The sequence below is a fragment of the Roseinatronobacter thiooxidans genome (assembly GCF_001870675.1).
GTDB lineage: Bacteria > Pseudomonadota > Alphaproteobacteria > Rhodobacterales > Rhodobacteraceae > Roseinatronobacter > Roseinatronobacter thiooxidans.
The window spans coordinates 55,974-112,361 of the sequence record NZ_MEHT01000045.1 but is presented as its reverse complement, the minus strand read 5'-3'; the positions used below and the strand labels follow the sequence as shown (position 1 = coordinate 112,361).

The following is a 56,388-nucleotide window of genomic DNA, read 5'->3' as shown; positions in this document are numbered from 1 at the left end:
CCACATTGCCGCTGCGCGAAGCGCGCGAATTGTTCGAGCGTGAGTATCTGCTGTCGCAGATCAAGCGCTTTGGCGGCAATATCAGCCGCACGGCGTCTTTTGTGGGCATGGAACGCTCGGCGCTGCACCGCAAGTTGAAATCGCTGGGTGTGAACACGGCCAAACTGTCCGAGATGAAGGGCTAAGCGCAGGAGGCAGGCACCAAAGGCTTGAACATATGCCGCCGTGCTGACACATCAGGCTAGGGCGCGCTGCCCCGGATAAAGGAATGATGACGCCATGAAGGTTATTGTCTGCGGGGCAGGGCAGGTGGGTTGGCAAATTGCGCGCCACCTGTCCAGTGAACGCAACGATGTGACGCTTGTGGACAGCAAGCCAGAACTGGTGCGCCGCGCAACCGATGCGCTGGATGTGCAAGGCATCGTGGGCTTTGCCAGCCATCCCAACATTCTGGAACAGGCCGGCGCGCGGGATGCCGATATGGTCATCGCCGCCACCTATTCGGACGAGGTGAACATGGTCACCTGTCAGGTTGCGCATTCGGTCTTTGGCGTTACCCGCAAAATCGCGCGCCTGCGCGAACAATCCTATCTGGACCCGCGCTATTCCGACCTGTTCCGGCGCGAGCATATGCCCATCGATGTCATCATCAGCCCCGAGCGCGAGGTGTCGCAGGCCGCGTTGAAGCGCGTGGCCTACCCCGAGGCATTTGATGTGCAGGAGTATTTTCAGGGCAAGGCGCTGCTGATCGGCTTGGCGCTGGATGCAGATTGCGCGGTTCTGAACACATCATTGCGCCAGTTGTCGGACCTGTTTCCGACATTGCGAATCATGGTGGCAGGCGTGCGGCGCGGCAAGCGGCTGTTTGCCCCTGAACCCGAAGACCAGCTTTATGCGGGCGACCAGATCTATGTGCTGGTCGATGCCCGCGATGTGATCCGCGCTTTCGAGGTGTTTGGCAAAGCCCCCGCCCGTCAGGAACGCGTCCTGGTGATCGGGGGCGGCAATGTCGGGCTGTCGGTGGCGCGGGCACTGGAAAACCAGCCCGTGCGCGTGCGCGTCAAGGTGATCGAGCGCGACCGCGCCCGCGCCGAGGCCGCGGCCGACGGGCTGGAACGCTCTATCGTGCTGCATGGCGATGGCATGGATGCCAACCTGCTGGACGAGGCGGGCATCGGCAAGATTGATTCGGTGTTGTTGCTGACCGATGACGACCGGACCAATCTGCTGGCGGCGGTGCGCGCCAAGTCTCTTGGGGCGACGCAAGCCATCTCGCTGATCAATGACCCCGGCATGGTCTCGCTTGCCGGTGCGATGGGGATTGACGCGCATATCAACCCGCGCGCCTTGACGGTGTCTTCGATCCTGCGCCATGTGCGGCACGGGCGCGTGCGCTCGGTCTATCTGCTGGGCGACCGAGAGGCAGAGGTGATCGAAGCGCAGGTTCTGTCCACATCGCAATTGTCGAATGCACGCGTGCGCGACATAGCCTTTCCCGAAGGGGCCTTGCTGATCGGGGTGTCGCGCAAGGGCGAGTTTTTGCGCCCCAATGGCGACATGGTGCTGCGCGAAGGCGATCTGGTGGTGATCTTCTCGCTGACAGGGGATGTGCCGAAAGTCGATGAATTGCTACAGGTCGCGGTCGAATTCTTCTGACCGCCCGCGCACCCGCGAGAGAGAGGCACTGATGCCACGCAGATCGCATGGAGTCGTGATCATGGTAACCCTGATGGGGGTGACGGCGCTGGCCATGCTGTTGCCTGCGGCAGTGGGTTTTACGCTGCGCGAACATGCACTGGCGCGCGCGTTTCTGTATTCTGCGGGGCTGCTGGCCAGTGTGACGGGGCTGGTCTATCTTGCCAGCCGCTCTGGCCCTGTGGTGGCTGCGGGCGGCGCGCATCCGTTCTATTACCTGACATTTGCCTATCTGTTCCTGCCAGTGCTGATGGCGATCCCGCTGACCGAAGCGGTGCCCGGTATCCGGTTTATCGATGCATGGTTTGAAATGCTGTCTGCCTTCACCACCACAGGGGCCAGCGTGCTGGAGGGCGAGGGCACGCGCAGCCTGCATTTGTGGCGCGCGACAGTGGCATGGGGGGGCGGGCTGTTCCTTATGGTGGTGGCGATTGCGCTGCTGGCACCGCTTAATCTGGGCGGGTTCGAGTTGTTTCGCAACCGCTCTGGCGCGGTGGGGGCTTCTTCGGCATGGGGCGAGGTGCACCAGCCCACGCGGATCGATGAAAGCTATGATGACAAGACCTTGCCGCGCATGGCCGACCAGCTTCGGGTGATTGCGCCGGTCTATGTGGGGGTGACGCTGCTGTTATGGGTGGCCTTGTCCATTGCAGGCAATCCGCCCATCATCGCGTTGATGCTGGCCATGTCCACGCTGTCCACCTCTGGCATCGCGCCGGACGGGGCGCTTAGCGGCATTGCATCCGAAATGTTGATCGCTGTGTTTCTGGTTCTGGCACTCAGCCGCAGGCTGTGGCCGGGCGCGCGCGGCATGCAGCAGGGGCAGGGGCCATATTGGCGCGACCCCGAATTGTTGCTGGCTGGGGCTGTCTTGCTGGTCATCTTTGTGGCGCTTGTGCTGCGTGCGATATTGCTGCCGCAGGCGGGAGGGCCGGGCGCGCAACTTGCAATGATCTGGGGGCATGTCTTTACCAGCCTGTCTTTCCTTAGCACGACAGGATTTATCAGCGAGGTGGGCGGCGGCGTTGCGTCGGTCTTCCCCGGCGCGGCTGGTATCGTGATGCTGGGCTTGGTCATTCTGGGCGGGGGGGTGGCCACCACGGCAGGCGGGTTGAAACTGATGCGCGTCTTTGCGCTTGCATGGCAGGCCCGGCGCGAAGTGTCGAAACTTGTCTACCCTGAAAGTGTCGGCGGGGATGGCCCGCGCTTGCGCAGCCTGCGCCGCGAAGGGGCGTTTTCAGCATGGTTGTTCCTGATGATCTTCATCTTCTCGCTGACTGCGCTGACCGCGCTGCTGACCCTGACAGGGCTGGGACTGGAGGAGTCTGTGATCTTCTCTGTCGCTGCGCTGACAACAACAGGCCCATTGGCCCAGATCGGCGGGCCAGAGCCGCTATTGTGGTCGGCCCTGGGCGACATTGGCAAGCTGGTGCTGGCCTTTGGCATGCTGTTGGGGCGGCTGGAACTGTTGCTTCTGCTGTCGGTCTTCTGGCGCCGCTAGACCCGCCAGACACGCCTTGATTGAAATAAAATTTCACTTGTGTCGAAATTTATCAGGTTTCAGGGCTGGAAGTTTTCCGAATCGCGCCCCATAATCAATACATAGGGAGATAGGCTCTCTGCGTAAATCAAACACGCCCTGACAAAAAGGCAAGCGCATGGCCAGTGACAAACAAAACCTGCAAGATGCATTTCTGAACCATGTCCGCAAGAACAAGGTTCCTGTGACAGTATTCCTGATTAACGGGGTCAAGCTGCAAGGTGTGATTACCTGGTTTGACAATTTCTGCGTGCTGCTGCGCCGCGATGGGCAAAGCCAGCTTGTGTACAAGCACGCCATTTCAACCATCATGCCGGGGCAGCCGATTTCGCTGTACGAGGGTGAAGGCTGATTTTACCCATGCCCTCTGAACCTTCGGGCGGTGGCATTGACACGGGGGAGAAACCCACCCGTGCGATGGTGCTGCATCCTGAAATAAAATCGCAGGTGCGTGTGCGTGACCCCGAATTGGCATTGGCCGAAGCGGTATCGCTTGCGCATGCCCTGCCGGGGCTGGATGTGGTGGATGACCGCATCGTGCGCCTGCCCAAGGGCCATCCCGGCATGCTGTTCGGATCAGGCAAGGTCGAGGAGTTGGGAGAGGTCATCTCTCAGGCCGAGATTGACCTTGTGCTGATTGATGGTCCTGTCACACCTGTGCAACAGCGCAATCTGGAACGGGCATGGAAGGTCAAACTGCTGGACCGCACCGGCCTGATTCTTGAAATTTTCGCCGACCGCGCGCGCACCCGCGAAGGGGTGTTGCAGGTGGAGCTGGCCGCGCTGAGTTATCAGCGCACCCGCCTTGTGCGGGCATGGACCCATCTGGAACGCCAGCGCGGTGGGCTTGGCTTTGTCGGCGGTCCGGGCGAGACACAGATCGAGGCAGACCGCCGCGCCATTGACATGCAGATGGTGCGCTTGCGCAGGCAGCTTGCCAAAGTGACGCGCACACGCGAATTGCACCGCGCCGCGCGGCGCAAGGTGCCGTTCCCTGTAGTGGCACTGGTGGGCTATACCAATGCGGGAAAATCCACGCTGTTCAACCGCCTGACAGGGGCCGAGGTGCTGGCCAAGGACATGTTGTTTGCAACGCTTGACCCCACCATGCGCGCAGTGCGCCTGCCCACCGGCAAGGATGTGATCCTGTCCGATACTGTGGGCTTCATCTCGGACCTGCCCACGCAGCTGATCGCCGCCTTCCGCGCCACGCTGGAAGAGGTGCTAGAGGCCGATCTGATCGTGCATGTCCGCGACATCGCCCACCCCGAGACAGAAGAACAGGCGCGCAATGTGCGCGATATTCTGGCGGATCTGGGGGTCGGGGCGCAGACGCGCCAGATTGCGCTGTGGAACAAGGCCGATCTGCTGCCACAGGCGCAGCATGCCGCCTTGGTGGAACGGGCGCAGATGGAAAAAGATGTCTATCTGGGGTCGTCGGTCACGGGCGAAGGGCTGGAGGCTTTTTTCACCGCCCTGACCGAACAGCTGGACGATACCCGATATATGTCGGAGCTGCATCTGAGTTTCGCGCAGGGCCGCGCGCGGGCATGGCTGTTCTCTCAGGGGGTGGTTGAAGACGAACAGCAAGACGCGCAGGGCTATACGCTGCATGTGAACTGGACAGACAAGCAAAAGCAACAGTTCAGGTCACTGCTGGACACAGAGTGACGCCTGACCGCGCGGGGTGCCTTGCGGGCAGGCTGCGACAGTCGGGGCAAAAATGGGGCATGTCGGGCGCAGTGTTGCGCTTGGGGCGTTAACCTTGCCCTAACTATGTGCCGAGTCTGGCCCATAAATCGCCATAATTAAATTCTAATTAAGAACCTGCGCGGATCAAACACATCCGCGCGTTTAAATGCATAGATTTTTCGGTAACAAGCGAGACGCATGACATGGCTTATGATTTACCTTCGCAAGCTGCATCCGGGAACGATCAATCCTTCGCTGCTCCTGAATCGGTGAACGAGCAATATGATACGATCTTTTACCTCGTCCGTCAGACCACGGGCGCAAGCCATGTCAATATCCAGTTCGATGGCGCACCGATGCAACCTGTGCCTGCCGGTCTGGCCTGCATTCAGGCACCGCTTGTCCATCAGGGCCGCCGCGTCGGTGTTTTGCGCGCCTATGCGCAGGATTTCGAATCCGGTGCCGCCCATATGCTTGCGGGCTTTGCTGTGCTTGCGGCAGAACACCATGCGTTGTGGTCGGTTGCGCATTGCGACATGCTGACCCGCGCCTTGACGCGCCGCGCCTTCATGGCCGATCTGGGGCGCGCGGTTGCAACATGGGCGCGCAGTGGGGTGTCCTGCTCGCTTGTGGTGTTTGACCTCGACCATTTCAAAAAGATCAATGACACTCACGGGCATGCCGCGGGTGATGCGGTTTTGCGTGCGGTGGCGCATGTGGTCCAGTCGGAATTGCGGCCCTGTGACAGGCTGGGCCGCTTGGGCGGCGAGGAATTCGGCGTTATCCTGCTGGCAGATGCAGAATCAGCGATGGAAATCGCCGAGCGGCTGCGCGCGGTCATCGAAGGCACAATCGTGCGCGATTTCCCCGCCATCGAGTTTACAGCAAGCTTGGGCGTGGCAACCTGTTCGGCCCAGACCGCAACGCGCGATGCGCTGATGTCGGCGGCGGACGAGTATCTTTACAAAGCCAAAGAGTCTGGCCGCAATCGCGTGATTGGCCCCATATTGGCAGATGTGCACCAGCTTTGGGACTAATGATGTCCCTGCCGCGCACAGGAAATTGTCCTGATTCTGAATTTGGGGCTTTGAACTGGCGTCGATAATCCATAAATGGAATGCGTATGACTGCGCAGTCCTGTTGGCTGTCGCGGCAGAGGGAGACACTCATGCTAAACAATATCGGGCCTGCTGGCTTTATTATCATTGCGGTTGTCGTGCTTGTGCTTTTCGGTCGCGGCAAAGTGAGCGCGCTGATGGGCGAGGTGGGCAAAGGCATCACGTCGTTCAAGAAGGGCATCAAAGAAGGCTCGGACGAGATCGAGAAATCCCAAGATGACCAGACTCTGAAATCCGCGCGTGATGTCACCCCCGAAAATGACAAGGACAAGGTCTGAACCAGTCTTTCCCTGAACCTGTCAGGGGGGGCGCTCATGGTGCAGATATGGACTGTCGTAAACCTGAATAATCAGGTGCAAAGGGGATGTGATGTTTGATCTCGGCTGGACAGAGCTGCTGGTGATAGGCATCGTGGCATTGATTGTGGTAGGCCCAAAAGACCTGCCCAAGATGTTTCGCACGCTTGGACAGTTCACGGCCAAGGCCAGATCCATGGCGCGCGAATTTCAGCGCGCAATGGACGATGCAGCCGATTCGACAGGCGTCAAGGATGTTGCACGCGACCTGCGCAAGGCCACCGACCCCAAAAGCATGGGGCTGGACGAGGTGAACAAGCTGCGCAACTGGGACCCTTTGAAGGATTCGGATGCAAAGGGAAAACCGGCCAAACCTGCGGCTGGCAAGCCCGCCGCGACAAGCGCTGATGACGACGAAGAGGCGATGGACCGCATTGCCGCCGAAATGGACAGCCTGCGCAAGGACCGCGCGCCAAAGCCCGCGCCCGCTGACACCCCTGAAAAAGATGCGCACCACGCCCCCGCCCCGAAGCCGCAGGATGCACCGACCCCCTCGGACAGGCCGCGCGATGATGCACCGGACAAGAGCAAAGCATGAGCACATCCAACCCGCGTGACGAGATCGACGACCAGGGCGCACCGCTGATCGAGCATCTGGCGGAATTGCGCAATCGTCTGATCAAGTCGGTTTTCGCTTTCGTTGTGGGCATGGTGCTGTGCTTTACAGTCGCCACGCCCATCTTCAACTTTCTGACCGCCCCGTTATGTGATGCGCTGTCATCGCGTGGGCAGGATTGCGACCTGATCTTCATCAGCCCGCAAGAAGGGTTTTTCGTGGCGATCAAAGTGTCGCTTCTGGGCGGGTTCATGCTGTCTTTCCCTGTCATCGCGGGCCAGATGTGGCGCTTCGTGGCCCCCGGCCTGTACCGGTCAGAAAAGAACGCCTTTTTGCCGTTTCTTGTCGCCTCTCCCTTCATGTTCTTTCTGGGCGCGTCTTTCGCCTTCTATGTGGTCACACCACTGGCCTATAACTTTTTCCTTGGGTTCCAGCAGTTTGGCAGCGGCGGCGAAGTGGTCGAAGGGGTTACCGGCGCGGCACCCTTGTCAGTTGTGTTCCAAGGCTCTGCGCAGGAATATCTGAACCTGACGATCAAGTTTATCGTGGCGTTTGGTCTGTGCTTTCAGTTGCCGGTATTGCTGACATTGATGGGCAAGGCAGGTCTTGTCTCCGAAGCCGGCCTGCGCGCGGGGCGCAAATGGGCGATTGTGGGCATTCTGACACTGGCAGCGCTGGTCACCCCGCCGGATGTGATCACGCAGGTTATCTTGTTCGCTGTGGTTTATGGCCTGTATGAAATCTCGATCCGTCTGGTCGGCTATGTCGAGCGCAAACGCAACGAGGAATTGCGCCGCGAAGGTTTGCTGGATGACGAGGAAGAAGAGATTTTCCGCGACGAGATGGAGGACGAGAAATGATGTCGCGGGCCGAGCAGGGTTTCACCTCTGAAGACGCATTGCACCGCATTGCCGAGGCGCTTGAGCGCCTCTCGCCGCCCGCAGCGCCTGCGCCGGACGTGAGCGCGGCGCAAGCCTTTGTCTGGCATGTCTCGCCCGATCATCTGCAACCCGTGCCGCAAGTGAACCGCGTGGCGCTTGACCTGCTGGTGGGGATTGGGCGCGCGCGCGACACGCTGTTGGCAAATAGCTTGCAATTTGCCAAAGGGTTGCCCGCGAATAACGCGCTGTTATGGGGTGCGCGGGGGATGGGCAAATCCTCGCTGGTCAAGGCTGTGCATGCGCGCGTGCTGGAACTGGAACCCGACAGCGCGCTGAAGCTGGTGGAAATCCAGCGCGAAGACCTGCCCTCGATCGCGCGGTTGATGGGGCATTTGCGCAGATCATCGGCGCGGTTCATCCTGTTTTGCGATGATCTGTCCTTCAGCCATGACGACCAGCATTACAAATCCCTCAAGGCGGTGCTGGATGGCGGGGTCGAAGGGCGGCCCGACAACGTGGTGCTGTACGCCACCTCGAACCGGCGGCACCTTATGCCGCGCGACATGATCGAGAATGAACGCTCCAGCGCGATTTCCCCGTCAGAAGCGGTCGAAGAGAAAGTCTCTCTGTCCGACCGCTTTGGGCTGTGGCTGGGCTTTCACCCATGTGGGCAGGACGAATACCTTGCCATGATCGAAGGCTATTGTGCGGCTTATGGCCTGCGCATCGCGGCAGATCGTCTGCGCGCCGAGGCGATCGAGTGGCAGGCCACACGCGGCAGCCGGTCTGGGCGCGTGGCGTGGCAATTCTTCACCGATCTTGCAGGGCGCGAAGGTGTGCGCCTGTAGACGGGTGCGGATGCAAACTTTGTCCGCATGCGGCATTTTTGCATCTCCAGCGCCTATTTCCGAAGGCCCAAAATGCTGACCCTGACCGCGCTTGTCACCTTGTTTGCCGCGGCCTTTCTGGCGGCGACCATCATCCCGTTCCAGTCCGAAGCGGTCTTTGTGGCCTTACAGCTTGGCAATGTCTCGGGTTTGGTCATGCTGGTTGTGATTGCCAGTCTGGGCAACACTTTGGGGGCATTCGTGAATTATGCCATTGGCATGCGGGTGGAAACCTACCGCGACAGGCGCTGGTTCCCGATGCGCCCAGACCAGCTTGAACGCACACAGGGCTGGTTTCGCCGCTATGGCGTGTGGTCGCTGCTGCTAAGCTGGGCGCCGGTGCTGGGCTGGTTCACATTGGTTGCAGGCATCATGCGCACGCCCTTGTGGCAATTCGCCTTGCTTGTCGCCATTGCCAAAACCGGACGCTATGCCGTTTTGGCATGGATTACCGCGCGCGCGATGGCGCTTGCGGCCTAGCTGCGCGCGCGCTCAATCATCGCTGCATAGGTATACCGCACCGCCGATCACAACCACACTGGCCGCCGCACCCGCCAGCACCGCAGGTGCGCTGGCAGCCGCACCGACGGAAGAGAGAAGACCGCTTAGCGCGCCCGCATTGCCTGACAGGATCATCGCGCCCGAACTGTGTGTCACAGCGGAAATGGTCGAGGAGAGCAGGCCGGGGCGGGTGCCCTCTTCGGCACGCTGGCCCATGCCCATCAGCGCGATTGCCTCCTGTTTGGTGGTGTTTACCAATGCGCAGGTTTTCGAGGGTTCCACACAGCGGCCAAAACTGTCGCGCCGCCCCTGCGCGGGCAGGGAATGGCTTTTGGTCTTCGGGTCATAATTGGCGCAAAAGACCTCGCGCTCGGATGCCGACAAATCTGGCATCAGATAGGTGATGACCACAGCGCCGGGGCATTGGTGCCCGCGCCGCAGGAACCTTTCGCGGAGTGAGGAAAATGTCGGGTCATCGGTGTTGTAAAAAATGGTGACAGCTTCGCCGTCAATCTTCGTTTCGCATTGGGTTGGGGCCGCATGCAGGGCGCTGGTGCTGACAAGCGTCAGTGCTGCCGCAAGAATAATGGGTCCGATCCGCATAGGGTGCGCGCCTCATAAGCCTGTTTCGCCGGGGTCTTGCCCGGTCTTGGGTTGTTTTTCCTTGCAACGGGGGCGTGACTTTGCGCACCCCCATCCACCAGTATCAGATCGGGCCGATCTGGGGGATGTGTCAAGATAGGGGCAGATGACATATTCGGCATTCACCCGCGCGCGGCCTAGGCCACAAGGCTGCGCCTTGCGCGCGCCCAGTTCCACCCCAGCAGCGCCAGCAACACCGCCGCCCCTGCCAGTTCAACCGCAAGCGAGGGGTGGAACACCGCAATCACCGCAGGCACCATCGCCAGCCGCGAGACAGGGTCGATCCATGTGAACAGATACCCCTCAATCGCGGCGGCAAAGGCCACCAGCGCAATGATGATAATCGCGCCCGTCAGCAGCACATACCACAGCTCTCCGCCCATGATGATAACAGGATTGAACACCATGAAAGCGGGGATCAGATACAGGCCCTTGGCGAATTTCCAAGCCTGCATGCTGGTCTCCATGGGTTTCGCGCCCGCCACTGCAGCGCCCGCGAACCCTGCCAGCGCCACAGGGGGGGTTACATTGCTGTCTTGCGAATACCAGAACACCACCAGATGCGCGATCAGCAGCGGGATGCCGAATTCATTATGCAGCGCAGGCCCCACCAGAACGATCAGCACGATATAACTGGCCGTGACCGGCAGCCCCAGCCCAAGGATCAGCGAGGCCAGCAGCACCAGCCCCAGCGCGATCACGATATTCCCGCCCGAAAGCGAGATCATCATGGACGAGAATTTCAGCCCCAACCCTGTCAGCCCCACCACGCCCACGATGATGCCCGCCACTGCGCAGGCAATCGACACGGCCACCGCGTTGCGCGCGCCCAGTTCAAGCGATTCGTAGATCATCCGCAGCCCGCGCAGGATTGATGCCTGCACGCGCGCGCCGGTCATTGGCCCGTCAGCCCAGATTGCCCATGCCCCCCTCAGGCCCGCAACCCCGATGACCGACAGAATCGCCCAGAACCCCACCCGCATGGGCGAGATATTGTTGACCAGCAGCCACACCAGCAGCACCAGCGGCACGATGAACTGCCAGCCCGCTTTCAGCACCTGCCGCACGATGGGCAATTCCGATGGCGACATCCCCTTCATGCCCTGTTTCATCGCCACGATATGCACGAACAGATAGACAGTCCCCAGATACAGAATGGCCGGAAAGATCGAGACGATGACAATCTCGATATACGGCACCCGCGTGTATTCCGAGATCAGGAAAGCGCCCGCGCCCATCAGGGGCGGGGTGATCTGCCCGCCGGTCGAGGCGGCAGCCTCGATCCCGCCGGCCTGTTTGGGCTTGTAGCCCAGCCGCTTCATCAGCGGGATGGTGAAGGCGCCGGTCGTCACCACATTGGCAATGGCAGATCCTGAAATCGACCCCATCCCCGCCGAGGCAATCACAGCCGCTTTCGCAGGCCCGCCCGGTTTGCGCCCTGTGGCGGCAAAGGCCAGATCGATGAAGAATTTGCCAGCACCCGTTTTCTCCAGAAATGCGCCGAACAGCACGAACATGAAAACGAAGGTCGCGGCCACACCCAGCGGCAGGCCGAATATGCCTTCCTGCCCAAGGTATAGCTGGCCCACCAGCCGGTCCACACTTGCGCCGCGATGCGACAGCACGCCCGGCATCCATTCGCCAAGGCCGGGCAGGGCACCGCGCGGGCCTGCCAGCGCATAAATGATGGCAATCGCCCCGATGACCGTCAGCCCCAGCCCCACCGCGCGGCGGCTGGCTTCCAGCACTGCGATAATGCAGATGATACCCACTGTAATATCGGTCGATGTCCACCAACCTGCGCGGGCGATAATGTCATCCAGATACCAGATGATGTAAAACCCGCTGAGGAAGGCCGCCGTCAGAAAGCCCGCATCTATGATCCAGCCAAGTGCGCCGCGTCTGCGGGTCTGGCCGAAGACAGGAAAGATCAGAAATGCCAGAAACAGCACGAAGCCCAGATGCGCCGTGCGCTGGTAAAACAGCCCCAAGGGCTTGATCCCCGCCGTATACAGCTGGAACAGCGACAGCGCGATGGCGACCGCCGTAATCAGCCACAGCACCGGCTTTGGCTGGAACGCATCCGCCGAGCGCAGATTTGCCGGAATGGTGCCACCTTCAAGCTGATCGGGCGCAGAGAGGGTTGTCGGATCGGCTTGTGATGTCATTGGGACCGGCCTGTCAGTTGGGACGTGTCAGAATAAGTGTTAGCGCAGTTTGCAGCGGCAGGGCGATGGTTTTTTCGCCCGCCACCAGCCTGTGCCCGACCGCGCCAGAGCCTGTGCGCAGCGCAAGGCGGTTGTCCGGCAAGGCCTCATTGATATCCATGATCCAATAGCCGCCTTGCGGCGCGGGTGTCAGCGTGCCACGCCCCTCAACCTCGCCCAGACCGGCTGCAAAATCATGCAGATAGCTGCGCGTCAGCGTCAAGCGGTCCATGCGGTTCTCGAAACAGTCGGCCACTTTGCCACCCGTCACGGAATGCGCCCAATGCAGGCAAATCTCGTGGCCCTCGGGCATGGGAAAGGCGGCAATCACCCCCCCGTCACGCCCCTGCGCCTGTAACGCAGGGCCAGCAAGCGCAGGGCCAGCAAGCGCAGGAGCAGACAGAAACAGGGCGGCCAAAGCCAGCCGCCCCGCAGATCTGCCCGTCACGGACGCTGATGGTCTTGTGGCGTTGCACCCATTTCTTCCAGATAGCGCAGCGCGCCGGGGTGGAAGGGGATCGGCGTTGCGTCGATGCTGAACTCGATTGTCGTGTCATTGGCGGCGGGGTGAATCGCGATCAATTCCGCAACATTTTCAAACATCGCCTTGGTGATGTTATAGGCCAGTTCCTCGTCCATATCGGCATGGACGATCAGCACATTCGGGGTCGAGATTGTCAGAACAGACTCGCCCATGCCGTCATACATGCCTGCGCGCAAGGTGTAGGGCGCGAAGGTGGGTTCAACTTCCGTTGCTGCTGCGATCTGGTCGGTTGTCAAGGCGACCACGCTGATAGAACGGGTTGTGGCAAGGTTCATGATCGAGCTGGTGGGCGGACCCACACTCCAGAAACCTGCATCGATATCGCCATCGCGCAGCGCATCGGCGGTTTCGTTGAAGTTCAGGCGCTGTGGCTCGAAATCGTCATAGGTGATGCCATTGGCGGCCAGCAGCGTTTGCGCGCTGACTTCGGTGCCAGACCCGGGCGCACCCACTGACACGCGCTTGCCGCGCAGGTCTTCGATGCTGGAAATGCCGCTATCTGCCAAAGTGACGATCTGCACCGCATTGGGGTAGATCGACGCAAGCGCGCGCAATTCGCTGACCTGACGCCCCTCGAACGGTTCTTGCCCGTGGAAGGCGGCATAGACAGTATCGGCCAGCGCCAGCGCGATATCCGAATCAAAGCGCGAGACCAGCGCGACATTCTCGACCGATGCGCCTGTCACTTCGGCACTGGCAGAGGCGCCCTCGACATGGTTGTTGATCACCTCGGCCAAGCCGCCGCCATACGGGAAGTAGACGCCGCCTGTCCCGCCAGTGGCGATTGACAATTCCTGCGCCTGAGCGGCCTGACCCATGCCAAAGGCAAGCGCCGCAGCAGGGACCACAAGCGCGCGCAGTCCGTTTACAAAACAGTTGTTCATTTTTTCCTCCATTGTCGGACAAGTCTCCGATACGTCCCAATTCTCCTCTCGAGACGCCCCATGATAGACACAGATTTTAATGTCTGAAACAAGTTTTCGTTCAGTTTTGTTAATCTTTTTTATGGGTTCGGGGGTTTTAGTAAATATCTTGACAAGTGCTTGGTCCGGCAAAAGCAGTTGCAAAAAATGCCGCTGTTTCAAACCTCAAGCGCGGTGCCCGTCACGCCCAGCACGCGCCCGCCAGCCGCGCGCGCATCCTCGCGGTCATGGGTGACAAGGATCACCGGCAACCCGCGCGTGCGGGCGGCAGAGAAGACAAATTCGCGCATCTGTACCCGCAGATCAGCATCAAGCTTGGCGAAGGGTTCATCCAGCAAAAGCGCGCGTGGCGCGGATAAAAGCGTGCGCATAAGCCCCACGCGGGCGCGCTGCCCGCCTGAAAGTGTGGCAGGGTCGCGCGGCCCCATCCCGTCCAATCCTGCCTCGACCAGCGCCTGCGCGATTGCCGCGTCGCGGTTCGGGGCGGCTTTGGGCAGGCCAAAGCCCAGATTGCCCGCAACACTCAGATGCGGAAACAGAATGTCATCCTGAAACAAAATGCCCAGTTTGCGCGCGTGGGTGGGCAGGTGGGTAATTTCGCGCCCTTCCAGAAACACCTTGCCGGTGGCGGTGAAGGCAGGGGGCAGCGCACCGATCAGCGCGGCAAGAAGGGTGGATTTGCCACAGCCCGATGGCCCCATGATGGTCAGAACCTCGCCCGCGGCAACGTCGAGATTCAGCGCGACCATGACCGCGCCCTGATGCGAGATTCTCAATGTGTCAAGGCGCAGGCTCATGCGATCTGCATGCCGCGACGGTTGCGGAAAAGCAAGGCAGGCACAGCAAGACACAGCGCAAAGACAGCCATTGGCAGCGCCATTTGCACCACCGCCCAGACCCCGATCAACCGCCTGTTGCCAGATGATGCCAGCGCCACCGCCTCGGTTGTGACTGTGCTGACGCGGCCTGCCCCGATTAAAAGCGTTGGCAGATATTGCGCCACCGATGTGGCAAAACCCACTGCCGCTGCGATAAGGATGGCGCGGCCGAGCATTGGCAGGCGCACGGCCCATAGTACGCGGGCAGGGCGCGCCCCAAGGCTAGCCGCCGCAAGCCCCGCGCGCGCATCCCATGCCCGCCACGGATCGGCCAGCGACAGGTAAACATAGGGCAACACAAATACCAGATGCACGGCCATCACCGCCAGCCGCGTGCCATCCGCGCCCAGCACCAGAGCGAATGTTGCAAGCCCCGGCAGAAAGGCGATCTGCGGCACGATCAGCGGCAGATAGATCAGGCCAATGCCGGAGATGCGGGCCGTGTTTTGGGCCTGTAGGGCGGCAATGCTCAGGCAAAGTGCTATGAAGGTTGCGCCAAGCGCGATGATGCCCGTCTCGGCCGCGATGCGGCGCAGGTTGTCGGATTGTCCGCCCCAGTTGCGCAGGGTCCAGATATCGGGCAGCAGCGCCGGAAAGCGCCACAACCCCGCAAATGACCAGACCAGCAACCCTGCCAGCCCCAGACCGACCGCCAGCCCTATGCCAAGCGCGCCCATAGCCCCCAGCGGGCGCAGGGCGGTGTCAAGGGCCACACCGCGCCCGCCTGATGCTGCCCAAGCCACGCCCCGGCGCGCAACAAGCACCTCTGCCAGCCGCCAAAGGGCAAGCGCGCCCATCACCAGCGCCAGTTGCAGCAGCGCGCCCGCCGCCGCCTGAAAGCGTAAGCCAAGGTCGGGATGGGTCATCCAGTCAAGGATCTGCACGGCCAAAGTGGGCGGGCGCGTTGGCCCAAGGATAAGGGCCACATCGACCACCGACATGGAATAGGCCAGTACGGCATAGACCGGCAGGCGGATTTGGGCATAAACGCGCGGGGCCACAGCCTTTAGCCAGCCCGTCACGCGCCCATACCCCAGCGCGCGCGCAACCATCTGGCTGCGCAGGCTGTCGGCTTGGGGCAGGGCGGCCAGCGTCATCAGCAGCAAAAACGGCACTTCCTTGACAACCAGCCCCGCCACCAGCGCCAGCCCCCAAGGGTCATTGACGATCAGCAGGTCGGGGGGGCGGTCCCACCCTGTTGCCCAAGGTGACAGGCCCCGCGCAACCCAGCCGGACGGCGCGATCAGAAAGGCCAGCCCGAAGGCTGCCGCCGCATGGGGCAGGGATAGCAGCGGGGCCAGCGCGCGGGTGATCCATGTGAAAGACCGCGTGCCCTGCCATGCCGCCACGATCAGCAGCGTCAGCCCAAGCGAGATGCATGTTGCAAGCAGCCCGCTGAACACAGACAGCCATATCGCGCCCGAAAGCCCCGGCCATGCCAGCAGGGCGCGCCATGGCGCAAGCGTGACCTCTGTGCCGCCCAAAGCGGGCATATAGCCAAAGGCCGGACCGATCACGCCTGCAAGCCCTGCCATAACCGGCAGGGCAAGACAGGCAAGTGCTGCCCATAGCCCCAGTCGCGCCAAGTTACTGGCCCGTGCCGTAGCGCGCGGCCCAGTCTTCGGCAATAAGCGTCATCCATGTGGGGTGCGGTTCTTGCAGGCCGGTGCCCATCTGGTCGGGGGCCAGGGTTGCCACGCCCAGTTCCAGCGCATCGAAGCGCGCGCGTGCGTCATCTTCCAGCAGGTGCAGGCCCAGAACGGTTTGAAAGCCCAGAATGGCAGGGTCTTGGGCGCGGGCCTGAATTTCGGGGTCAAGGATCAGGTTTGCCAGCACCAGCGCGCCTTCGGTATTGGCGGCGTTATAGGGGATCGACAGGTAAGAGGAATTGGCCAGCGTGCCTTCCTCGAACACGAAGGTGCGCACTGTATCCTGCAATTCACCATCGGCAATCGCAGCAGAGGCGCGACCGGGGTTGAACGCAAAGGCGATGTCGATCTCTCCATCCGCCAGCAATTGCCCAAGTGCGGGTTCATTGGCCGGATAGGCGCGGCCCTGTCGCCACAGGTTCGGCGTGATCTCATCGAGGAATGCCCAAAGGGGCGCGGTGACTGCGTCGTAATCTACCTGATCCGCCGAATCCAGCAACACGGACGGATCTTCCAGCACCCCATAAAGTGCCTGTTTCAGAAAACTGGTGCCCAGAAAATCGGGCGGTTGCGGGTAGGTGAAGCGCCCCGGATTGTCTGCGATCCATGCGCGCAAGGCGTCAAGCGTGCGCGGCGGCTGTGGCAGGGTGGCGCTGTCATATTCAAACACCATCTGGAACATGGCCCAAGGGCTGCCATAGCCTTCGACCGGCAGCGTAAAATCGACCAGCACGGCGGGGTTTGCCTGTGTGTCAACCAAGGGCCAGTTGGGCAGCGCTTGCGCAAAGGGGCCGAATAACAGGCCCTGTTCTTTCATCGAGGCGAAATTCGCGCCATTGATCCAGATGACATCGACCGCGCCGCCGGTGTCGCGCCCGGCCTGCCGCTCTGATATCACGCGCGTCACAGCATCGGCAGTGTCGGCCAGCCGCACATGTTCCAGCGCCACCCCATAGCGCGTCTGCAAATCCGCCCCGACCGAGGCGATGAAGGCATTGATCCGCGGATCACCCCCCCATGCATGCCAATACACAGTCTGCCCGCGCGCAGCCTCCAACACGCTGTCCCAGTCAGTGGGGTCAGGTGTCTGTGCCGATAGGGGCGAGAAAGCCAGCAGCGCACAGGCTGTCGTCAAAAGGTGTTTACGCATTCGTGGGGTTTCCTGTCGTTGAGTGTCTTAAAACTTATCTCGCAAAGGTTAGTGTGTCTGCAACACAGCGCACGCATGATGGCACGACGCAAAACTAGCGCGCAAACCGCGTTTGTCCCGCCCATGCGCTGGGGCGTTCTGCCCCCAGAGCTGTCCGCATGGAAAAAACCGCGCGGATCATGCGCTGATCTGAACCCTCGCCGCTTGCAAAGCCGGTTTGAACCCCTTAGATGCACGCGTGAGAGGCTGGCGCGGGCAGACGCCTTGCCAACCCGGTCAGGTCCGGAAGGAAGCAGCCGCAGCATTTTCCGTCTGGGTCGATGTCCAGTCTCTCACTTTTCCCATAGTATTTCAGGTCAGTTCGACAGGCCGCGCAAATAGGCGAACAGGTCGCGCGCATTGCTGCGCAACTGCACATGCATGCCGCTTTCGGCCTGCGGGTTGCCTGTTGCGGATTGCAGGAACTGGTCGGGATTTGCCAGATAGGCGACAAAATCATCCTCGGTCCAGCGCTTGCCTGCTGCGCCTGCCGCCCTCAGATCGTTGGAATAAAAGCGATAGGCCGAATCACCTGCCAATGGCCGGTTGGCAATGCCATACAGGTTTGGCCCGCTGCGCCCACCGCGCGCCAGTTCCGTGCCATCAGGTGCAACGACCGCGTGGCAGGTGCGACAGTCGCGCCATAGCGCATCATTCGCCGCAACAGATGACGCGAAACCCAAGCTGAAAGCACAGGCCAGTAAGAAAGAGGAAGTATTCATGCGCAGCGCCCTGTAATCTTTGACAATACTCTATCAGGTCCAGTGGCATACACAACGCGGTGCCGCTCACGAGTTCGGCAGGTGGTTAGGGTTTCAGCCGGTAGCCTGTGCGCAGCCAGTGCCAGCACACCGCGCCGATGGCTGTGGTTGCGCCTGCGACCACGCACAAGCCCAGCAGGGGCGACGCGTCCGATGCGCCGATCATGCCATAGCGCGCGCCGTCGATCAGGTAGAAGACAGGGTTAAAGCGGCTCATCACCTCTAGCGTCGGGGGCAGGGTGGCGATGGAATAGAAGGTGCCCGACAGAAAGGACAGCGGCACAACAATGAAATTGGTGATCGCTGCAATCTGGTCAAACTTGTTCGAGATGATGCCCGCCGCAATGCCCAGCACCCCCAGAAACGCCGCACCCAGCGTCAGAAACAGCAAAAGCCATACAGGATGCGTGACAGGCTGGCCCAGAAGCAGCCACAGCGCCAGTGTGATGACCGCGCCCACCATCAGCCCGCGCGCCACACCGCCCGCCAGATAGCCCAGAAGCAGCTCTGTGGGGGACAGGGGCGGCATAAGCGTGTCCACAATATTGCCTTGCACCTTTGAAATCACGATGGAGGAGGAGGTGTTGGCAAAGCTGTTCTGAATGACGGTCATCATCAGGATGCCGGGTGCCAGAAACACGATGAAGGGCACGCCCAGCACTTCGCCGCGCGCGGGGCCGATGGCCAGCGAGAAGACCGCCAGAAAAAGCCCCGCTGTCACCAAAGGTGCAGCAAGTGTTTGGGTCCAGACCACCAGAAAGCGCTGCACCTCGCGGTTGGCGAGTGCGCCAAGCCCCAACCAGTTGACCCGCCCAAAGCGGCGCGCGCCCATTGGAAAGTTCTGTGCTGCATCATCAGCCATGCCGGTCCCCCGTTGAATGGTATAAAAAGGCAGGGAATGTTTTTCCTGCCCTTGAGCGATTGTATTTAGCGCCGTTGCCATGTATTTCATCCACTCGCCCGATACTATGGGCAAGTTATATGCCAAGGGATGCCCTGCGCCCCTTCCGCCGGTCGGAGAACCAAAGATGTCCTGGACAGATGAACGCGTCGAACTGCTGAAGAAAATGTGGAATGAGGGGCATTCGGCCTCTCAGATCGCAAAAGAGTTGGGCGGTGTGACGCGCAATGCCGTGATTGGCAAGGTCCATCGCCTTGGACTGTCCAACCGCAACGCCCCCGAACCCGAGGTGAAAGCCGACCCCAAGCCAGAGGTCGCGCCAGAACCGAAGGTGAGTGTGGAGCCAGTCGCAGCGGCACCCGCAGCGCCAAAAGCCGCGCCCAAAGCGCCAGAGCCGAAACCTGTGGTTGAAAACCCTGTGGTCGATCTGGCCCAAGCCAAGGCCGAACGCGCCGCAGCCGCCAGCGTGGCCGAGCCGGCAGAGCCAGAGGAAGAAGAAGACGATGCGCCGGAGGTCTATACCCCGCGCGCCATCATTCCTGCCGGACAGCCTTTGCCGCCGCAGCCTTCGGCCAACGAGATTGACCCCGAAGCCCTGGCCACTGTGCGCGAAGTCGAGAAGACAGCGCGCAAACTGACGCTGCTGGAACTGACCGAGCGGACCTGCAAATGGCCGATTGGTGACCCGGCGACCGAAGATTTCTGGTTCTGTGGCCTGCCGGTCAAGCCCGGCAAACCCTATTGCGAGGCGCATGTCTCGGTCGCGTTCCAGCCCATGAGTTCGCGCAGGGATCGCAAGCGCTAAGGCCATTTGCGGGAAAGTTAAGCCATTCCCGCGTTGCTTGAAAGCACAACGCAATAGGTGCGCGGCAAGACCATATGACAGGTTGAAAGGCCCAAGGCTGTGACAGCCTTGGGCCTTTTCTTCAGATCAGCATGATCCGCGCCAGACCTGTGCTGCTGGCATAATTGCACCGCACTTCAATTTCGGACCCGTTGCGGCGCACGCGCAGCATGACATCGCGCGAGGGCGCGCCATCTGCGCCGGTGGCGCTGCTGGACCCGACCACGCCCACAACATCCAGATTTCGTTCGCGCCCTGCACCCATGCAGGCCTGTTCCGCCGCCGACGCGGAGACGCCCGCTGACATGTCTGCGGGGGCTGTCCCGACAACGGGCGCGCTGGGCGCGACCGAGGCTGGCCGTGGGGATGACGGGGCCATCATCGGGTTCAGCGTGCAACCGGAAAGTGCAAGGGCGGCAAACAGACAGCTTGCGCGCCCAATGCCGGGGCTTTTCAAGTTCAAATGCATGTGATTTCTCCGTCCTGTCGCGCCAAAAGCGGCCCTGTTGCGGAACGCTACAGGACCGGACGCGCGCCCAGCAATTCCTGCGCCGCTGCGCGCGCTGTGTCGGTGATCGTATCACCCGACAGCATTCTTGCAATCTCTTCGATCCGGTCTTCGGCGGAAAGTGGCACAACGCGCGACACGGTCATGTCATGGATGATGCGTTTCTCGACGCGCCAATGATGCTGGCCAAGGGCCGCAACCTGCGGCGAATGGGTCACAACCAGCACTTGCGCGCCAGAGGCCAGTGCCCGCAAACGCCTGCCCACGGCATCGGCCGTGGCCCCGCCCACACCACGGTCGATTTCGTCAAATATCATTGTGACGCCGGTTGTCCCGCGTGTCAGGCAGACTTTCAGCGCCAAAAGAAAGCGCGACAATTCCCCCCCCGATGCAATCCGTGACAAGGGGCCAGAGGGCGCGCCGGGATTGGTGGCCACCTCGAAGCTGACCATGTCCCGACCATCGGGGCCAGCATCGCCTTGAATGATTGCGGTGCGAAACACCGCGCGTTCCATTTTAAGGGGCGCAAGTTCCTGCGCCATGGCGGCATCCAGCTTGGTGGCGGCCTGTATCCGAATGGCGGTCAGCGTTTCTGCGGCGGCGTCATACGCGGTTTGGGCCTGTTGCATGGCGCGGGCCAGTTCCGCAATCTGGCGCGCGCCATTGTCCAGACGGGCCAGCCGCGCAGACAGGCTTTCGGCCAGGGTTGCCAGATCATCTGGCAGGCAGGCATGTTTGCGCGCCAGCCCGCGCAGGGCAAACAGACGGTCTTCGACCGCTTCCAACTCTCCGGGGTAGATATTCAGCGCTTCGACGCAGGCCTCGACACCTTGCTGCGCCTCGCCCAAGGCATCGAGTGCGCGCGCAAGCGCTTCAAGCGGGGCATCTGCCTGCCCTTCCAGCCCGTCAGAGGCCCCCTCCAGCCAGCGCATGGCGTCCACCAGCAGGCGTTCTGCCCCTTCGTCGGACAGGGCCGTATGCGCGCGCGCGATATCGGCGCGCAGCCTTTCGGCGGCTTGCATGCGCCGCCGCCGCGTGTCCAGCGTGGCTTCTTCGCCCGGCTCTGGGGCCAGTGCATCCAGTTCTGCTACGGAATGGCGCAAGAAATCTTCCTCGGCGGCCATTTCCTGCAAGCGTGTGGTTTCTTCCGCATGGGCCTTGGTGGCGTGGCGCAAGCCCCGCCATGCCGCGCGGCATGCGGAAAGCGCGGTTTCCGAGGATGCAAACGCATCCAGCAGGGTGCGGTGTTCGCGCGGGTTCAAAAGGCCCTTGTCATCTTGCTGGCCATGCAGTTCCACCAGCGTATCGGACAATGCGCGCAACACCTCGCCCGAGGCGCGGCGGTCATTGACCCATGCTGTCTTGCGCCCGTCGCGGCTGTTGACGCGGCGCAAAAGCAAAGTGTCGGTGCGTTCAAATCCGGCTTCGGCCAGAATATCCTGTGCGGCGTGATCGGGCGACAGGGCAAATTCGGCCACCACTTCGCCTTGATCTGCCCCTTGGCGCACCAGATCGGCGCGCCCGCGCCAGCCCAGCACAAAGCCCAGCGAATCCAGCAGGATGGACTTGCCTGCACCCGTTTCGCCTGTCAGCACATTCAGGCCGGGCTGGAACCGAAGTTCCAGCCGGTCAATGATCAGCACATCTCGGATATCGAGCGACAAGAGCATCTGTTTGCTCAGCCCTTTGCATAAGAATGTTGCGAGGTGTCAGATCCAGTCGCCACGCACAGCCTGCCGGTAAATCGATCGCAACCATCCTTCGCCCCGCGCTTCAGGTTGCAGCCCCTGTCCGCCCAGCAGGCGGAAGCTGTCCTGATAGAAAGGGTTTGCCTCGAAATTATAGCCAAGGATGGCGGCGGCAGTCTGCGCCTCATCCCGCAGCCCGAGCGAGAGGTATGATTCCACCAACCTGTGCAACGCTTCGGGCGTGTGGGTCGATGTCTGGAAATCCTCGACCACAACGCGGAACCTGTTGACGGCGGCGTTAAAATTGCCACGCCGCAGGTAATAGCGCCCGATTTCCATTTCCTTGGCAGCCAGATGGTCAAAGGCCAATTCGAATTTCAGGATGGCGGACCGCGTGTAATCGGTATCTGGATATTGTTCAATCAGGCGGCGCAGGTGTTGCAACGCCTGAAAGGTCAGGCCCTGATCGCGCCCAACCTCGTCGATCTGGTCATAGAAGGACAGCGCCAGCAGATAGGCGGCATAGGGCGCGTCTTCGTCTGTGGGGTAAGTGTCGAGGAAGCGCTGCGCCGCGGCGCGGCTTTCTTCATATTCGCGGGCGCGGTGATGCGCATAGGCTTGCATGATCAGCGCGCGGCGTGACCATTCGGTATAGGGGTATAGCCGCTCTATTTCCTGAAAATACCGCAGCGATGACGCGCTGCGCCGCGAGGTTTCCAACTCATACTCGCCGCGCTGGAATATCTCTTCCGCCGAGAAAGCGTCAAGCGACTCGTCCGGGCCGGTGTTGCGATTGCAGGCCGACAAAGCCGCCACAACCATGACGACAGCCCCTAGATTTCGGATTCCAGAGTTCGAAATCATCTCCCGCCACCCCACTGCATTTCTGATACTCGACTTCTGTTATCACAGAAAAAACGGTGGCGCAAAACGCCTTTTTCGGGTTGGCCCTGCATTAAAGCATGGGGCGCGGGGTTACGCCGTCAGGCGCAATTCATGCGCAGGCAAGCCAAGCCCCGGCAAAGTCGCGCAGACTGTGCTGTCACAGGTGACGAATTCATAATTGGCCGCATCTGCAAACAGCGCTTGCAGCACGCGCCCGGTCAGCGCATGGCCTGCGCGCACACCTTCATAGCGGCCGATTATTGGGTATCCGGCGACATAAAGATCACCCATGGCATCCAGAATCTTGTGGCGCACTGGCTCATCCGGGCGCCGCAACCCGCCGGGGCTAAGGATTTCACCCTCATGGAAGACCACAGCATTCTCCAGACTGCCGCCGAGGGCAAGCCCGTGGCTTTGCATGGTTTCCACATCCTTGCGCATGCAAAATGTGCGACAATTGCTCAACTCGCGCAGGAAGGTGCCGTTATGCATATTCAGGTGTTTGCGCTGATAGCCGATGGCGGGATCGGCGAAATCGATCTGGAAATCAATTTCCAGCTGGTCCGAGGGCAGCAGCCGCGCGGATGCGCCGTTGTTTTCAACACTGACCGGCCGCAGTACCCGCAGCACCTGCAAGGGCGCGTGCAACTGTTTGATGCCCGCATCCAGTATAAGCCGTACAAAGGGGTCCGAGCTGCCGTCAAGAATGGGCACTTCTGGCCCGTCAATTTCGATAATCGCGTTATGAATGCCGCAGCCATGCAGGGCGGCCAACAAATGCTCAACCGTGCTGACACGCACGCCATGGCGGTTTTCAAGCACTGTGCACAGGTTGGCTTCGACCCAGTTTTCGGGGCTGACCTTGATCACCTGTTGGCGCTTGGGGTAATCGATACGGTGGAACTGCAAGCCAGAATGTGCCGCTGCCGGACGCAAACGCAAGCGCACAGGCATGCCACTATGCAGCCCTGTGCCAATGATCTGTCTGTCTGACCGTATTGTATTTTGCATAACCTGAACCCGCTCTTACCGTTTATTTTTATATTCAATAAACTAAAGGTAATGGGCAAAGGGGGCAATTCACAGATTGTGACCTATTGTAACATCGCAATCTGCGCGCCGCAGCAGGGGCGAGATGGCCGCAAAGACCGGCCATATCTTCTTCAAATCAAAGGCTTGGGTGCGCGGGCTAAAATGCGTGCGTGCATCTTAGCGCTTTTTGCCTTTTGCGCCTTCGGCCATTTTGCGTGCGGCTTGCGCTGCGCCGCGCAATTCTTCCGCGATCTCTTCGGCCTCTTCCGGGTCGAAATCCAGCGGCAGATCGACGCCTTCACCGGCAACATATATCCGCACCATACCTTCGGTGGTTGGGCCGATCTGAAGATTTGCCGAAATATCGCTTTCGGAATTGATGCCCATGGCGTGTTTTCCTTGTGTGTTGAGGGATGTTTCTGTGCGATACGTCTTTGGAAGGTGATAATCAAGCATCCGCCCCCTTGCATTCATCCGCTGCGGCAGCTAAATCGCGCTCAGTGCCGCCTTAGCTCAGTTGGTTAGAGCGCTGGATTGTGGATCCAGAGGTCCCCCGTTCAAGCCGGGGAGGCGGTACCACCTTCTCCACCCCCCAATGCAGCCGCCAATCCCGCGCTTGTCAGCGCGCGCGCGCAGCCGTATCTGGCAACTGTGCTGCCATAGACAGGGAAAGGTTTGTGCGTCATGCCTGTGCTGCCCCGCCATGATCTGCCATTCGCGCCTCTTGGGGCGTCTGTCGGCCTGTTCGGCGGGTCGTTCGATCCCGCGCATGAGGGGCATGTGCATGTCACGCGCCATGCGCTGAAGCGCTTGCAGCTGGACCAGCTGTGGTGGCTTGTCTCGCCGGGAAACCCGCTGAAACAGGCCGGACCGGCCCCGCTGGGCGCGCGCGTGGCGCGCGCGCGCGCGCTGATGCGCCACCCGCATGTCCAAATCACCCCGATCGAGGCGCAGCTTGGCACGCGCTACACTGCCGACACCCTGCGCGCGCTGATGCATCATTATCCGGGGCGGCGCTTTGTCTGGATCATGGGCGCGGATAATCTGGCGGGTTTTCACCGCTGGGATAACTGGCGCTGGATCATGGAAAGCCTGCCGATTGCTGTTGTGGCGCGTCCGGGCCAGCAACGTGGCGCGCTGTCCTCGGTTGCTGCGCGCCGCTATGCGCAGGCGCGCATCGCCGCGCGCTCTGCACCCGTGTTGCAGGCGGCACCGGCACCGGCATGGTGCTTTCTGACAATTCCGCTGCGCAACATCTCTTCCACCCATTTGCGCGCCCAAGGCGTCTGGCAGGGTGCAGATGCAAGTGCACCCCCCACGGAATTATGAGCAGGGATTGCGGCGAAACGCTTGCTTGAGCGATAAAAATTTCTTTAGATGCCAGAAGCTGGGGAAGTTCAATCGTGCAATATATCAAACAGTTTTTTCGCGGCGCATCGCCACAATCACTCCGGTGCCAGATATGGTGACGCAAACCCTGTTGCAGCGGCGCAGATGCCTGAACCTGTTGATGGGGGGCGCGGCGATGCTGGCGATGCCCGCTTGCGCCAATGCACCCGAACGCTCGATTCGCCCTGTGGTGAAGCCCGCACCGCCCGTCGAGGGGATCATTGCCCGTTCTGCGCTGGGTGGTGAACTGGCCTTTGCGGTGATTGACATGCGATCTGGCAATCTGCTGGAAGGGCAGGGCGCGAACACTGCCTTGCCGCCGGCCAGCGTGGCGAAAGCGATGACCGCGCTTTATGCGCTGGAGGCATTGGGCGCGGGCTATCAGTTCCGCACGCGGCTGGTTGCGACCGGACCTGTGAACGACGGCGTCTTGCGCGGTGATCTGGTGCTGGCAGGCGGGGGTGATCCGACACTGGAAACCGATATGCTGGCCGCCATGGCCGCGGAACTGGTGCGCGGGGGCGTGCGGCAGGTGACAGGGCGCTTCCTTGTCTGGGGGGGCGCGTTGCCCTTTGTCGAGGCGATTGCCGATGACCAGTCGGTGCAGGCGGGTTACAACCCGTCAGTTTCGGGGCTGAACCTGAATTACAACCGCGTACATTTTGAGTGGCGCCGCGCAGGGTCTGATTACACGGTATCGATGGATGCACGCTCAAACCGGCACCGGCCTGATGTGCGCATGGCGCAGATGCAGATCGCCAACCGCGCCAGCCCGCTTTACACCTACCGCCGCACCGCCACGCAGGATCAATGGAGCGTTGCGCGCAGCGCGCTGGGCAATACCGGTTCGCGCTGGTTGCCAGTGCGCCACCCCGAACTTTATGCAGGCGAGGTGTTTCGCACGCTGGCAGGCGCGCAGGGGCTGGCCCTGTCTGCGCCGGAACTGGCACGCGCCACGCCTGCAGGGCGCGATCTGGTGACGCATCGCTCGCAACCGCTGCAAGAGATGCTGCGCGATGTGCTGCGATTCTCGACCAATATCAGCGCCGAGGCGGTGGGCATGACCGCCAGTGCCGCGCGCAATGGCAGGCCTGCCAGTCTGGCGGCATCTGCGGCGCAGATGTCGGATTGGGCGCGCAGCCGCTATGGCATGTCCAGCGCGCGCATGGTGGATCATTCCGGCCTTGGGGCTGCATCGCGCGTGTCGATGACGGATCTGGCCAATATGTTCCGGCTTGCCGGGCAAGACGGTACATTGCGCGCGATTTTGCGCGAACACCCCTTCCGCGACAGCAGCGGCAACCTGCGCCCCCGCACCGATATGGATGTGCGCGCCAAAACCGGCACGTTGTATTTTGTGTCGGCACTTGGGGGGTATCTGCGTGCACCGGGGGGGCGTGATCTGGCATTTGCCATCTGCTCGGCCGATCTGGCGCGGCGCGCGCGGGTGGCAGGCGGGCAGGTGGACCGCCCCGAAGGAACCGCCGCTTGGGCGCAACAGGCCCGTCAGATGAAGCAGGACTTGCTGTTCCGCTGGGCGCAGGCGCATTCGTGACAAGGGTTTGGCGGCAGATTGACTGCCGCCAAACCCATCCCTGCATCAGGGGGTGAGGGTCTGCGCCAAGAAGGATTCCAGCCAGTGAATGTCGTAAGTGCCATTCTGCACATCGGGTTCGGCCAACAGCGCGCGGAATAGCGGCACCGAGGAATCCACCCCGTCGATGATCAATTCGCCCAAGGCACGGTTCAGCCGCGCCAGCGCCTCTGGCCGGTCGCGGCCATGCACGATCAGCTTGGCGATCAGGCTGTCGTAATAGGGCGGGATCGTATAGCCGGAATACAGCGCGGAATCCATCCGCACCCCCAGCCCGCCGGGCGCGTGATATGTCGCAACGCGGCCAGGGCATGGCGTGAAATTCGGCAGCTTCTCCGCATTGATGCGCACCTCAATCGCGTGGCCATTCAGGTGCAGATCATCTTGAGTAAACGACAGCGGCAGGTGCGAGGCCACGCGAATTTGTTCGCGCACCAGATCTACGCCGAAAATGGCCTCGGTCACAGGGTGTTCAACCTGCAAGCGGGTGTTCATTTCGATGAAATAGAACTCGCCATTCTCATACAGGAATTCGATTGTGCCCGCGCCCCTGTAGCCGATCTTGGCGACAGCATCTGCACAGGTCTTGCCGATGCGCGCGCGCAATTCGGGCGTGATCGAGGGGCCGGGCGCTTCTTCCAGAACCTTCTGGTGGCGGCGTTGCAAGGAACAGTCGCGCTCGCCCAGATGGACGGCATTGCCCTTGCCATCGCCAAAGACCTGAACCTCGATATGGCGCGGGGTGCTGAGGTATTTCTCGATATAGACTTCATCATTGCCAAAGGCGGCTTTGCCTTCGGCGCGCGCGGTGCGAAAGGCGGTTTCCAGTTCTGCCGCGCTGCGCGCCAGTTTCATCCCGCGCCCGCCGCCGCCTGCGGTGGCTTTGATGATGACCGGATAGCCGATCTGTTCAGCCACGGTTTTTGCGGTTTCATAATCCGGCACGCCACCATCCGACCCCGGCACGCAGGGCACGCCCAAGGCTTTCATCGTGTCTTTCGCGGTGATCTTGTCACCCATCATGCGGATATGTTCGGCAGAGGGGCCGATAAAGGTGATCCCGTGATCTTCGACAACCTGCACAAAGGCCGCGTTTTCCGACAGGAACCCATATCCGGGGTGAATCGCATCCGCGCCCGAAATCTCGCAGGCCGAGATGATGGAGGGCACATGCAGATAGCTTTGGTTCGAGGGGGGCGGACCGATGCAGATGGCCTCATCCGCCATGCGCACATGCATGGCGTCTGAATCGGCTGTCGAATGCACAGCGACAGAGGCCACGCCCATCTCGCGGCAGGCGCGGATGACCCGCAGGGCGATCTCTCCGCGATTGGCTATCAGGATCTTGTTCAACATCATCTGCGCCTTATTCGATGATCATCAAGGGCGCGCCAAATTCCACGGGGCTGCCATCGCTGATAAGAATGCGTTTGACAGTGCCTGCGCGCGGGGCGGGGATGTGGTTCATGGTTTTCATCGCTTCGATGATCATCAGCGTATCACCTTCGGACACTTGCGCGCCGATGCTGACGAAATTCGCAGCGCCCGGCTCTGCGGCCAGATAGGCCGTGCCAACCATGGGCGAGGTTACGGCGCCGGGGTGCTGGGCGGGGTCTGCGGGTGTGTCTGATGGGGCGGCGGCGGGTGCGCTGGGGGCGGCCGCTGCGACAGGGGCGGGCGCATATTGAATCTGCGCTGGCTGCGCGCTGATTTTGGACACTTTGACATTCAGGCTGTCATTTTCGCCATAGTCGCGCTTTACGCTGACTTCTGAGAGGTCATTCTCATTGAGAAGTTCCGCAAGGGCTTTGATAAAGGCAACATCGGCGTCATTGCGGCTCTGCGTCATCGGAATCCTCGAGTGTTGGGCATATCAGTGCAAGGCGCGGTCGCGCCGCGCAGGTCGTGGGCCTTATACTTGAGGGTGTTCCCCCTGTGAAGCCGCCTTTTTCGTGATCGGTCCGTGGAATGTGTCAATTCATGAAAATAACGCTTCCCTCGATTGTCAATTTTCGTAAATTGGCGGCTGAGAGGGGCCTTTACATTGCCACGCACCGCTTTGACAGGAACACGCATTCGGGCGCGCCGCAATTTGCGGGGGTTGCGTCAGGCAGAGCTTGCGCGCGTGGTTGGCGTGTCGCCTTCGTATCTGAACCTGATAGAGCATAACCGCCGCAAAGTTGGGCCGGACCTGCTAAGCGCGCTGGCGCAGGCGCTGGGCGTGTCATCTGATGCGTTGGTGGAAGATACGGATGCGCGCTTGGTCGAGGGGGCGCGCGCGGCGGCGCTGCGCTGCGATTCCGAGCTGGTCGAGCTGGAGCGGATTGACGAATTCACAGGCCGGTTTCCGGGCTGGTCCAAGGTGCTGGCCGAAACGCAGGCACGGGTTGAACGGCTGGAACGTGTGGTCGAGCAGTTGAACGACCGCATGACCCATGACCCCTATCTGGGCGAGGCGCTGCACGAGATCATATCTGCCGTCACCTCGGTGCAGTCCACTGCCAGCATTCTCAACGATTCGGGCGTGATCGAGCCGGATTGGCAGGCGCGGTTTCACCAGAATATACTTCAGGACAGTGCGCGGCTGGCCGAAGGGGCGGTGGCGCTGGTCAATTATCTGGATGCAGGCAAGACCGATGAAACCGGCCTTGCCGCCCCGCAAGAAGAAGTAGAGGCATGGCTGGCCACGCTTGAATTCCATCTGCCCCAGTTGGAACGCGCAGATGCGGATGCGCAATCTATGGTTCAGGGGCAGGTTGACCTGTCCTCGGACGCGTCGCGCGCATTGGCGCGGCAATGGATCGCGCGCTTCCACTCTGACGCGCGGGCCTTGCCTTTGCCAGAGCTGTTGGTGGCCCTGTCGGACCACGGCTTTGCCCCCGACGCTTTGGCGCGGCATTTCAATGTGCGCTTCGATCAGGTCTTGCGGCGTCTGGCCATGCTGCCCCCCCATGCTTTGGCCGAACTGGGCCTGCCTGCGCCGGGGCTGGTGATTTGTGACAATTCCGGCACGCTGATGTTTCGCCGCGGGATTGAGGGATTTGCTTTGCCGCGTTTTGGCGGCGGTTGCCCGCTATGGCCGCTGTATCAGGCCTTGCAGCGCCCGCACCAGCCTTTGCGCCAGTCGCTGGTCACTGCCGGACGAATGGCGCGGTCTTTCGTGGCCTATGCCTTTGCCACAACCGAAGTGGTGTTGGGATATGACAAACCAAGTGTCTTGCAGGCCAGCATGCTGATTATTCCTGCGGATAGCGTCGCAGAAGACGAGGTGACAGAGCCGGTGATCGTCGGGTCAAGCTGCCGGACCTGCGCGCAACTGGACTGCGCCGCGCGGCGAGAGCCATCGATATTGATGACGGCATCCGAATCCGGCGGCGAATTTTGACACTGGCGCGGGATGCGGCGTAAAAGTAACGGCAAGACGGTGGGAGCAAGGGGCCGTCTTGCACAGGTGATCTGGGCGGGCATACGCGGCTGCACCCTGATCCCTGCAAGGGAGAGAGGAACCTTGGGATGGAGAAGCGTGTGCTGGTTCTGGAGGATGAGCCGAATATCTCGGAGGCGTTGCGCTTTATTCTGACGCGCAATGGCTGGCGGGTTGATGTTTCGGCAGACGGGCATGCGGCGATGGGGGCAATGCGTGATGACCCGCCCGATCTGCTGATCCTTGATCTGATGCTGCCGGGGTTAAACGGGTTCGACATTCTGAAATCCCTGCGGGCCGAAGATGGCACGCGCGATTTGCCGGTGCTGATGCTGACAGCCAAGGGACAGGCCGCCGACCGCTGCGAGGCAGAGCGTCTGGGCGTGACGCGCTTTATGACCAAGCCCTTTGCCAATGCAGATGTCATTAACGCTGTGCGCGAGTTGGCGGGGCCATGAAACCGCCGCACAGCCCCCAGTTTCTGGCGCGTGACAGCTACCGCATCCGGCGGTTGATGGATGCCGCGCGGTTCCTGCCCGTGCTGGGGCTGGTTTTGCTGATGCTGCCGCTGATGCGGCATGATTACAGCACCGAGGCACCGCCCACAGCGGTTGAAAGCGTCTATCTGTTTGCGGTCTGGATCGTGCTGATTTTGGCGGCCTTTGTGATGTCGGTGGGGCTGCGCCGGACGCTGGACCCACCCAAAACCGGCCTGCCACAAAAAGAGGCCCCGCGCCCAGACCCTGACGAGGAAGGCTAGGCGCATGTCCTTCAACCTGCTTGTGCTGACATGTCTGGGCTATGTGATCTTGCTGTTCGCGGTCGCCTCTGCGGCAGAGCGCAGCGCGGCAGAGGGGCGCGCGGGCTGGTTGCGCTCGCCCATGGTCTATACGTTGTCGCTGTCGGTCTATTGCACGGCATGGACGTTTTACGGCGCAGTGGGCTATGCCGCGCGCTCGGGTCTGGAATTCATGACCATCTATCTGGGGCCGACACTGGTATTTGTGGGCTGGTGGGTGATCTTGCGCAAATTGGTGCGGATCGGGCGCGAGAACCGCGTGACATCCATCGCCGATATGATCTCGGCGCGCTATGGCAAATCCAACCTGCTGGGGGTGATTGTCACGCTGCTCTGCGTGTCGGCAGGAACGCCCTATATCGCCTTGCAATTGCAGTCGATTTCGCAATCCTTCACAGTGTTTGCCACCGACCCTGCCGGGGCGGGTCTGGCCACGGACCGCAACCTGATTGCGTTCTGGGTGGCGGGGGGGCTGGCGCTGTTTACCATCGCATTTGGCACGCGCAATCTGGATGCGAATGAACAGCATCCCGGTGTGGTCACCGCCATCGCGGTCGAGGCAGTGGTCAAGCTGCTGGCGCTGATTGCAGTGGGCATATTCGCGGTGTGGTTTGTGGCCTCTGGCCCTGCCGATATTCTGGCGCGCATTGATGCCCAAGCCTTGCCGGAATGGCAAATTCAACCCGGGCGCTGGACAGGGCTGATTTTGCTGTCGGCCATCGCCATCATCTGCCTGCCGCGCATGTTTCAGGTGATGGTGGTCGAAAACACCAATGACCAGCATCTGGCAACCGCAAGCTGGGCCTTTCCGCTATATCTGTTCCTGATTAGCCTGTTTGTGCTGCCGATTGCGGTGGTGGGGCTGGAAGTCATGCCACCGGGCACCAACCCCGATATGTTCGTGCTGACGCTGCCGTTGCATTTCGGGCAGGACGGGCTGGCGCTGCTGTCTTTTCTGGGCGGGTTTTCAGCGGCAACCTCGATGGTGATTGTGGCCTCTCTGGCGCTGGCCACGATGGTGTCCAACCATATTGTGGTGCCGCTGTGGCTGAAGCTGCGTTCGGCGCAGAATCTGGATACAGGCGATATGCGGCTGCTGGTGCTGAGTGTGCGGCGCTTGTCGATCACGCTGGTGCTGGGGTTGGGCTATATCTATTACATCATAACGGGCGGGTCTGCGGCGCTGGCGGCAATCGGGTTGATTGCCTTTGTGGGGGTTGCGCAAATTCTGCCCGCACTTCTGGGCGCGTTGTTCTGGCGCGGGGCCAGCCGGACAGGGGCGGCGCTGGGCCTTGTGGTTGGGACTGTCCTGTGGTTCTACACGCTGTTCCTGCCAAGCTTTGGCCCTGACATTTTCCTGTCGGCGCAAGTGATGGAACAGGGCTTGATGGGGCTTGCGTGGTTGCGCCCCTATAGCCTGTTTGGCCTGAGCACGCTTGACCCGCTGCTGCATGCGTTGTTCTGGTCGCTGGCGCTGAATGCGCTGGCGTTCTGCCTTGGGTCATTTCTCAGCTTTCCAAGCCCGATCGAGCGGGTACAGGGCGCGCTATTCGTCAATATCTTTGACCGCCCCGGCCCTGCGCGCAGCTGGACCCGCCCTGTGGCCGAGGCTGAAGACCTGCTGCCCATGGCGCAACGCATTCTTGGCGCGACCGAAGGACAGGCGTTTTTCCGCGCGCAGGCGGAAGTGCAGGGCAAACAGGGGTTTCTGCCCGATATTACACCCGAATTTCTGGAAGCGCTGGAGTTGAAACTCTCCGGCTCTGTCGGGGCGGCGACGGCGCATGCGATGCTGGCCCAAAGTGTGGGCACGGCGGTGGTCTCGGTCGAGGATCTGATGGCGGTGGCGTCTGAGACGGCGCAGATCATGGAATATTCCGCGCAACTGGAAGCGAAGTCCAAAGAACTGTCGCGCACCGCCCGCAAACTGCGCGAAGCCAATGAAATGTTGCAAAAACTGTCTGTGCAGAAAGACGCATTCCTCAGCCAGATCAGCCATGAATTGCGCACGCCCATGACCTCGATCCGGGCGTTTTCGGAAATCCTGATGGATGATGAAGGCATGTCCACCGAAGACAGAAACCATTTTGCGCAGATCATCCATGATGAATCGATCCGGCTGACGCGGCTGCTGGATGATCTGCTGGACCTGTCGGTTCTGGAACACGGGCAGGTGCAGCTGAACATCGCACCAGTGAATTTGCGAGAATTGATCGACAAGGCAATGAGTGCCTCGAACTCTGTTCAGGCGGATCGCAAGTTCCGCATTCTGCGCAGCCGCGACCCCGAAGCGATAGAGGTGATCACAGATGCGGGACGCCTGACGCAGGTTTTCATCAACATCCTGTCGAATGCGCGCAAATATTGCGATGCACCAGAGCCGCAGATGCAGATCGAGGTGCGCCAGAACAAGGCGATGGTCGAGGTGGATTTCATCGATAACGGGTCCGGCATTCCCCGCGACAAGCAAGCGCTGATTTTCGAGAAGTTTTCACGCCTGACAGATTCGATGCAGGCAGGGGGCGCGGGGCTTGGGCTGGCGATCTGCCGCGAGATTATGCACAATCTTGGCGGTGAAATCACCTATGTGCCCGGACAGGGGGGGGCCGCGTTCCGCGTCAGCTTTCCGCTGGAACTCAAGCCCCGGACACAGCCGGACACCCTTTCGGGCAAACCCGTCGCTGCGCAATAATTTTGGTGCAGCGGCAGCTCTGGCCTGAGCGAGAGGTACCGGCGCGGGGGCCGGTACTGCGTTGTGCATCAAGATGAGGGGCGCGAAACAGGCACGGGCGAGGGGGCAGTGTGGTGGCCCTGCTGGTCGGTTTTGCGTGCTGAAAATTTCGGCGAAGTTTAAAAATTTTACTAATTGATAAAATTTTTGATCCGTGGTTTCATCCTCTCCACAAGAGCCAGTCATGAAAAGGCCAGCGATATGTCCAACAGCCTGACCACCCCCGGCATTGCGCCTGCGCGCCTGAACCCGGATGTATATGCCGAACATTTTGACGACCTTTACCCCGATTATGACCCGCATGAAGCGATGGTCGCGGCGGATCGGTGTTATTTCTGCCATGATGCGCCCTGCATCACCGCATGCCCCACGGAAATCGACATTCCGCTGTTCATCCGTCAGATTCAGGCCGGTCAGCCCGAAGCCGCCGCGCGCACGATCTTTGACCAGAATATCCTTGGCGGCATGTGCGCGCGCGTCTGTCCGACAGAGACGCTGTGTGAAGGGGCCTGTGTGCGCGAAGCCGCAGAAGGCAAGCCGGTCGAGATTGGCCGGTTGCAACGCTATGCAACTGAAACGCTGATTGCGAAAAATTCGCACCCCTACACACGCCAGACGCCGACCGGCAAGCGCGTTGCGGTTGTGGGCGCAGGCCCCGCCGGTCTGGCCTGTGCACATCGCCTTGCGATGAAGGGCCATGATGTCACGATCTTTGACCGGCACGAGAAGCCAGGCGGGCTGAATGAATATGGCATCGCCGCCTATAAGGCCGCGCATGGTTTCGCGCAGGCCGAGGTGGACTGGCTGATGCAGATCGGCGGTATAACCCTGCATCAGGGCTGGTCCTTGGGCACAGATGGCACTTTGTTAGAGTTGCAAGAGCAATTTGATGCGGTTTTTCTGGGTATGGGGCTGGCCGGTGTCAACGCGCTTGGGCTGGAGGGCGAGGGGGCGACAGGCACCCGCGATGCAGTCGATTTTATTGCCGAATTGCGCCAGACTTCCGATCTCTCGACCCTGCCTGTGGGACGGCATGTTGTGGTTATCGGCGGGGGCATGACGGCGGTGGATGCCGCGGTGCAGTCGCGCCTGCTGGGGGCAGAGCATGTCAGCATGGTCTACCGGCGCGAACGCGCAGCGATGAGCGCGTCGGATTATGAGTTGAACCATGCCGCGAATGAAGGCGTGAAGATCATCACCAATGCGATGCCGGTCGCCATCCATGCCAATGGCGCCATGCGCGAGGTCGAGTTTGCCTATACCCGTGCCGGCGTCACAGGTGTTGAACCCACGGGCGAGACATTTCGCCTGAAAGCCGATCAGGTGTTCAAGGCCATTGGCCAGACGCTTGTTGGTGCGCCTGACGGCGTGGCGCTGGAGGGGCGCAAGATCAAGGTGGATGCGGCGGGCCGCACCTCGGTTCCCGGTGTCTGGGCAGGGGGCGATTGCACGGGCGGCGGCGAGGATCTGACCGTCACGGCAGTGGCGCAAGGGCGCGATGCGGCCGAGAGCATTCATGCAAGCCTGATGAACAGCGGCGCGTAAGATCACGCACCCAACGGAGTTTTTGACATGGCAAACCTGACCACGAATTTTATCGGTATCAAATCCCCCAACCCTTATTGGCTGGCCTCTGCCCCGCCTACGGATAAGGAATATAATGTCGTGCGCGCGTTCAAGGCGGGCTGGGGCGGGGTGGTTTGGAAAACACTTGGGTCCGAGGGACCGCCCATCGTGAATGTCAACGGCCCGCGCTATGGCGCGATCTGGGGGGCGGACCGGCGCTTGCTGGGGTTGAACAATATCGAGTTGATCACCGACCGCCCGCTGGAGGTGAACCTGCGCGAGATCAAGCAGGTCAAACGCGACTGGCCCGACCGCGCGATGGTTGTCTCGCTGATGGTGCCCTGTGACGAAGAATCGTGGAAAGCGATTCTCAAGCATGTCGAAGATACCGAAGCCGACGGGGTAGAGCTGAATTTCGGCTGCCCGCATGGCATGTCCGAGCGCGGCATGGGGGCTGCGGTGGGGCAGGTGCCCGAATATATCGAAATGGTCACGCGTTGGGTGAAGCAGCATTCGCGCATGCCCTGTATCGTGAAGCTGACGCCCAATATTGCCGATATCCGCAAACCGGCAGAGGCTGCAAAACGCGGCGGGGCCGATGCGGTCAGCCTGATCAACACCATCAATTCTATCACATCCGTCAATCTGGACACTTTCAGCCCGGAGCCGATGATCGACGGCAAAGGCGCGCATGGCGGTTATTGCGGGCCTGCGGTCAAGCCGATTGCGCTGAATATGGTGTCCGAGATTGCACGCTCGCCTGAAACGGCGGACCTGCCTATCAGCGGTATTGGCGGGGTGACGACATGGCGCGATGCGGCGGAGTTCCTGACGCTGGGCGCGGGCAATGTGCAGGTGTGTACTGCCGCCATGACTTACGGTTTCGGGATCATCAAGGAACTGACAGCGGGCCTGTCGCAATATATGGATGAGAAAGGCTTCACCTCGGTTGACCAGCTTGTTGGGCGCGCGGTTCCGAATGTGACGGACTGGCAATATCTCAACCTCAATTACGTCACCAAGGCGCGGATCAACCAAGACCTGTGTATCTCTTGCGGGCGCTGTTTTGCGGCCTGCGAAGACACGTCGCATCAGGCTATTTCGATGTCGCCAGAGCGCGTATTCGAGGTGATCGATGCCGAATGCGTGGCCTGCAACCTATGCGTCAATGTCTGCCCAGTTGCCGATTGCATCACGATGGAGGAAATGCCCAAAGGTGCGGTCGACCCGCGCACAGGCGATGTGGTCAGCGATTATGCCAACTGGACCACGCACCCCAATAACCCCATGGCCAAAGCGGCAGAGTGATCAGGGCGCAAGCAGACGGGAATAGAGATGCTCGAGAAATTCCTCTGCGCCTTCTGTCGGCTCATGCCTGTCCCCCCGGATCATGGCGATCTGGGGGGCAAAATCTGCGTAATGCTGGGTCAGGGACCAGATCGAGAAGATCAGGTGATAGGGGTCAATCCGCGCAATGCGCCCTGCATCGGCCCAAGCCTGCAAAAGCTGGGCTTTCTCATCGACAAGCGCGCGCAGATCGGTGCGGATAAAGGCTTCCATACGCGGCGCACCTTGCAGGATTTCATTGGCGAACAACCGGCTTTCGCGCGGAAAGTCGCGCGACATCTGCAATTTGCGGCGCATATAGGCCATGATCTCGGCTTGAGGCGCGCCATCCGGGTTCAGCATGCGCAACGGGTCCAGCCATGTATCCAGCAGGCGGGTCAGCAATTCGCGGTGGATGGCGTCCTTGCTGTCGAAATAATACAGCAGGTTTGGCTTGGACAACCCTGCTTGCGTGGCGATCTGGTCCAGCGTTGCGCCGCGAAACCCGTGGGTGGAAAACACTTCCAGCGCGGCATCCAGAATGATCTCTCGGTTGCGCTTCTGGATGCGCGAGCGCGGCGCCTTTCTTGCGCTGCCGGGTTTTTCAGCGATGGGAAGGCGCGGCGCGGGCATGGCGGGACAAGCTTCTTGACTGGATGGTCAAACTTGATAGCGTCCCTGTGGATCGAGTGCAAGCAAAGCCTCTGGGCTGCGCTGTTACCACGCGCGATTCACGGATAAACAAACAGAAAAAGAACAGCACTAAAGTGCCGTCACTTGGGGGAGTTATGAATGTCTGCACCGGCTGAGAACATGAAGATCAACAGCGAAAGACTGTGGGACAGCCTGATGGAAATGGCGCAGATCGGCCCCGGCATTGCAGGCGGAAACAACCGCCAGACCGTCACCGATGAAGATGGCGAGGCGCGCCATCTGTTCCAGCACTGGTGCACACAGGCCGGTGGCACAATGGCTGTGGATGAGATGGGCACCATGTTCGCGCGCTTTGAAGGGACCGACCCTGATGCCCTGCCGGTCTATGTGGGCAGCCATCTCGACACCCAGCCCACGGGGGGCAAATATGATGGTGTCTTGGGCGTGCTGGCAGGGCTGGAAATTGTGCGCACCATGCGCGATCTGGGTATCAAGACCCGCCGCCCGATAGTGGTGACCAACTGGACCAATGAAGAAGGCACGCGGTTTGCGCCGGCCATGCTGGCCTCTGGCGTGTTTGCGGGCGTGTTGGAGCGGGATTGGGCCTATGCGCTGACAGATGCGCAGGGCAAACGCTTCGGGGATGAATTGGAACGCATCGGCTGGAAAGGCACCGAGCCGGTGGGCGCGCGCAAAATGCACAGCTTTTTCGAGTTGCATATCGAACAAGGCCCGATTCTGGAGGCAGAGGGCAAACAGGTAGGGGTGGTCACCCACGGGCAGGGGTTGCGCTGGATCGAATGCACGGTGACAGGCAAGGGCCAGCACACCGGATCAACCCCGATGTATCTGCGCCGCAATGCAGGGCGGGGCCTTGCGCGGGTGACCGAGCTGGTACATGAAATTGCGATGAAGCACCAACCCAACGCCGTGGGCGCGATTGGGCAGATTGATGTTTTCCCCAATTCGCGCAATGTGATACCGGAAAAGGTTGTGTTCACCATCGATTTCCGGTCCCATGTGCTCGAGACGCTCGACGCAATGGTGGCCGAGTTCAACGCGCGCGCCCCGGGGATTTGCGCTGATATCGGGGTGAAATTCGCGTCCCGGATTGTCGGCCAGTTCGACCCGCCCGCCTTTGACGAAACCCTGCTGGCGCGCATCCGCGATGCGGCCACGCAGCTGGGCTACAGCCATATGGATATCGTCTCGGGGGCAGGGCATGATGCGTGCTGGATCAACCGGCTCTACCCGACAGCGATGATCATGTGCCCTTGCGTGGATGGCCTGAGCCATAACGAGGCCGAAGAGATTTTCCCCGAATGGGCCGAAGCGGGGGCAAATGTGCTGCTGCATGCAGTGCTGGAAACTGCCGAGGTGGTGGGGTGAGCGGTGCAGGCGACATATGGCGCAGCGCAGCCCCGGGCTTGACCCGGGGCCTGCGCCCCCGCACTACGCCAAGCGCCCGTGCCAGACGAGAGGCCCCGGCGCGGGGGCCGGGGCTGCGTTCAGCCTACGTTAACCGTGCTCTGCCAGTGTCAGGGCATGGTATATCTTGTCTATATTGCCGCCTGCCGGTCAAACACAGCCATCCACATTGGGGTAACCTCCGATTTGCGCGCCGAAATGCGGCTTTTGCGGTTGGGCCAGGGCCATCCGCATTGCGCGCGCTACAAGATTTGCAAACTGGTCTGGAGCGAGGCGTGCGCCGATCTCGGTGCAGCCCGTCGCCGCGCCGACCAACTCAAGCGGTGGCGACGCACATGGAAAGATGCGCTGATTGCCGAACACAACCAAGGGTGGCGCGACCTTGCCGCAACACTCAAACAGGACAGGGAGTAACCCCATGACCACCGTCATCAAGAACGGCACAATTGTCACCCATGACCTGACCTATAAGGCCGATATCCGCATCGATGGCGGCAAGATCCTTGAGATTGGCCCCAACCTGTCGGGCGACACCGAACTGGACGCGACAGGGGCCTATGTCATGCCCGGCGGGATTGACCCGCATACGCATCTGGAAATGCCCTTCATGGGCACCTATTCCAGCGATGATTTCGAATCCGGCACCCGCGCGGCGCTGTCTGGCGGCACCACTATGGTGATCGACTTCGCGCTGCCCAGCCCCGGTCAGGGGCTGCTGGATGCGCTGAAGATGTGGGACAATAAATCGGGCCGCGCGCATTGCGACTATTCCTATCACATGGCGGTCACATGGTGGTCGCAACAGGTGTTTGATGAAATGCCCGACGTGGTCGCGCGCGGCATCACCAGCTTCAAGCATTTCCTTGCCTATAAGGGCGCATTGATGGTCAATGATGACGAATTATTCGCATCCTTCCAGCGCCTGCGCGAATTGGGCGCAATTGCCATGGTCCATGCCGAGAATGGCGATGTGGTGGCCGAACTGTCCGCCCGGCTGCTGGCCCAAGGCAATACCGGCCCCGAAGCCCATGCCTATTCCCGCCCCACACAGGTCGAAGGCGAGGCCACGAATCGTGCCATCATGATCGCCGACATGGCGGGCGTGCCGCTTTATGTGGTCCACACTTCGTGCGAAGAATCGCATGAAGCGATCCGCCGCGCGCGGCAGGCGGGCAAGCGCGTCTGGGGCGAGCCGCTGATCCAGCATCTGACATTGGACGAATCAGAGTATTTCAACCCAGATTGGGACCATGCCGCGCGCCGCGTCATGTCGCCCCCTTTCCGCAACAAGACCCATCAGGACAGTTTGTGGAACGGTCTGGCCAGCGGCAGCCTGTCAGTGGTGGCAACCGATCACTGCGCCTTCAGCACCGAACAGAAACGCTATGGGTTGGGCGATTTCACCAAAATCCCCAATGGCACTGGCGGGTTGGAAGACCGGATGCCCATGCTCTGGACCTATGGCGTGCGCACGGGGCGGCTGACCATGAACGAGTTTGTGGCCGTCACCTCGACCAATGTCGCCAAAATCTTCGGCATGTATCCGCGCAAGGGCGCAGTGGCCGTGGGCGCGGATGCGGATCTGGTGGTCTGGGACCCCGAGAAATCCAAGACCATCACCGCCAGCGCGCAGGCCTCGAATATCGACTATAACGTGTTTGAAGGGCATGAGGTCACAGGCCTGCCGCGCTATGTGCTGTCGCGGGGCCGCGTCATGGTCAATGATGGCAGTTTTGACGGGCAGGAAGGGCACGGGCGGTTCGTGGCCCGCGATGCCAATGGCCCTGTCAGTCAGGCGCTGTCTGCATGGAAAGACCTGACCGCGCCGCGGCCTGTCGTGCGCGCCGGTATTCCGGCGACGGGGGTGTGATGTCCGACACAATGGCAGCACCCGTCATTTCTGCCCGTGACATGTCCCTCACTTTCCAGACCAATGATGGTCCGGTTCACGCCCTCAAGAATGTCTCGCTCGACATCGCCAAGGGCGAGTTTGTCAGCTTTATCGGCCCCTCTGGCTGCGGCAAGACCACGTTTTTGCGCGTGATCGCCGATCTGGAACAGCCCACATCAGGCACGATCACCGTGAATGGCATGTCCCCCGAAGACGCCCGCCGCGCGCGCGCCTATGGCTATGTGTTTCAGGCAGCGGGGCTTTACCCGTGGCGCACGATTGCAGGCAATGTGAAACTCCCGCTGGAAATCATGGGCTTTTCGCGCGCCGAGCAGGAGGCGCGCGTTGAAAAGGTGCTCGAACTGGTCGAGCTTTCGGGCTTTGCACGCAAATTCCCGTGGCAACTCTCGGGGGGCATGCAGCAACGCGCATCGATCGCGCGCGCATTGGCCTTTGATGCCGATATCCTGCTGATGGACGAACCCTTTGGCGCACTTGATGAAATTGTGCGCGACCGGCTGAATGAACAATTGCTCGACCTCTGGGCGCGCACCGAAAAAACCATAGGTTTTGTCACCCATTCCATCCCCGAGGCCGTGTATCTGTCCACCAAGATCGTGGTCATGTCACCGCGCCCGGGCCGGATCACGGATGTCATCGACAGCCCGCTGCCACGGACCCGCCCTTTGGAAATCCGCGACAGCCCCGAATTCATCGAAATCGCGCATCGCGTCCGCGAAGGGCTTAGGGCAGGGCATCTGGATGAGTGAGATCTTTTCATCCTTGCAGAAATATCCCGGGGGTCCGGGGGCAGCGCCCCCGGGGCAGACATATGCGTAACATTTTTCCAGTTCTTGCTGTGACCATGGCGCTTGTCGCCCTCTGGTATGTCGCCGTGGTGCCGATGAATGCGCAATGGGCGCAGGATCAGGCGCGGCGCGCAGGGGCAGAACTGACCTTGCCAGCCCTGATCGCAGACACCATGTCGCAACAACGCCCCCGCCTGCCTGCGCCGCATCAGGTCGCGGCAGAGTTGTGGAATTCCACTGTGGTTGAAGAGATGACAGGGCGGCGCGGCTTCATGAACACAGGCAGCCTGTCCAATCGCAGTCTGGTCTATCATGGCTGGGTCACGCTTTCGGCCACGCTTTTGGGGTTTGCCATCGGATCAGCCCTTGGCATCGCACTTGCGGTGGGGATTGTGCATAACCGCGCGATGGATGCCTCTGTCATGCCATGGGCGATTGCCAGCCAGACAATCCCGATTCTGGCCATCGCACCCATGATCATCGTGGTGCTGAATGCTATTGGGGTTACGGGGCTGGTGCCCAAGGCCATTATTTCGACCTATCTGTCGTTCTTTCCGGTCGTGGTCGGCATGGTCAAGGGGCTGCGCGCGCCGGACCATATGCAACTTGACCTGATGAAAACCTACAGCGCCAGCGGCGGGCAGGTCTTTGCCAAATTGCGCTGGCCATCTGCCATGCCCTATCTGTTTGCCTCGCTCAAGGTGGGGATTGCGGCGGCACTTGTGGGCGCGATTGTGGCCGAATTGCCCACGGGGGCAGTGGCGGGCTTGGGCGCGCGGTTGCTGTCGGGCAGCTATTACGGCCAGACAGTGCAAATCTGGTCCGCGCTTTTTGCGGCAGCCATTCTGGCGGCGGGCATGGTGGCCGTGATCGGGGTGATCCAGCGGGCAACGCTGCGGCGCATGGGGATGGCGGCATGAGCAGTCTGCAACGCACAGGCAGGGTGCAATGGCTGGGCATGACCGTGGCCTTTCTTGTCGCTGTTGGGGTCGGGGGTACGGGGCAGCTTGCTGTGGTCACGATGCTGTCGCTTCTTGCTGTGGTGCTTCTGGCCCTGCTGCCACCGCGGCGCAAGGGCTGGCTATGGGCCTTGGCGATTGGCGCGGGCCTTGGGGCAGCGGCGCATTCGGTCCTGCCTTTTGCTGCCAATACACTGCCTGTCTGGGCTGTCGTCGTGGCGATTTGGCTGGGGGCATGGATGCTGGTCGCGCATTTGGCCGAAATGCCGCGTCTTGGCGGCTGGCTTGGGCGTGGCCAGTCGCTTCTGGCACCGCTGGCTTTTGGCGCGACGCTGCTGTGGCTATGGGAGGTGACAGTGCGCGCGCTGGACGTGCCGCGCGTGATCCTGCCTGCGCCAAGCCTGATCTGGGCACGCATCATCCGCTCGACCGATGTGCTTTGGGTCGATTTTGTGCAGACTTTTGTCAAGGGCGCGCTGTCGGGCTATGCCATCGGTGTGGGCGCGGCGCTGGTCTTCGCGCTGCTGGTGGATCGCTCGGATTTCCTGCGCCGCGGGCTTTTGCCGGTGGGCAATTTTCTGGCAGCCCTGCCCATTATCGGGACAGCCCCCATCATGGTCATGTGGTTCGGGTTTGACTGGCCGTCCAAGGCCGCCGTGGTCGTGGCGATGGTATTTTTCCCGATGCTGGTCAACACTGTGCAGGGGCTGGCGGCGACAGATGCGATGCAACGCGACCTGATGCGCACCTATAATGCCAGTTGGGGGCAGGCGCTGTTGAAGCTGCGCCTGCCTGCCGCGATGCCCTTTATCTTCAACGGGCTGAAAATTGCATCAACTCTGGCACTGATCGGGGCGATTGTTGCTGAATTTTTCGGCTCGCCCACGCGCGGAATGGGCTTTCGCATCTCGACCGAGGTGGGGCGCTTGCAACTGGATATGGTCTGGGCAGAGATTGCCGTAGCAGCCCTTGCGGGGTCGCTGTTTTACGGCATTATTGCGCTGGCGGAGAAGGGGGTGACCTTTTGGCACCCGTCGCAACGCGGGCGTTAACTCCTGCACCCGCAAAAGGGTCAGGCAACATGGAGGTGCTTTACATGAAAAGAACGATTTACGGATCAGTCGCGGCCGTCAGCCTTGGGCTGGCACCGGCCGCATGGGCGATGGATGATGTGACCTTGCAGCTCAAATGGGTCACACAGGCGCAATTCGCAGGCTATTATGTCGCGCTGGAAAACGGATTTTACGAGGAAGAGAACCTCAATGTCACCATCCGCGCGGGCGGCCCCGATATTGCGCCCCCGCAAGTGATTGCAGGTGGCGGCGCAGATGTGATTGTCGAATGGATGCCGGCCGCGCTGGCCGCGCGCGAAAACGGCCTGCCGCTGGTCAATATCGCGCAGCCTTTCAAATCCTCGGGCATGATGCTGACCTGTCTGGCCGAAACCGGCATCACCGGGCCAGAGGATTTTCCGGGCCGCACATTGGGCGTGTGGTTCTTTGGCAATGAATACCCGTTCCTAAGCTGGATGAGCACACTTGGCATTCCGACAGATGGCGGGGATGAAGGCGTTGAAGTGCTGCGTCAGGGCTTCAATGTGGACCCGCTGTTGCAGCGTCAGGCCGATTGCATCTCCACCATGACCTATAACGAATACTGGCAGGTCATCGACGCAGGCATCGGCGAAGACGAGCTTGTGACGTTCAAGTACGAAGATCAGGGCGTCGCCACATTGGAAGATGGTCTGTATGTCATGGAAGACCGTCTTGAAGACCCGGAGTTTGTGGACAAGATGGCGCGTTTCGTGCGTGCCTCGATGCGCGGATGGGAATGGGCGGCTGAAAATGTCGAAGAGGCCGCGATGATCGTGCTGGAATATGACGATACCGGCGCGCAGACCGAAGAACACCAGACCCGCATGATGGGCGAAGTGGCACTGCTGATCGAAGGGTCCAACGGCACGCTGGACATGGACGATTATGCGCGCACTGTTGCCACGCTTCTGGGCGGCGGCTCTGACCCGGTCATCACATCGGAACCCGAAGGGGCTGTGAGCTCTGCTGTGACGGACGCGGCGTTCAACTAAGGTGCAGCATTGGTCCCGGCCTTGCGCCGGGACCTCCAGGCCAGCCAAGAGGTCCCGGCGCAAGGCCGGGACAGCCGCGCGCTAGCCCAGCATGCGGCCCACCATTTCGCCCATGTCGCGGCTAAGATTATCTTGCGCCATGATGCGGTTCAACGCGGCCCTCATCAGTGTTTGCCGCGTTGTGTCATAGCGCCGCCAAGTCTCGAACAGGGTCGAGACGCGGGCGGCAGCTTGGGGATTAACCCCGTCCAGCCGGATCAGCCAATCGGCAACCAGCCGGTAGCCCGCGCCATCCTTGGCATGGAACCCTGCCGGATTTGCCCCCAAGGCGCCAATGACAGACCGAAAGCGGTTGGGGTTCTTCCAGTCGAAATCGGGGTGCTGTGTCAGCTCTTGCGCCAGTGCGGCCGCCGTCGCGGGCGCGGCATACATCACCTGCGCCGAGAACCATTTGTCCACCACCAGCCGGTCATTGGCCCATTGACGGTAGAATTGCGCGCCCTCTGCCTGACCTTTGCCAATGCCCAGAAGCGCGCCCCATGCGCCCAACTGCTCGGTCATGTTATCGGCGCGTGCAAACAGCTCTGCCGCTTTCGCGCCCTCATCTGCCCGCGCCAGCAGCGACACCGCCTGCACCCGAAGCGCGCGCCGCCCGGCATCTTTCGCGTCCGGGCTATAGGGGCCGGGGGTCTGCATTTCGTCATAGACGCGCAGCAAATCAGGCCGCAGATCCTCGGCGATCAGGCGCAGCGCAGTGGTTCTTGCGGCCTGAATCGCGTCAGGGTCGGGCACATGGCCTGCGGCGTGAAGCGAGCTTGCCAGATCATCCTGCCCCGGAATATGCAGCGCCAGCGCGCGGAATGCTGGGTCTAGCGCGTCATCCGTCACCATGACGCGCAGCGCTTGCAGGTAATCGGGGCCGGGCGTCGCCCCCTCCAGCACCATCGCATGCAGGATGTCGCGCGCCAAGGCGCGGCCGGATTCAAAGCGGTTATAGGGGTCGGTATCATATGCCAGCATCAGCGCGCGGTCTTCGCTGCGCAAGCGCTGGTTCAGGGCAACAGGCGCGCTGAACCCCCGCAACAGCGAGGCAACAGGCCGCTCTGGCAAATCAGTGAAGGAAAAACTCTGCTCGGGGCTGTCAAGTTCCAGCACTTGCGTGGGCAGCAACTCGCGCCCATCCGCGCCCAAAAGCCCCATCGCCACCGGAATGACCAGCGGTTCTTTCAGGGGTTGTCCGGGGCTGGGGGGTGTGTGCTGGCGCAGCGTCAGGGTATAGGTGCCCTCCTGCCACGCGTCCGACACATCCACGCGCGGGGTGCCTGCCTGTTCATACCAGCGTTTGAATTGCGACAGATCGCGCCCTGCCGCTTCTTCAAACACTGCGATCCAGTCTTCAATGGTGCAGGCCTGTCCGTCATGGCGGTCAAAATACAGCGCCAGCGCGGCGCGGTAGCGGTCTTCGCCCACCAGAAGGTGCAACATGCGGATCAGTTCCGCGCCTTTCTCATACACTGTCGCGGTGTAGAAATTATTGATCTCGACATAGCTTTCGGGCCGCACCGGATGGGCCAGGGGGCCGTCATCTTCGCGGAACTGGCGCGCGCGCAGCGTCAGCACATCTTCGATGCGCTTCACAGCATGGCTGCGCATGTCGCCCATGAATTGCTGGTCACGGAACACTGTCAGCCCTTCTTTCAGCGACAGTTGGAACCAGTCGCGGCAGGTGATCCGGTTGCCGGTCCAGTTGTGGAAATATTCATGCGCGATGATGCGCTCGATACTGGCATAGTCATTGTCCGTGGCCGTCTGGGGCGAGGCGAGCACATAGCGCGAGTTAAAGATGTTCAGCCCCTTATTCTCCATCGCGCCCATATTGAAATCATCAACCGCAACAATGTTGAACACATCCAGATCATAGGCGCGGCCGTAAACCTGTTCATCCCAGAGCATCGAGCGTTTGAGCGCGTCCATCGCATAGGCGGTCTTATCCTCATCGCCCTTGCGCACCCAGATGTTCAGCGCGATATCGCGCCCCTCCATTGTGGTGAAGCGGTCAGATGTGGCGACCAGATCCCCCGCCACCAGCGCGAACAGATAGGCGGGTTTGGGGTGGGGGTCATGCCATTCGGCCCAGCCCTGGCCTGTGGCCGCAGGATTGCCGTTGGACAAAAGCACCGGCAGGTCCGATTCAATGCGCACCTCAAACGAGGCCATCACATCGGGGCGGTCGGGGTAGAAGGTGATCTTGCGAAAGCCCTCGGCCTCGCATTGGGTGCAATACATGCCGCGCGACATATACAGCCCTTCCAGCGCGGTGTTGCCTTCGGGCGCGATTTCCACTTCACAATGCCAGTCAAAGCCGCCTTCGGGCAAATCCTGCGCGGGGATTGTCAGGCCCGTGGCATCAGGATGAGCCGTGATTGGCGCGCCATTCAGGCTTGCTGAAATCAGCGTCAGCCCCTCGCCGTCAAGACGCAGGTCATGGCCGGGCGTGGCGCTTGGGTTGGGGCGAAAGCGGATATGCGCAATCACGCGGGTGGCGGATGGGGCTAGCCGAAAGGTCAGCGCCACATGATCGACCAGAAAGGGCGGGGGCTGGTAATCGGCCAGATGGATGGGCTGCGGGGTTGTGTCGCGCATGTCTCACTCCTGCGGGCTGAACCAAGTCTGGGTCAGATGTAGCGCAGGGGGGGCGCGCCGACAATCAACAAGGTCGCGCGAAGACTTGCACCCAGTTCGGCCCGTCCGCGCGGCCAAAGCCCACAAGCGTAAAGTCACGGTCCAGAATATTGCGCCGGTGCCCGCTGGAGCGCATCCATCCCGCCATGACGCTGGGCACATCGCGCTGGCCGCGTGCGATATTCTCGCCCATTGCGCAAAGCCGTGGCAGTCCGGCGCGGTTCGTGCGCTCTGCCATGTTGCGCCCGTCGGGGCTGGTATGGCTGAAATACCCGCGCTTCGCCATGTCGCAGGCATGGGCCTGTGCCACGCGCCCCAGTTCAGGCGACAGCGACAGCGGCGCGCGCCCTGCGCGGCGGCGTTCGGCATTGACGGCGGCCAGATGGATTTCAAGTTCGGCCACAGGCGGGGCAGGGCAGGCCCAAGCCGGCAGCGCAAGCGCGCAGAGCGACAGAATACCAAGATAACGCAGCATGAGGGGGCACTTTCACATTAGATGAATGCGACGATAGCCACTGGCCTTGCGGGTGTGAATATTCCTTTTCATCACGCCTGCGTGCGCGGGCGGTAACTTGCAAGGCCGATCCATGCGGGCCGCGCTTGCACCTCTCGCGGCATCGGGCTAAACGCGAGCGGAAACACCCGAAAAAAACCCGGAGGGGTCATGTCCGAGATCGACCTGGAGACAGCGCGCAAGGTGGCCCATCTTGCCCGTATAGCGGTTCCCGAAGATAATCTGCCCGCGCTGGCGCAGGAACTCAGCCAGATTCTGACCTTTATGGAAGAACTGAACGAGGTCGATGTCGAAGGGGTGGAGCCGATGACCTCGGTCACGCCAATGCGCCTGAAGCGGCGCAAGGATGCGGTGACAGATGGCGACATGCAGCCCAAAATCCTGTCAAATGCGCCCGATGCGCGCGAGGGCTTTTTTGCCGTGCCGAAGGTGGTGGAATGAGTGATCTGAACAAATTGACGATTGCCGATGCGCGCGACCGTTTGCGCGCGGGCGACGTAACCTCGGTTGCGCTGACCGAAGCCTGCCTTGGCGCGATCGAGGGGGCGGGCACGCTGAACGCCTTTGTCCACCACACGCCCGAAATTGCGCTGGAGCGTGCGAAAGCCGCCGATGCGCGGATCAAGGCGGGTGACGCGCCTGCAATGTGCGGCATTCCTGTGGGGATCAAGGATTTGTTCTGCACCGAAGGTGTCGCCTCTCAGGCGGCGTCGCGCATATTGCAAGGGTTCAAGCCGGAATATGAATCGACCGTCAGCGCGCAATTGCGCGATGCGGGCGCGGTGATGCTGGGCAAGCTGAACATGGACGAATTCGCCATGGGGTCCAGCAATGAAACCTCGGTCTATGGCAATGTGGTCAACCCGTGGAAAGTGGACGGGCGCGATCTGACACCGGGCGGGTCTTCGGGTGGGTCGGCGGCGGCTGTGGCGGCGGATTTGTGTTTGGCCGCGACCGGCACCGATACAGGCGGGTCCATCCGCCAGCCTGCGGCCTTTACCGGCACTGTAGGGATCAAACCCACCTATGGGCGGTGTTCGCGCTGGGGCGTTGTGGCCTTTGCCTCCAGCCTCGATCAGGCCGGTCCGATGACGAAAACCGTGCGCGATGCGGCGATCATGCTAGAGGCGATGTGCGGCCATGATGCCAAGGATTCGACCAGCGCCGACTTGCCCGTGCCGGTTTTCGAGGCGATGCTGACAGGCGATATTCGCGGCACCAAAATCGGAATCCCGCGCGAATACCGGCTGGACGCGATGCCCGCCGAGATTGCGGCACTTTGGGACAAGGGCGCCGAGATGCTGCGCGATGCGGGCGCAGAGATTGTCGATATCTCGCTGCCGCATACGAAATATGCGCTGCCTGCCTATTACGTCATCGCCCCTGCCGAGGCATCCAGCAACCTTGCCCGCTATGACGGGGTGCGCTACGGGCACCGCGCCACATTGGGGCCGGGCGATGGCATTACCCAGATGTACGAGAAAACCCGCGCCGAAGGATTCGGGCTGGAAGTGCAGCGCCGCGTCATGATCGGCACCTATGTGTTGTCGGCGGGCTTTTATGACGCCTATTACAACCGCGCGCGCAAGGTCCGCACCCTGATCAAGCGCGATTTCGAGAATGTATTCGCGCAAGGGATTGACGCGATCCTGACGCCCGCCACCCCTTCCGCAGCGTTTGGCTTGGGCGAGATGGCCAATGCAGACCCCGTGCAGATGTATCTGAATGATGTGTTCACCGTGACTGTGAACCTTGCGGGCCTGCCCGGCATCGCACTGCCTGCGGGGCTGGATTCCAAGGGCTTGCCGCTGGGTCTGCAACTGATCGGGCGGCCTTGGGAAGAAGGGGCATTGCTGAACACTGCACATGTCCTTGAAGCCGCGACAGGCTTTGTTTCCAAACCCGGAAAATGGTGGTAACTTACGACACATCCCTGCAAGGCTGAGAGGTCCGATGCGTTTTCACAAGGCACTGATTGCGATTGGCACAGCCACGGCACTTTTGGCCGGGTGTGAAGGATCTGCACCTTATTCCAATGTCATCGACACGACAGGGCGTGGCGTAGGCTTTAGCGATTACGCGCAATATATGCGTGCGCAAGAAGAACTCTCGCGCATTCGCCGCAACGAGGCAGCACAGGCCCGCAATGTGCAGGCCCCTTCCAATGCGCCCCAATTTGCCCAGCCGTCCAGCGCGCCTGCGTCCATCGGGCAGCAAGCGGTTGCCGCTGTGCGTGGAGGTGCGCCCATGCCGCAAGCCGCGCCCACACCTTCGCCCGTACCCGCAGCCCCACAACAATTCCCTGTCGCGCAGCAGACTGTGGGTGCGCCGCTTTCGGCAATCCAACCCTCGGCGCCCATGCAGACTGCCAGTGCTGGCACTGGTGTCAGCGCGCAGCAATTCACGCCGCAACCCTTTGGCGCGGCCCAACCCGACCGCTTGGTCGAGCGTGATTTCGTGCCGCAAGTGCGCGTCAGCGAAAGTGAGATGTCAGCGGGCACAAGCGGGCCGAACCTGTTTGTCTATGCTTTGTCCACGCAGCATAATGTCGGCCAGCAACGCTATACCCGCAATCATCCGCTGCGCTGGCGGCGCTGGGAAGGGGCCTGTGGCCAGTTCGCCAGTCAGGATCTGGCGCAAGAGGCGTTTCTTGCCGCTGGCGGGCCAGAGCGTGACCCCAACCATCTGGACCCCGATGGCGATGGCTTCGCCTGCTGGTGGGACCCGACCCCATTTCGCCAAGCCGCGCGCACTGTCCGCACAAGACAGTGATCGCAGCGCTTGCAGGCACAGTGGCACCCTTCGCCAAATTTCGGGCCGCGCCGTAACGGGGCGGCCCCTTCGCTTATAGTGCTGCATTACACCGGCATGCGCGACAGCGCTGCCGCGCTGGCGCGTTTGTGCGACCCGGCTGCCGAAGTCTCGGCGCATTATGTCATCTCTCCCTCGGGCCGTCTGTGGCAGCTGGTGCGCGACGAAGACCGCGCGTGGCACGCGGGGGCAGGGGCGTGGTGCGCGATCAGTGATATCAATTCCCACTCCATCGGCATTGAGTTGGTGAATACGGGTGACCAGCCTTTTCCCAAGCCGCAGATGGCGTGTCTTCAGGCGCTTATGTCCAGTTTGATGGCGCGCTGGCGCATTGCGCCGCAAGATGTCATCGCGCATTCCGACATGGCACCCGAACGCAAGGAAGACCCCGGCCCAAGGTTTGACTGGCGGTTGCTTGACCGGCTGTCGCTTGCCCTATGCCCCGATGGCATGGGCGCTGATGTGCCGCTGTCGGCAAGCCTGGATGCCATTGGCTACCCGCAGGCAGAGGCTGAAAAGCGGCTGCAAGCCTTTCGGTTCAGGTTTTTGCCCCTGTCGCAAGGCCCCGAGAATGCAGCAGACCGCCGCCGCGCAGATGCGGTTGCGGCGGCATTTCGGGCCGCGCGCACTGGCACTGCGGGGCGGCGGGACAGCTGATCTGCGCTTTATCGCAGATGGCGCAGGGCGTGCGACAGTTCGGCATATAATTCCGCGCGTTCTTCGGGGCTGAGAAATGACCCCAACTCGACCACGCGGCCATTGCCCTCGAGGGTCAGATAATTCTCGATCACCCCGCCCTTTTCGGCAAGGTTCAGACGCACCCAATAGGGGTTGGCTTCCCAATGCTGCGCAGGTTTGCGGGGGTTGGTGCGGGTGATTTCGATCCGCTCTTTGGTCAGACACAGGTCTTCGCGCAACGCGCGCCGCTCTGCACTGTTGCGGCTTAGTGCATACCATAAGGCCCAAAGCGCAAGCCCTGCAAAGGGCAACAGCCCCCATAGAACAGGGGTGCCCAGCACACCCAGCAACGGCAGCGCAAGAACCAATGCGCTGATGCCGATGATGCGCACAAAGCCATCCGGCCCCATTGACAGATGCGGCATCAGCGACAGCCGGTATTCGGCACCGTCATTTGCAGCCAGCGCAAAAGCCCCGGGCACTGTGCCCGGGGCTTGAGGTGTTATCGTCCAATACATAGGCATGGAAAGTGCCGCCAGTCCGTTAATGGGCCGCCTGCTTGTCCCAGTCTTCGCGCTTTGGAAGCTGCTCGAACGTATGTTCGGGCGGGGGCGAGGTCAGGGTCCATTCCAGCGTATCTGCATGCTCGTTCCAGTAGTTCTTTTCAGTGATGCGTGCGCCGAATTTCAGCGTGTAGAACACGATCCCGATGAAGAACAGGAAGGATGCAAAGCTGATGAATGCACCGATGGACGAAACGTAGTTCCACAGCGCATAGGCTTCGGGATAGTCGATATACCGGCGTGGCATGCCCTGACGACCCAAGAAGTGCTGTGGGAAGAAGGTGATATTCGCGCCGATGAACATCGCCCAGAAGTGCAGCTTGCCTGCCCATTCGGGGTATTGGCGGCCAGACATCTTGCCCATCCAGTAATAGATACCGGCAAACAGGGCAAACACTGCGCCAAGGCTCATTACATAGTGGAAATGCGCCACCACATAGTAAGTGTCGTGATAGATCCGGTCGATCGGTGCCTGCGACAGCACGATGCCGGTCACACCACCCACAGTGAACAGGAACAGGAAGCCGAAGGCCCACAGCATAGGTGTTTCAAAGCTGACAGAGCCTTTCCACATCGTGGCTATCCAGCTGAAGATCTTGATGCCCGTGGGCACCGCGATCACCATTGTCGCCAGCATGAAATAGGTCTGCTGTGTCAGCGACATACCCACCGTATACATGTGGTGCGCCCAGACGATGAAGCCCAGAACCGCGATTGCGATCATCGCCCAGACCATGGGCAGATAGCCGAAAATGGGCTTGCGCGAGAAGGTCGCAATCACATGGCTGATAATGCCGAAACCGGGGATGATGATGATATACACTTCCGGATGGCCGAAGAACCACAGGATGTGCTGATACAGGATCGGATCACCGCCGCCCGCAGGGTCAAAGAACGCGGTGCCAAAGTTCCGGTCGGTCAGCAGCATGGTGATTGCGCCCGCAAGAACCGGCAGCGCCAGCAGGATCATCCATGCCGTGATGAACACGGACCACGCGAATAGCGGCACCTTGAACAGTGTCATCCCGGGGGCGCGCATGTTCAGGAAAGTGGTGATGATGTTGATCGCGCCCAGAATGGAAGAGGCACCCGAAACATGGACCGCGAAAATCGCCAAGTCCATCGAGTAGCCACCCTCGGTGGTGGACAAAGGCGGATACAGAACCCACCCTACACCAGAGCCAAGCTGGCCATTGCCGCCGGGCGACAGTACCGATGCCACAGCCAGCGCGGACCCTGCAACGAACAACCAGTAGCTGAGGTTGTTCAGACGCGGAAACGCCATATCCGGCGCGCCAATCTGTAGCGGCATGAAGTAGTTGCCAAAGCCACCAAACAGCGCGGGGATCAGCACAAAGAACATCATCAGGATGCCATGCGCCGTGACCAGCACGTTCCAGATATGCCCGTTGGGGGTACAGTCGGTTTGTGCGGTAAGGCTTGCGCCTTCCATACACATATACTGCACACCCGGTTCCATCAGCTCCATGCGCATGTAGACCGAGAAGGCCACAGCGATAAAGCCGACAATACCGGAGGTGAAGAGGTAAAGGATACCGATATCCTTGTGGTTGGTGGACATGAACCAGCGGGTGAAGAACCCGCGGGTATCCTCATGTCCGTGGTCATGCGTGGCTGCATCGGCCATTGGCTACTCCAGTTCCCGATTCCTGTTGCGTTGCTCGCAACTGTTGTCGTGCTTGGCCCAGACAATAATTGTAGGGGCCAGTCTGCCTCCACGATGACAGGTGCATAGGACACGCCACTGTGTATCGCGGTATACTATGCTTTTAGGATGCAGTTTTTCATAGGGCAATGCTCCAAGTGTCGCAGAGTGCATATTTTTGACATGGATCAAGGTATTTGCTGCGATGCAGCGGAACGCGTGAGTGCGAATCAGTCACCTATACGCATGTCAATTGTCGAATGTGTGAATAAACTGCCGTTTCAGCGCAAGGTCGAGGTCGTCCATTGTAACCGGCAGGCCCAGATCGACCAGCGATGTAACCCCATGATCGCGGATGCCGCAGGGTATGATTCCCTCGAAATGGGTCAGGTCGGGTTCCACATTTATGGACAGGCCGTGAAAGCTGACCCAGCGGCGGATTTTGACACCGATTGCGGCAATCTTGTCCTCGCGCAATGTGCCATCGGGCAGGGGGGCTTTCTCGGGGCGGGTGACCCAGACGCCGACCCGGCCCGCACGCCGTTCGGCCAGAATACCGAATTCGCCCAGCGTGGCGATGACCCAGCTTTCCATATTATGCACGAAACACCGGATATCGCGCCCCCGCCGGTTCAGGTCCAGCATGACATAGACTACCCGCTGTCCGGGGCCGTGATAGGTATATTGCCCGCCGCGCCCTGCGTAATGCACCGCGAATCTGTCAGGCTGCGTCAGGTCGGCCGGTGCTGCGCTTGTTCCGGCTGTGTACAGGGGGGGGTGTTCCAGCAGCCAGATCGCCTCTGGTGCGGTGCCTTTTGCAATTTCGGCCACACGGGCCTCCATCGCGGCAAGGGTCTGCGCATAGTCGGACAGGCCCGGCAAATGCGTCCATTCAAGGTGATCGGCGAAAGTGTCGTTCATGGTTCTGTCACCTGCCTGTGCGGTCCTGTTCCGCGATGATGCGCCCGCCCGAAGCCGGGCAAGCCGTCGGATTGTCCGGTATCTAATGCGTCGCGGCGGCTGTGTCCATCAGCGCGGGCGCGCATACGGGCAGGCCATATCGCACAGGGCGCGGGCTGGTCGCATTGACGCGATCCAACGGTCAGAGAACTTCGCGCAGGCTGTATTTTCCCTCTTCACAACGGCTGAGAGAGGGGCTAACAGGCACCCACCAAGTCGCGTGCGGTCGTGGCGGAATTGGTAGACGCGCAGCGTTGAGGTCGCTGTGGGGTAACACCCGTGGAAGTTCGAGTCTTCTCGACCGCACCAAAAATCCCGTAGGAAAGCAATCATATCTTCGTCCCCTGCGGGGGCCGTGAAGGTTGTATATCGGCCAGCAGTGAAAAGCTGCGCCCAGTTTATTTCTTAAATCTCTGGCGATTTGCCGAACAGAAAACTGCGGTGCTTAGACAAATCAGGCGAAAAGCCTGAAAATCTGCTGAAACTGCGCTAATCGAAGTTATTGGTTGCATTCATTGCACTCCTTGGTTTTTACTTAAGCCATGAAGAGAGCGGAAGACCGCCGAGTTACGGGGAGATGAACGTGGTCGCAGCACAGCACAGCGACGGATTCGTCGTATATGATGGTGTCCAGAAAAGTTACGATGGCGAAACTCTTGTCGTCAAAGACCTGAACCTTTCCGTGGCGAGAGGTGAGTTTCTCACAATGCTTGGGCCATCGGGGTCAGGAAAAACGACCTGCCTGATGATGCTTGCAGGCTTCGAGACGGCCACAAGCGGCGAAATCCTGCTGGATGGCAAGCCCATAAACTCGGTCCCGCCGCATAAGCGGGGCATTGGGATGGTGTTTCAGAATTACGCGCTTTTCCCGCATATGACCGTGGGCGAAAACCTGTCTTTCCCGTTGGAAGTGCGCGGAATGGGCAAATCTGACCGCGAAAAGAACGTGATGCGCGCGCTGGACATGGTGCAGATGGGCGCATTCGCCAACCGCCGCCCCGCGCAACTGTCCGGCGGCCAGCAGCAGCGCATCGCACTTGCGCGCGCGCTGGTTTTTGAACCGGAACTGGTGCTGATGGATGAACCGCTTGGCGCCCTCGACAAGCAGCTGCGCGAACATATGCAGTTCGAGATTACGCGTCTGGCGCATGATCTGGGAATTACGACAGTGTATGTTACCCATGACCAGACCGAAGCCCTGACCATGTCAGACAATGTGGCCGTATTTGAGGACGGGCGCATCCAGCAATTGGCCCCGCCAGATGTGCTGTATGAAGAGCCGCGCAACAGCTTCGTTGCGCAATTTATTGGCGAGAACAACACCATAGATGGCGTCGTCAAGGAAATCAGGGGCGACACATGTGTGGTGCAGCTGGATGGCGGTGTGCTGATAGATGCAAAGCCAGTCAATGTGTCCAAGGTCGGAGAGCGCACGCGCGTTTCTATCCGCCCCGAGCGGGTCGAGGCCAATAAGGAACGATTGGCCGATGATGCGCATATGATAAAAGCCGAAGTGCTGGAGTTCATTTACATGGGCGATGTGTTCCGCACGCGCCTTAAAGTTGCTGGAAACGAGAATTTCGTCATGAAAACCCGGAATGCGCCCGATCAGGTGCGCCACAAACCGGGCAGCATGATCGAGATCGGCTGGATGCCGCAAGACTGCCGCGCGCTTGACTGTCCACAGTGACAGTTGCGCGGGTGCATTACGGCCCGAGGGATGGGGCTGTCTGAAACAGCACGGGCCAAGGCCTGTGACTGATAACAAACCAAGGAGGTTACTATGTCATCCAAATTGAAACTGATCGGTCTGAGTTCGGCTGTCAGCGTACTTGCGCTGAGTGCGGCTGCCCAAGACCCGGTGTCGCTGACCGTTGTATCATGGGGCGGTGCGTATACTGCAAGCCAGCAGCGCGCCTATCATAAACCATTCATGGAAGCGAATCCGCATGTCACCATCATCAATGATGACGGCTCTGCC

Annotated in this window: 55 protein-coding genes, 2 tRNA genes and 1 other RNA gene (2 of these 58 running past the window's edge); 36 read left to right on the top strand and 22 right to left on the bottom strand. The window is 60.8% G+C overall.

Annotation, left to right across the window (positions count from 1 at the left end; all coding sequences use genetic code 11):
• The 11 genes from ntrX to BG455_RS14455 form a co-directional block, all read left to right on the top strand.
• A protein-coding gene (gene ntrX, locus BG455_RS14505; RefSeq protein WP_071470720.1) for a nitrogen assimilation response regulator NtrX crosses the window boundary here: on the top strand, positions 1–185 show its 3' end. 1,201 nt of this gene lie to the left of the window's left edge; 185 of the gene's 1,386 nt are visible here — the last part of the coding sequence; its start codon lies off the left edge, out of view; it ends in the stop codon at positions 183–185.
• Between the two features lie 94 nt (positions 186–279).
• Entirely contained in the window at positions 280–1,656 is a 1,377-nt protein-coding gene (gene trkA / locus BG455_RS14500; RefSeq protein ID WP_071470719.1) for a Trk system potassium transporter TrkA, read from the top strand.
• 31 nt (positions 1,657–1,687) lie between these two features.
• Positions 1,688–3,196 (top strand): TrkH family potassium uptake protein, encoded by a 1,509-nt coding sequence (locus BG455_RS14495; protein WP_071470718.1) that lies wholly within the window; start codon positions 1,688–1,690, stop codon positions 3,194–3,196.
• A 157-nt stretch (positions 3,197–3,353) separates the two neighbouring features.
• The gene (hfq, locus tag BG455_RS14490; RefSeq protein WP_071470717.1) at positions 3,354–3,587 is read left to right on the top strand and encodes an RNA chaperone Hfq; all 234 of its coding nucleotides are present in this window, start codon (positions 3,354–3,356) and stop codon (positions 3,585–3,587) included.
• Positions 3,588–3,595: 8 nt separating this feature from the next.
• Complete coding sequence (hflX, locus tag BG455_RS14485; protein WP_071470716.1) at positions 3,596–4,906, top strand: GTPase HflX; 1,311 nt, start codon at positions 3,596–3,598, stop codon at positions 4,904–4,906.
• A gap of 224 nt (positions 4,907–5,130) precedes the next feature.
• On the top strand, positions 5,131–5,964 hold the full coding sequence (locus BG455_RS14480) for a GGDEF domain-containing protein (protein ID WP_071470715.1): 834 nt from the start codon (positions 5,131–5,133) through the stop codon (positions 5,962–5,964).
• 131 nt (positions 5,965–6,095) lie between these two features.
• Positions 6,096–6,323 carry a twin-arginine translocase TatA/TatE family subunit gene (locus tag BG455_RS14475; protein WP_071470714.1) on the top strand — a complete coding sequence of 76 codons (228 nt, stop codon included), beginning with the start codon at positions 6,096–6,098 and terminating at the stop codon, positions 6,321–6,323.
• Between the two features lie 91 nt (positions 6,324–6,414).
• Positions 6,415–6,939: a Sec-independent protein translocase protein TatB gene (gene tatB / locus BG455_RS16985; RefSeq protein WP_084386458.1), complete on the top strand. Its 525-nt coding sequence runs from the start codon at positions 6,415–6,417 to the stop codon at positions 6,937–6,939.
• The gene (gene tatC, locus BG455_RS14465) at positions 6,936–7,817 is read left to right on the top strand and encodes a twin-arginine translocase subunit TatC (RefSeq protein ID WP_071470713.1); all 882 of its coding nucleotides are present in this window, start codon (positions 6,936–6,938) and stop codon (positions 7,815–7,817) included. The genes tatB and tatC overlap by 4 nt, the downstream gene beginning before the upstream one ends.
• Positions 7,817–8,686: an ATP-binding protein gene (locus tag BG455_RS14460; RefSeq protein ID WP_071470931.1), complete on the top strand. Its 870-nt coding sequence runs from the start codon at positions 7,817–7,819 to the stop codon at positions 8,684–8,686. The genes tatC and BG455_RS14460 overlap by 1 nt, the downstream gene beginning before the upstream one ends.
• Before the next feature lie 72 nt (positions 8,687–8,758).
• Positions 8,759–9,205 (top strand): YqaA family protein, encoded by a 447-nt coding sequence (locus tag BG455_RS14455; protein ID WP_071470930.1) that lies wholly within the window; start codon positions 8,759–8,761, stop codon positions 9,203–9,205.
• A gap of 12 nt (positions 9,206–9,217) precedes the next feature.
• On the opposite strand, the gene BG455_RS14450 is transcribed toward BG455_RS14455, so the two are convergent.
• From BG455_RS14450 to BG455_RS14420, 7 genes are all read right to left on the bottom strand, one after another.
• On the bottom strand, positions 9,218–9,829 hold the full coding sequence (locus BG455_RS14450; protein ID WP_071470712.1) for a hypothetical protein: 612 nt from the start codon (positions 9,827–9,829) through the stop codon (positions 9,218–9,220).
• Positions 9,830–10,005: 176 nt separating this feature from the next.
• Positions 10,006–12,036 carry a TRAP transporter permease gene (locus tag BG455_RS14445; protein WP_071470711.1) on the bottom strand — a complete coding sequence of 677 codons (2,031 nt, stop codon included), beginning with the start codon at positions 12,034–12,036 and terminating at the stop codon, positions 10,006–10,008.
• Between the two features lie 13 nt (positions 12,037–12,049).
• Positions 12,050–12,523, bottom strand: coding sequence for a DUF1850 domain-containing protein (locus tag BG455_RS14440; RefSeq protein ID WP_071470710.1), 474 nt, complete (start codon positions 12,521–12,523; stop codon positions 12,050–12,052).
• Positions 12,520–13,503: a TAXI family TRAP transporter solute-binding subunit gene (locus BG455_RS14435; RefSeq protein ID WP_084386507.1), complete on the bottom strand. Its 984-nt coding sequence runs from the start codon at positions 13,501–13,503 to the stop codon at positions 12,520–12,522. Before BG455_RS14435 ends, BG455_RS14440 begins: the two co-directional genes overlap by 4 nt.
• 197 nt (positions 13,504–13,700) lie before the next feature.
• Entirely contained in the window at positions 13,701–14,339 is a 639-nt protein-coding gene (locus BG455_RS14430; protein ID WP_071470709.1) for an ATP-binding cassette domain-containing protein, read from the bottom strand.
• On the bottom strand, positions 14,336–15,955 hold the full coding sequence (locus BG455_RS14425) for an ABC transporter permease (protein ID WP_245735569.1): 1,620 nt from the start codon (positions 15,953–15,955) through the stop codon (positions 14,336–14,338). Before BG455_RS14425 ends, BG455_RS14430 begins: the two co-directional genes overlap by 4 nt.
• Positions 15,956–16,007: 52 nt before the next feature.
• Positions 16,008–17,219, bottom strand: a complete 1,212-nt coding sequence (locus BG455_RS14420; protein WP_071470707.1) for an ABC transporter substrate-binding protein — start codon at positions 17,217–17,219, stop codon at positions 16,008–16,010.
• A gap of 239 nt (positions 17,220–17,458) precedes the next feature.
• On the opposite strand from BG455_RS14420, the gene ffs reads away from it, so the two are divergent.
• An RNA gene (gene ffs / locus BG455_RS14415) (signal recognition particle sRNA small type) lies at positions 17,459–17,557 on the top strand.
• Positions 17,558–17,575: 18 nt separating this feature from the next.
• Here the strand turns inward: ffs and BG455_RS14410 are convergent.
• Entirely contained in the window at positions 17,576–17,980 is a 405-nt protein-coding gene (locus tag BG455_RS14410) for a c-type cytochrome (RefSeq protein WP_071470706.1), read from the bottom strand.
• An 85-nt stretch (positions 17,981–18,065) separates the two neighbouring features.
• Positions 18,066–18,881 carry an ABC transporter permease gene (locus BG455_RS14405; protein WP_071470928.1) on the bottom strand — a complete coding sequence of 272 codons (816 nt, stop codon included), beginning with the start codon at positions 18,879–18,881 and terminating at the stop codon, positions 18,066–18,068.
• 166 nt (positions 18,882–19,047) lie between these two features.
• Between BG455_RS14405 and BG455_RS14400 the strand changes: the two genes are divergently transcribed.
• Complete coding sequence (locus tag BG455_RS14400) at positions 19,048–19,725, top strand: GcrA family cell cycle regulator (RefSeq protein WP_071470705.1); 678 nt, start codon at positions 19,048–19,050, stop codon at positions 19,723–19,725.
• A 121-nt stretch (positions 19,726–19,846) separates the two neighbouring features.
• Here the strand turns inward: BG455_RS14400 and BG455_RS14395 are convergent, their stop codons facing one another.
• The 5 genes from BG455_RS14395 to BG455_RS14375 all read right to left on the bottom strand — a co-directional run bounded on the left by BG455_RS14395 (position 19,847) and on the right by BG455_RS14375 (position 24,264).
• Complete coding sequence (locus BG455_RS14395; RefSeq protein WP_071470704.1) at positions 19,847–20,233, bottom strand: hypothetical protein; 387 nt, start codon at positions 20,231–20,233, stop codon at positions 19,847–19,849.
• A gap of 47 nt (positions 20,234–20,280) precedes the next feature.
• Entirely contained in the window at positions 20,281–21,942 is a 1,662-nt protein-coding gene (recN, locus tag BG455_RS14390; protein WP_071470703.1) for a DNA repair protein RecN, read from the bottom strand.
• A gap of 39 nt (positions 21,943–21,981) precedes the next feature.
• Positions 21,982–22,824, bottom strand: coding sequence for an outer membrane protein assembly factor BamD (locus tag BG455_RS14385; protein WP_071470702.1), 843 nt, complete (start codon positions 22,822–22,824; stop codon positions 21,982–21,984).
• Between the two features lie 111 nt (positions 22,825–22,935).
• A complete protein-coding gene (lpxC, locus tag BG455_RS14380; protein ID WP_071470701.1) occupies positions 22,936–23,856 on the bottom strand; it encodes a UDP-3-O-acyl-N-acetylglucosamine deacetylase in 921 nt (306 codons plus the stop codon).
• A gap of 198 nt (positions 23,857–24,054) precedes the next feature.
• Positions 24,055–24,264, bottom strand: coding sequence for a DUF6324 family protein (locus BG455_RS14375; protein ID WP_071470700.1), 210 nt, complete (start codon positions 24,262–24,264; stop codon positions 24,055–24,057).
• Between the two features lie 115 nt (positions 24,265–24,379).
• Between BG455_RS14375 and BG455_RS14370 the strand changes: the two genes are divergently transcribed.
• The 3 genes from BG455_RS14370 to dacB all read left to right on the top strand — a co-directional run bounded on the left by BG455_RS14370 (position 24,380) and on the right by dacB (position 26,821).
• Positions 24,380–24,456, top strand: a tRNA-His gene (locus BG455_RS14370).
• Positions 24,457–24,561: 105 nt separating this feature from the next.
• Complete coding sequence (locus BG455_RS14365) at positions 24,562–25,206, top strand: nicotinate-nucleotide adenylyltransferase (RefSeq protein WP_071470699.1); 645 nt, start codon at positions 24,562–24,564, stop codon at positions 25,204–25,206.
• A 133-nt stretch (positions 25,207–25,339) separates the two neighbouring features.
• Positions 25,340–26,821, top strand: a complete 1,482-nt coding sequence (gene dacB / locus BG455_RS14360) for a D-alanyl-D-alanine carboxypeptidase/D-alanyl-D-alanine endopeptidase (protein WP_084386505.1) — start codon at positions 25,340–25,342, stop codon at positions 26,819–26,821.
• A 45-nt stretch (positions 26,822–26,866) separates the two neighbouring features.
• Here the strand turns inward: dacB and accC are convergent, their stop codons facing one another.
• Together accC and accB are read right to left on the bottom strand one after the other, a co-directional pair.
• On the bottom strand, positions 26,867–28,216 hold the full coding sequence (accC, locus tag BG455_RS14355) for an acetyl-CoA carboxylase biotin carboxylase subunit (RefSeq protein ID WP_071470926.1): 1,350 nt from the start codon (positions 28,214–28,216) through the stop codon (positions 26,867–26,869).
• A 10-nt stretch (positions 28,217–28,226) separates the two neighbouring features.
• A complete protein-coding gene (gene accB / locus BG455_RS14350) occupies positions 28,227–28,709 on the bottom strand; it encodes an acetyl-CoA carboxylase biotin carboxyl carrier protein (RefSeq protein WP_071470698.1) in 483 nt (160 codons plus the stop codon).
• Positions 28,710–28,904: 195 nt separating this feature from the next.
• Here accB and BG455_RS14345 point away from each other — a divergent pair, with 195 nt between their 5' ends.
• The 6 genes from BG455_RS14345 (at position 28,905) to preA (ending at position 36,688) form a co-directional block, all read left to right on the top strand.
• Positions 28,905–30,245, top strand: coding sequence for a helix-turn-helix domain-containing protein (locus BG455_RS14345; RefSeq protein ID WP_071470697.1), 1,341 nt, complete (start codon positions 28,905–28,907; stop codon positions 30,243–30,245).
• Positions 30,246–30,373: 128 nt separating this feature from the next.
• Entirely contained in the window at positions 30,374–30,742 is a 369-nt protein-coding gene (locus BG455_RS14340) for a response regulator transcription factor (protein ID WP_071470696.1), read from the top strand.
• Positions 30,739–31,044 carry a hypothetical protein gene (locus BG455_RS14335; protein WP_071470695.1) on the top strand — a complete coding sequence of 102 codons (306 nt, stop codon included), beginning with the start codon at positions 30,739–30,741 and terminating at the stop codon, positions 31,042–31,044. The genes BG455_RS14340 and BG455_RS14335 overlap by 4 nt, the downstream gene beginning before the upstream one ends.
• Positions 31,045–31,048: 4 nt before the next feature.
• A complete protein-coding gene (locus tag BG455_RS14330; protein WP_071470694.1) occupies positions 31,049–33,775 on the top strand; it encodes an ATP-binding protein in 2,727 nt (908 codons plus the stop codon).
• 240 nt (positions 33,776–34,015) lie between these two features.
• Complete coding sequence (locus BG455_RS14325) at positions 34,016–35,359, top strand: NAD(P)-dependent oxidoreductase (protein WP_071470693.1); 1,344 nt, start codon at positions 34,016–34,018, stop codon at positions 35,357–35,359.
• Between the two features lie 27 nt (positions 35,360–35,386).
• Positions 35,387–36,688 (top strand): NAD-dependent dihydropyrimidine dehydrogenase subunit PreA, encoded by a 1,302-nt coding sequence (preA, locus tag BG455_RS14320; protein ID WP_071470692.1) that lies wholly within the window; start codon positions 35,387–35,389, stop codon positions 36,686–36,688.
• Here preA and BG455_RS14315 read toward each other — a convergent pair whose 3' ends face one another.
• On the bottom strand, positions 36,689–37,339 hold the full coding sequence (locus tag BG455_RS14315; RefSeq protein WP_071470691.1) for a TetR family transcriptional regulator C-terminal domain-containing protein: 651 nt from the start codon (positions 37,337–37,339) through the stop codon (positions 36,689–36,691).
• Positions 37,340–37,498: 159 nt separating this feature from the next.
• Between BG455_RS14315 and BG455_RS14310 the strand changes: the two genes are divergently transcribed.
• The 7 genes from BG455_RS14310 (at position 37,499) to BG455_RS14280 (ending at position 44,533) form a co-directional block, all read left to right on the top strand.
• Positions 37,499–38,749: a Zn-dependent hydrolase gene (locus tag BG455_RS14310; protein ID WP_071470690.1), complete on the top strand. Its 1,251-nt coding sequence runs from the start codon at positions 37,499–37,501 to the stop codon at positions 38,747–38,749.
• Between the two features lie 156 nt (positions 38,750–38,905).
• Positions 38,906–39,202 (top strand): GIY-YIG nuclease family protein, encoded by a 297-nt coding sequence (locus BG455_RS14305; protein WP_071470689.1) that lies wholly within the window; start codon positions 38,906–38,908, stop codon positions 39,200–39,202.
• A 4-nt stretch (positions 39,203–39,206) separates the two neighbouring features.
• Positions 39,207–40,658, top strand: coding sequence for a dihydropyrimidinase (gene hydA, locus BG455_RS14300; protein WP_071470688.1), 1,452 nt, complete (start codon positions 39,207–39,209; stop codon positions 40,656–40,658).
• Positions 40,659–40,669: 11 nt separating this feature from the next.
• Positions 40,670–41,449 (top strand): ABC transporter ATP-binding protein, encoded by a 780-nt coding sequence (locus BG455_RS14295; RefSeq protein WP_071470925.1) that lies wholly within the window; start codon positions 40,670–40,672, stop codon positions 41,447–41,449.
• Positions 41,450–41,511: 62 nt separating this feature from the next.
• Complete coding sequence (locus BG455_RS14290) at positions 41,512–42,408, top strand: ABC transporter permease (RefSeq protein ID WP_071470687.1); 897 nt, start codon at positions 41,512–41,514, stop codon at positions 42,406–42,408.
• Between the two features lie 278 nt (positions 42,409–42,686).
• Positions 42,687–43,499 carry an ABC transporter permease gene (locus BG455_RS14285; RefSeq protein WP_111361156.1) on the top strand — a complete coding sequence of 271 codons (813 nt, stop codon included), beginning with the start codon at positions 42,687–42,689 and terminating at the stop codon, positions 43,497–43,499.
• A gap of 44 nt (positions 43,500–43,543) precedes the next feature.
• Entirely contained in the window at positions 43,544–44,533 is a 990-nt protein-coding gene (locus tag BG455_RS14280; RefSeq protein ID WP_071470923.1) for an ABC transporter substrate-binding protein, read from the top strand.
• A gap of 81 nt (positions 44,534–44,614) precedes the next feature.
• Here the strand turns inward: BG455_RS14280 and pepN are convergent, their stop codons facing one another.
• Both pepN and BG455_RS14270 read right to left on the bottom strand, forming a co-directional pair.
• A complete protein-coding gene (gene pepN, locus BG455_RS14275) occupies positions 44,615–47,176 on the bottom strand; it encodes an aminopeptidase N (RefSeq protein ID WP_071470686.1) in 2,562 nt (853 codons plus the stop codon).
• 64 nt (positions 47,177–47,240) lie between these two features.
• Positions 47,241–47,690 (bottom strand): CAP domain-containing protein, encoded by a 450-nt coding sequence (locus BG455_RS14270; RefSeq protein WP_071470685.1) that lies wholly within the window; start codon positions 47,688–47,690, stop codon positions 47,241–47,243.
• Between the two features lie 189 nt (positions 47,691–47,879).
• On the opposite strand from BG455_RS14270, the gene gatC reads away from it, so the two are divergent.
• The 4 genes from gatC to BG455_RS14250 are packed head-to-tail and all read left to right on the top strand — an operon-like array spanning position 47,880 to position 51,197.
• Positions 47,880–48,170, top strand: coding sequence for an Asp-tRNA(Asn)/Glu-tRNA(Gln) amidotransferase subunit GatC (gene gatC / locus BG455_RS14265; protein WP_071470684.1), 291 nt, complete (start codon positions 47,880–47,882; stop codon positions 48,168–48,170).
• On the top strand, positions 48,167–49,648 hold the full coding sequence (gatA, locus tag BG455_RS14260) for an Asp-tRNA(Asn)/Glu-tRNA(Gln) amidotransferase subunit GatA (protein ID WP_071470683.1): 1,482 nt from the start codon (positions 48,167–48,169) through the stop codon (positions 49,646–49,648). The genes gatC and gatA overlap by 4 nt, the downstream gene beginning before the upstream one ends.
• Positions 49,649–49,682: 34 nt before the next feature.
• Entirely contained in the window at positions 49,683–50,501 is an 819-nt protein-coding gene (locus BG455_RS14255) for a hypothetical protein (protein WP_071470682.1), read from the top strand.
• A gap of 9 nt (positions 50,502–50,510) precedes the next feature.
• Positions 50,511–51,197, top strand: a complete 687-nt coding sequence (locus BG455_RS14250; protein WP_071470681.1) for an N-acetylmuramoyl-L-alanine amidase — start codon at positions 50,511–50,513, stop codon at positions 51,195–51,197.
• 8 nt (positions 51,198–51,205) lie between these two features.
• Here the strand turns inward: BG455_RS14250 and BG455_RS14245 are convergent, their stop codons facing one another.
• The 3 genes from BG455_RS14245 to lipB all read right to left on the bottom strand — a co-directional run bounded on the left by BG455_RS14245 (position 51,206) and on the right by lipB (position 54,368).
• Entirely contained in the window at positions 51,206–51,700 is a 495-nt protein-coding gene (locus BG455_RS14245; protein ID WP_071470680.1) for a DUF2244 domain-containing protein, read from the bottom strand.
• 61 nt (positions 51,701–51,761) lie between these two features.
• Complete coding sequence (ctaD, locus tag BG455_RS14240; protein ID WP_071470679.1) at positions 51,762–53,429, bottom strand: cytochrome c oxidase subunit I; 1,668 nt, start codon at positions 53,427–53,429, stop codon at positions 51,762–51,764.
• A 267-nt stretch (positions 53,430–53,696) separates the two neighbouring features.
• Positions 53,697–54,368 carry a lipoyl(octanoyl) transferase LipB gene (gene lipB / locus BG455_RS14235; RefSeq protein ID WP_071470678.1) on the bottom strand — a complete coding sequence of 224 codons (672 nt, stop codon included), beginning with the start codon at positions 54,366–54,368 and terminating at the stop codon, positions 53,697–53,699.
• Positions 54,369–54,629: 261 nt separating this feature from the next.
• Here lipB and BG455_RS14230 point away from each other — a divergent pair.
• The 3 genes from BG455_RS14230 to BG455_RS14220 form a co-directional block, all read left to right on the top strand.
• A tRNA-Leu gene (locus BG455_RS14230) sits at positions 54,630–54,716 on the top strand.
• Between the two features lie 268 nt (positions 54,717–54,984).
• Entirely contained in the window at positions 54,985–56,097 is a 1,113-nt protein-coding gene (locus BG455_RS14225; RefSeq protein WP_071470677.1) for an ABC transporter ATP-binding protein, read from the top strand.
• Positions 56,098–56,190: 93 nt separating this feature from the next.
• A protein-coding gene (locus BG455_RS14220) for an ABC transporter substrate-binding protein (protein ID WP_071470676.1) crosses the window boundary here: on the top strand, positions 56,191–56,388 show its 5' end (the start). It continues 906 nt past the right edge of the window; the window shows 198 of its 1,104 coding nt (coding positions 1–198); the start codon lies at positions 56,191–56,193; its stop codon lies beyond the right edge, outside the window.

Excerpts from the sequence above, each read along its gene's own strand:
- trkA (WP_071470719.1), top strand. The coding sequence starts at position 280 with ATGAAGGTTATTGTCTGCGGGGCAGGGCAGGTGGGTTGGCAAATTGCG.
- BG455_RS14495 (WP_071470718.1), top strand. The coding sequence starts at position 1,688 with ATGCCACGCAGATCGCATGGAGTCGTGATCATGGTAACCCTGATGGGG.
- hfq (WP_071470717.1), top strand. The coding sequence starts at position 3,354 with ATGGCCAGTGACAAACAAAACCTGCAAGATGCATTTCTGAACCATGTC.
- hflX (WP_071470716.1), top strand. The coding sequence starts at position 3,596 with ATGCCCTCTGAACCTTCGGGCGGTGGCATTGACACGGGGGAGAAACCC.
- BG455_RS14480 (WP_071470715.1), top strand. The coding sequence starts at position 5,131 with ATGGCTTATGATTTACCTTCGCAAGCTGCATCCGGGAACGATCAATCC.
- BG455_RS14475 (WP_071470714.1), top strand. The coding sequence starts at position 6,096 with ATGCTAAACAATATCGGGCCTGCTGGCTTTATTATCATTGCGGTTGTC.
- tatB (WP_084386458.1), top strand. The coding sequence starts at position 6,415 with ATGTTTGATCTCGGCTGGACAGAGCTGCTGGTGATAGGCATCGTGGCA.
- tatC (WP_071470713.1), top strand. The coding sequence starts at position 6,936 with ATGAGCACATCCAACCCGCGTGACGAGATCGACGACCAGGGCGCACCG.
- BG455_RS14460 (WP_071470931.1), top strand. The coding sequence starts at position 7,817 with ATGTCGCGGGCCGAGCAGGGTTTCACCTCTGAAGACGCATTGCACCGC.
- BG455_RS14455 (WP_071470930.1), top strand. The coding sequence starts at position 8,759 with ATGCTGACCCTGACCGCGCTTGTCACCTTGTTTGCCGCGGCCTTTCTG.
- BG455_RS14450 (WP_071470712.1), bottom strand. The coding sequence starts at position 9,829 with ATGCGGATCGGACCCATTATTCTTGCGGCAGCACTGACGCTTGTCAGC.
- BG455_RS14445 (WP_071470711.1), bottom strand. The coding sequence starts at position 12,036 with ATGACATCACAAGCCGATCCGACAACCCTCTCTGCGCCCGATCAGCTT.
- BG455_RS14435 (WP_084386507.1), bottom strand. The coding sequence starts at position 13,503 with ATGAACAACTGTTTTGTAAACGGACTGCGCGCGCTTGTGGTCCCTGCT.
- BG455_RS14430 (WP_071470709.1), bottom strand. The coding sequence starts at position 14,339 with ATGAGCCTGCGCCTTGACACATTGAGAATCTCGCATCAGGGCGCGGTC.
- BG455_RS14425 (WP_245735569.1), bottom strand. The coding sequence starts at position 15,955 with ATGGCAGGGCTTGCAGGCGTGATCGGTCCGGCCTTTGGCTATATGCCC.
- BG455_RS14420 (WP_071470707.1), bottom strand. The coding sequence starts at position 17,219 with ATGCGTAAACACCTTTTGACGACAGCCTGTGCGCTGCTGGCTTTCTCG.
- BG455_RS14410 (WP_071470706.1), bottom strand. The coding sequence starts at position 17,980 with ATGAATACTTCCTCTTTCTTACTGGCCTGTGCTTTCAGCTTGGGTTTC.
- BG455_RS14405 (WP_071470928.1), bottom strand. The coding sequence starts at position 18,881 with ATGGCTGATGATGCAGCACAGAACTTTCCAATGGGCGCGCGCCGCTTT.
- BG455_RS14400 (WP_071470705.1), top strand. The coding sequence starts at position 19,048 with ATGTCCTGGACAGATGAACGCGTCGAACTGCTGAAGAAAATGTGGAAT.
- BG455_RS14395 (WP_071470704.1), bottom strand. The coding sequence starts at position 20,233 with ATGCATTTGAACTTGAAAAGCCCCGGCATTGGGCGCGCAAGCTGTCTG.
- recN (WP_071470703.1), bottom strand. The coding sequence starts at position 21,942 with ATGCTCTTGTCGCTCGATATCCGAGATGTGCTGATCATTGACCGGCTG.
- BG455_RS14385 (WP_071470702.1), bottom strand. The coding sequence starts at position 22,824 with ATGATTTCGAACTCTGGAATCCGAAATCTAGGGGCTGTCGTCATGGTT.
- lpxC (WP_071470701.1), bottom strand. The coding sequence starts at position 23,856 with ATGCAAAATACAATACGGTCAGACAGACAGATCATTGGCACAGGGCTG.
- BG455_RS14375 (WP_071470700.1), bottom strand. The coding sequence starts at position 24,264 with ATGGGCATCAATTCCGAAAGCGATATTTCGGCAAATCTTCAGATCGGC.
- BG455_RS14365 (WP_071470699.1), top strand. The coding sequence starts at position 24,562 with ATGCCTGTGCTGCCCCGCCATGATCTGCCATTCGCGCCTCTTGGGGCG.
- dacB (WP_084386505.1), top strand. The coding sequence starts at position 25,340 with ATGGTGACGCAAACCCTGTTGCAGCGGCGCAGATGCCTGAACCTGTTG.
- accC (WP_071470926.1), bottom strand. The coding sequence starts at position 28,216 with ATGTTGAACAAGATCCTGATAGCCAATCGCGGAGAGATCGCCCTGCGG.
- accB (WP_071470698.1), bottom strand. The coding sequence starts at position 28,709 with ATGACGCAGAGCCGCAATGACGCCGATGTTGCCTTTATCAAAGCCCTT.
- BG455_RS14340 (WP_071470696.1), top strand. The coding sequence starts at position 30,374 with ATGGAGAAGCGTGTGCTGGTTCTGGAGGATGAGCCGAATATCTCGGAG.
- BG455_RS14335 (WP_071470695.1), top strand. The coding sequence starts at position 30,739 with ATGAAACCGCCGCACAGCCCCCAGTTTCTGGCGCGTGACAGCTACCGC.
- BG455_RS14330 (WP_071470694.1), top strand. The coding sequence starts at position 31,049 with ATGTCCTTCAACCTGCTTGTGCTGACATGTCTGGGCTATGTGATCTTG.
- BG455_RS14325 (WP_071470693.1), top strand. The coding sequence starts at position 34,016 with ATGTCCAACAGCCTGACCACCCCCGGCATTGCGCCTGCGCGCCTGAAC.
- preA (WP_071470692.1), top strand. The coding sequence starts at position 35,387 with ATGGCAAACCTGACCACGAATTTTATCGGTATCAAATCCCCCAACCCT.
- BG455_RS14315 (WP_071470691.1), bottom strand. The coding sequence starts at position 37,339 with ATGCCCGCGCCGCGCCTTCCCATCGCTGAAAAACCCGGCAGCGCAAGA.
- BG455_RS14310 (WP_071470690.1), top strand. The coding sequence starts at position 37,499 with ATGTCTGCACCGGCTGAGAACATGAAGATCAACAGCGAAAGACTGTGG.
- BG455_RS14305 (WP_071470689.1), top strand. The coding sequence starts at position 38,906 with ATGGTATATCTTGTCTATATTGCCGCCTGCCGGTCAAACACAGCCATC.
- hydA (WP_071470688.1), top strand. The coding sequence starts at position 39,207 with ATGACCACCGTCATCAAGAACGGCACAATTGTCACCCATGACCTGACC.
- BG455_RS14295 (WP_071470925.1), top strand. The coding sequence starts at position 40,670 with ATGGCAGCACCCGTCATTTCTGCCCGTGACATGTCCCTCACTTTCCAG.
- BG455_RS14290 (WP_071470687.1), top strand. The coding sequence starts at position 41,512 with ATGCGTAACATTTTTCCAGTTCTTGCTGTGACCATGGCGCTTGTCGCC.
- BG455_RS14285 (WP_111361156.1), top strand. The coding sequence starts at position 42,687 with ATGCTGGTCGCGCATTTGGCCGAAATGCCGCGTCTTGGCGGCTGGCTT.
- BG455_RS14280 (WP_071470923.1), top strand. The coding sequence starts at position 43,544 with ATGAAAAGAACGATTTACGGATCAGTCGCGGCCGTCAGCCTTGGGCTG.
- pepN (WP_071470686.1), bottom strand. The coding sequence starts at position 47,176 with ATGCGCGACACAACCCCGCAGCCCATCCATCTGGCCGATTACCAGCCC.
- BG455_RS14270 (WP_071470685.1), bottom strand. The coding sequence starts at position 47,690 with ATGCTGCGTTATCTTGGTATTCTGTCGCTCTGCGCGCTTGCGCTGCCG.
- gatC (WP_071470684.1), top strand. The coding sequence starts at position 47,880 with ATGTCCGAGATCGACCTGGAGACAGCGCGCAAGGTGGCCCATCTTGCC.
- gatA (WP_071470683.1), top strand. The coding sequence starts at position 48,167 with ATGAGTGATCTGAACAAATTGACGATTGCCGATGCGCGCGACCGTTTG.
- BG455_RS14255 (WP_071470682.1), top strand. The coding sequence starts at position 49,683 with ATGCGTTTTCACAAGGCACTGATTGCGATTGGCACAGCCACGGCACTT.
- ctaD (WP_071470679.1), bottom strand. The coding sequence starts at position 53,429 with ATGGCCGATGCAGCCACGCATGACCACGGACATGAGGATACCCGCGGG.
- lipB (WP_071470678.1), bottom strand. The coding sequence starts at position 54,368 with ATGAACGACACTTTCGCCGATCACCTTGAATGGACGCATTTGCCGGGC.
- BG455_RS14225 (WP_071470677.1), top strand. The coding sequence starts at position 54,985 with ATGAACGTGGTCGCAGCACAGCACAGCGACGGATTCGTCGTATATGAT.